This window comes from Streptomyces sp. DvalAA-14 (genome assembly GCF_900091855.1).
Taxonomy (GTDB): Bacteria; Actinomycetota; Actinomycetes; order Streptomycetales; family Streptomycetaceae; genus Actinacidiphila.
In genome coordinates this window covers 1-56,897 of record NZ_FMCH01000560.1, presented here as the reverse complement: position 1 = coordinate 56,897, position 56,897 = coordinate 1, and the positions used below count along the sequence as shown (strand labels likewise).

The following is a 56,897-nucleotide window of genomic DNA, read 5'->3' as shown; positions in this document are numbered from 1 at the left end:
TCACCACGACCGCCGTCGCGCTGGCCGCTGTCTGGCCGCGCCGCGTCCTGCTCGCCGAGACCGACCCGGCCGGCGGCGACCTCGTCTACCGTTCGCTCGCCGCGCACGGCGGGGCGCTCGACCCCAACACCGGGATGCTGTCGCTCGCGGCCACCGCCCGGCGCGGCTTGGCCGCCGAGCAGTTGTGGGACCACGCCCAGCCGCTCACCGGGGGACTGGACGTACTGGTGGGCCTCGGCAGCGCCGAACAGGCAGCCGGACTGGCCGGATTGTGGCCGATGCTCGGCCAGGCGTTCGCCACCCTGGACGAATCGCCCAACGGCGCCGCGGACGTCATCGCCGACTGCGGCCGGATCGGTGTCGATTCCCCCACCTTCGAACTGTTCGCGCACTCCGCCCTGGTGCTGCTGGTCTCGCGCACCGAGCCGGAGCATCTGGCCCGGGTGCGGGACCGGGCCGGCGCCCTGTCCGCCAAACTGCACGGCTCGCAGCGCGGCGCCGCCGCGGCGCTCGGGCATCCCCCGATCGGCATCCTGCTCATCACCGACCCCGGCCACAGCGCGCGCATCGCCGGACAGGTCAACGACATGCTGGTGGCCTCGCAGATCTCCGCCCGGGTCGTCGGCACCCTCGCCCACGACCCGGCCGGCGCCGAGATGCTCAGCGGCCGGCGCCGCGGCCGGCTCGACAAGTCGCTGCTGATCCGGTCCGCCCGCCAGATCACCGCCGACGTGCCCCAGCGGTACGGGGTCTTCCGATGAGCGAGGTGGACCACCAGCTCGTCAAGCGCTTCCGCCAGGAGGCGGGTGACCGCATCTCCGAGCAGCGCAGGCTCGACCAGCTGTCGAACACCGCGCCCATGTCCGGCGAGGACGAACGGCAGTTCGCCCGGGCGATCATCGCCCAGATCCTGGAGGACTACGCCCGCGCCGAGATCACCGTCGGCCGTACCCCGCCCGACGCCCAGGCCGAGGAGGCGTACGCCGCCGCCGTGCACGCCGCGCTCTTCGGCGTCGGTCGGCTCCAGCCGCTGCTGGACGACCCCGAAGTCGAGAACATCGACATCAACGGCTGCGACCAGGTCTTCGTCGGATACGCCGACGGCCGGGAAGTCCCCGCCGATCCCGTGGCCGAGACCGACGAGGAGCTCATCGAGCTGATCCAGGTGCTCGGTGCCTACTCCGGTCTGTCCTCACGGCCTTTCGACACCGCCAACCCGCAGCTCGACCTGCGCCTCCCGGACGGCTCCCGGCTGTCCGCCGTCATGGACGTCACCCGCCGCCCCGCGCTGTCCATCCGCCGGGCCCGCCTGGGCAAAGTCTTCCTCGCCGACCTGGTGGGCAACTACACCGTCACCCCGGAGCTGGGTTCCTTCCTGTCCGCGGCGGTCCTCGCCCGGAAGAATCTGATGATCGCCGGCGCGACCAACGCCGGAAAGACCACCCTGCTGCGCGCCCTGGCCAATGTCATCCCGCCGCACGAGCGACTGATCACCGTCGAGCGCGCCCTGGAACTCGGCCTGGACCAATTTCCCGAACTCCACCCCAATGTGGTGGCGTTCGAGGAAAGGCTGCCCAACTCCGAGGGCCAGGGCGCCATCTCCATGGCCGAGCTCGTCCGCCGCTCGCTGCGGATGAATCCCTCCCGGGTGATCGTCGGCGAGGTGCTCGGCGACGAGATCGTCACCATGCTCAACGCGATGTCCCAGGGCAACGACGGCTCACTGTCCACCATCCACGCCAACAGCTCCGCCGAAGTCTTCAACCGCATCTCCACCTACGCCCTGCAGGCACGGGAGCGGCTGCCGGTGGAGGCATCCCAGATGCTGGTGGCCGGCGCCATCGACTTCGTGGTCTTCCTCCAGCGCCGCAACGACTTCCAGCGCGGCGGTACGCTGCGCCGTGTCGTCACCTCCATCCGTGAGGTGAACGGCGTGGACGGCCGCGTTCTGTCCAGCGAGGTCTTCGCCGAGGCGCGGGAAGGTGTGGCGCTGCCGCACGCTCCCATCTCCTGCCTCGACGAACTCCTCGCCCACGGCTACCAGCCCACGGGGGTGTGGCGGTAATGTCCGGGATCTTCTCCGTCGAAGTGCTCTACGGCCTGCTCGCCGGGTCGGTGGCCGGCGGCGGTTTCGCGCTGCTGATCGTCGCGATCCGCGGCTGGGCACCCAAACCCGGCAAGCCGGGCCAGGGCAGCGCCGACAAAGCTTCGGAGCTGGCCCGCTTCCTGTCGCAGCGCGGCTCGCTGGCCGTCGTCGCGGGTCTGGTCGTGCTCGGCCTCACCCGCTGGATCGTGCTCGGCATCGCCACCGCGGTTCTCGTCTTCTCCTGGAACAAGCTCTTCGGCGGCGCGGCCGAGGAACGCGCCGCGATGAAGCGCGTCGAGGCCCTGGCCGGCTGGACCGAATCGCTGCGCGACACCATCGCCGGCGCGGTCGGCCTGGAGCAGGCCATCCCGGCCTCCGCCCGGGCCGCCGCCCCCGCGCTGCGCCCGCACCTCGCCGCGCTGGTGAACCGCCTGCGGTCCCGCACCCCGCTGCCGGACGCCCTCCAGCACCTCGCCGACGAGATCAACGACGCCTCCGCGGACGTCATCGTGGCCGCCCTCATTCTCAACTCCCGGCTGCGCGGCCCCGGCCTGCGCGAAGTGCTCGGCGCGCTCGCCAAGTCCGCCCGGGAGGAAGTGGACATGCGCCAGCGCGTCATGGCCCAGCGGGCCAGCACCCGGCGCAGCGTGCAGATCGTGGTGATCGTCTCGGTGGGCTTCGTCCTCGGCCTGGCGATCTTCAACCGCAGCTTCGTCGAGCCGTACGGGACCGCGATCGGCCAACTCGTGCTCGCCGTCGTGTGCGGGCTGTTCGCCGCCGGATTCTGGTGGCTGCGCAGCCTGGCGAAGATCGACAAGCCGGAGCGGTTCCTCGTCCACGCGCCCGAGCGGCTCGGTCAACGCACCGGTCCGCCGGGGCAGTTCGGGCCCGGACACCCACTGCCCGCGCACCCGCTGCCTGGCCGGCAGCTTCCCGGTCAGCAACTCCCCGACCACGCGGCGCCGGGCCGTCCGGCGCCGGGCCCGTCGGCTCTGCCGGGGCAGGGGGCGAGCACCCGATGAACACCATCCTCTTCACCTGCCTGGTCGGCGGCTTCGTGGGCCTCGGCGTATTCGCCCTGATCCGGGCCCTGACACCGAGCCGGCGCAGCGCCGTCTCCACGGTGGCGCAGATCGACGCGCTGCGCGCCGCGGGCCCGGTCAATCCGGCCGCTGCCGCCGAAGGCGACGGCAGCCTCAAGGGACGGCTCGGGGAGCGGGTCGCCGCCTTCTACCTCCAGCAGGGCTGGGAACTGCGCTCGCTGCGCGCCGACTTGGCGGTACTCGGCCGCAGCTGGGAGGGCTTCCTCGCCACCAAGATCATGCTGTCCGCCATCGGCGTGCTCTTCGGGCCGTTCGTCTTCGCCGGCCTGTGGGAACTGGGCTTCGGGCTGAGCCCGATCATCCCGGTCTGGATGGCACTGATCTTCGGCGGGTTGTTCTTCCTGCTCCCGGACGTCGAAGTGCGCCGGGACGCCGCCAACAAGCGCAAGGACCTGCGGCGGGTGATCGGCGCCTATCTGGACCTGGTCTCGATGAACCTGGCCGGCGGCCGCGGCCTTCCCGAAGCGCTGATGACCGCCGCCGAGATCAGCGACGGCTGGGCCCTGATGCGGATCCGCAACTGCCTCACCGACGCCCGCATCACCGGCACCAGCCAGTGGGTCGCGCTGGGACGGCTCGGCGAGGAGCTCGGCATCGAGGAGTTGCAGGACCTGTCCATCACCCTCGGTCTGGTCGCCGACGACGGAGCCAAGATCCGCCAGTCGCTCGGCGCCCGCGCCGAGACGATGCGGCACCGTGAACTCTCCGAGATCGAGGGCGAGGCCGGCGAGAAGTCGCAGTCCATGCTCGTCGCCCAACTCCTGTTGTGCGCGGGGTTCCTGGTCTTCCTGATCTTCCCCGCCGCGATGCGCGTGTTCCAGGTCTGATCACCAAGCGTCACCGAAACCCGAGCGTCGTCGAGTCGAGAGGACTTCCACCATGAACCGTCTACCCGTCTCCCACCCCGCACTTGATTTCATGATCGCCTTCGTCCGCGGCCGCATCGACCGCGTCCGCCGGGAGGAGCTGTCCCGGGGTGCCTCCGCCGTCGAATGGGTCGTCATCTCCGCCATCGTCGTCGGGATCGTGGTCGCCATCGGTTTCACCATCAAGGGCGCGCTCAACGGCAAGGCGGACGATGTGAAGAACTGCATCGACAACGCCGACGGCAGCTCCAGCAATTGCTGACCCGGAGCCGGGGGACCGAGGGATGAAGCGGACAACCGACACGCTGCGCCGCGCCGTTGGCCGAAGACTGGACGCCGTGCACGGCGACAGCGGCGTGGGCAGCCGTACGGGCCCGGGGGCTGCCGGAGGCGCGAGCGCGCGCGCCGGCGGCGACCGGGGCATGACCGCGATCGAGTTCGTGTTCCTCACCCCGGTGCTGTTCTTCATGATCTTCGCGACGGTGCAGTTCGGGCTCTACTTCTTCGCCGACCACGTCGCTCTGGCCGCGGCCCAGGCCGGGGCACGCAAAGCCCGCGCCGAGGCCGACGCCGACCCGGGCGGGTGGTCGGACAGCGCCACCGACACCGCCCGGACGTACATCAGGCAACTCGGCCCGAAGCTGCTGACCGACGGCGCGATCGAGCCGGTCCAGCCCGACGCGGCCACGGTCGGGATCCGGGTGACCGGCAATGTGCCGACGATCTTTCCCGGCCTGCACTTCCATGTCCGCGAACTGTCGCAGGGTCCGGTGGAGCGCTTCGTCCCGGACAACCCGGGGGGCTGATCCGATGCGCAGCACACTCCGACCACTCGGCCGTCGGGCCGACCGGCTCGATCGGCTCGATCGGCGGACCCTCTGCCCCGCCGGCGGTCCACGGCGCCGGGCAGTCGCCGATCGCGGGCTGTCCACCATCGAGGTGGTGATCCTGGCCCCGGTCATGATCCTCTTCATCCTGGTGCTGGTCGCCTTCGGTCAACTCGTCAACGGCCGAGGCGCGCTGGACGGTGCGGCGCGCGACGCCGCACGGGCCGGCTCCCTCCAGCGCAGCCAGAGCAGCGCCATGACCCAGGCCGAGAACGCGGCCAGGAACGACCTCGCCGGCACCTGCGTCGGCGGCACCCTGCACGTAGAGCAGGTCGGCGAGGGAGGTTTCGCACCGCGTTCGCTCTTCCAGGTCCAGGTGAGCTGCACCATCCGCGGTCTCGGCTCGCTCGGGCTCGACATCGACAAGACCCTCACCGCCACGGCCGCCTCCCCGCTGGACCCGTACCGCAGGGCGGTGGCCGACTGATGGCGAACTCCCGAGTCCTCGCGAGCGTCCGTGACCGTGTCGTCGGCCGGCTGAGAGTCCGCGGCCGAGCGGACCGCGGCTCCGGCGCCGCAGCCGTGCTCATCTTCGCGTTGCTCTTCATGTCGCTGGCGGCCTTTGTCGTCGACGGCGGACTGTCCATCTCCAAACGCGAACGCGCCGCCGACATCGCCGAACAGGCAGCCCGCTACGCGGCCGAGGACATCGACGTCGAGGCACTGCGCACCGCGCCCGCCGGGACGCCCCCGGTGATCAACACCGACAAGTGCACAGCGGACGTGGTCGACTTCGCGAAGAAGTCCGGTCTGGACGACGTGGACGCGGGCAATTCCGGCTGCACCCTCACCGAGCCCGACCGGGTGGAGGTGTCCATACAACTGACCTACCGGCCGATGCTGACCGGCTTCTTCTACGACAAGCCGATCGTCGTCCACGGAACGGCCGCCGCCGAGTCCGTGACCGGCCCGGCGAACTGACGCCGCCGCAAGCCGATCCAGCCCGGGACCGACCGACCGGACCGGCCACGACCGCCCGCCCGCACCGGCCACGCCCGCCCGCACCGATCACGACCGATCAAGAGCAGTCACGACCAGTCACGACCGATCCGCATCCGCCCAGCACACGCCGGCCCAGAAGGCAGAAGAGGAAGCAGCCATGGCACGCACCGCCGCCACGGGACGTCACCACGCGCCGCAGGGCGAAGCACCGGCCCGCCCACCGCGCAGGCGCCGTTCCGTCGGCGACTTCGTGCGGGCCCTTGCCGCGTTCCTCGCGCTGGCCGTGCTGCTGATCGGGGTGCCGGGAGCGCTGCTGTACTTCATCGGTTCGCCGCTGCCGCACCATTTTGACTCCGACCTGGTGCAGCAGCCGATCACCGCGGAGACGTTCGTCAACACGCTGGCTGTCGTGGTGTGGCTGGCCTGGGCGCAGTTCACCGCGTGCGTGCTGGTCGAGGCCAAAGCGGCCGTGTCCGGCGTCGGCCTGCCGCACCGGGTGCCCGCCTCCGGGCCGAGCCAGCTGCTGGCCCGGCAGTTGATCGCCGCGCTGCTGCTGGTGGGGGTGAGCACCGCCGGTCTGGTCCCCGGCCTGGCCCAGATCGGCCGGCACCAGCCGATGGAGGGCCAGGCCCGACCCGGCGTCGCCGTCACGGCCCAGCAGACTCCGGGACAGCAGCAATTCCACCGGACGGCCGCCGCCGTACCGCAGCAGCAGGCGGCTCAGCACGCCGCAGTCGGCCGGGACACAGCGCAGTCCACTCAGCAGGCCACCAAGTTCTACCGGATAAGCCCGCCTGAGGGCCGCCACCACGACTCGCTGTGGGAGATCGCCCAGCGCCACCTGGGCGACGGCCGCCGCTACAAGGAGATCTACGAACTCAACAAGGACCGGGTGCAGCCGGACGGCTCGCGGTTGTCGCAGGCGAGCCTGATCCGGCCGGGCTGGGTGATGGAGATGCCGGCCGACGCGCACGGCGGCGACCTCGTGCAGATGCCGGTCGCGTCCCCGCACACCGCGCCCGACGTGCAGCGCTACGCCCAGCACGGAGGTGCCAAGGACACCACCGCGGAAGGCGCGCACCCGGCCGACCGGGCCGCGGCCGCCGAGCGCGGCGGCGCCGGGGCGGACGGAACCGCGGGCAGCGGCAGCGGGCAGGGGGTTGCCGGCGGACGCGCCGAGGTCCCCGACAGCGCCAAAAGCGGGGGCAGTACCGCGAACCCCGAGCGTGGGGAGAGCACCGGGGCCGCCGCCAGCACCCTCGACGCAGGTGCCGAGTCCGCGCACTCCCCGGTCGGCGCTGCCTTCACCGCCGTGACCTCACCTTCTCTCGCCTTCGGGCTGTCCGAAGCGCTGATCGGCTCCCCGCTGCTCGCCGCCGGCCTGCTCGCCGCACTCGGCCGCCGGCGCCGTACCGCGCTGTGGCAGTCGGTCACCGGGGGCGTCCTACGTACTCCCCGCACCCCCAGCGGCCCACAGGCCGACGTCGCCGACGCGCTGCGGATCGGCGCCGACCCCGACACGGTCGCCTTCCTCGACCGGGGTTTGCGCGCGCTGTCCGCGCGACTCGCCGCCGAAGGGCGCAAGCTCCCCACCGTGTACGCGGCTTGGCTCACGAGTGACGCTCTTCACCTGCAACTCGCCTGGCCCGAAGGGCAACCGCCGACGCCCTGGCATCTCGGCCAGGACCAGACGTTCTGGCAACTCGACCGCCCTGATCTGCCGGAGGACGCGGACGTGGCGGCCGCGGCCCCGTACCCCGGGCTGGTCGCGCTCGGCACGCTGGACGGTGCCCGGCTGCTGCTCAACCTCGAAGCGGTCCCGGGCATCGTCTCGTTGGCGGGCGCCCGCGCCGACCGCGAGGCCGTGCTGGCCTCGGTCGCCTGCGAACTGGCCACCAACGGCTGGTCGGACCGGATGACCGTCACCCTCGTCGGCTTCGCCGAGGACCTCACCGCGCTCGCACCCGCCCGGGTACGGCACCTCGCCGATGTCCCCGAGGTGATCGAGACCATGACCGCCGAAACCAACCAGCGGGCAGGAGCGCTGCGTACGGCCGGACAGGACAGCGTCCTCACCGGCCGTACCGGACGCGCCCAGCACACCCAGTGGGCCCCCCACCTCGTCCTGCTCGCCACCGAGCCCACCGACGAGGAGGCCGAGCGCCTCGCCGAACTTGCCGCCGACGCCGGCCGGCTGGGGATCGGCTACCTGGTCGCCTCCAGCCACGCCGAACTTCCCGGTGCGGCCTGGGATCTCGAAGTCACCCCCGCCGGGCGGCTGCTGGCCCCGTTGCTCGGGCTGGACCTGCAGGCACAACTGTTGCCGGCCGCCCAATACCAGGCGGTACTTCGGTTGTTCGCCGAGGCCGGGGGGGACGACGGGCCCGAGCCGGACGCGCCGCCCTTCCTTGTCGACCTCTCCGACCAGGGGCGCCCCGGTGTCTACGCCCGCCTGCTCGGCCCGTTCGAGATCATCGGCATCGACAGCCCCGCCGCTGACCGCAGCCAACTCCTGCACGAAGCACTGGCCTTGCTGCTGCTCCACCGAGAAGGCGTGCACCCGCGAGTGCTGGCCTCCGCGCTGTGGCCGCGCGGCGTCACCGAGGATGTCCGCGACGCCCTGATCGAGCGGCTCCGCGACTGGCTCGGCACCGACCCGGGCGGCCGGGCCCGGCTCACCTTCGACGACACCGGCCGGATCGTGCTCGCCACATCGGTCGTATCCGACTGGGACGTCCTCCAGACCCTGCACCACGAGGCCACCGAGGGACAGGCCGCCGGCGACGCCGCCGCCCGCCGCCGACTGCTCACCGATGCCCTCTCCCTGGCCCGCGGACCGCTGCTGGCCGACCGCTCACCGGGTCGCTACGGCTGGCTCGGCCACGAGATCGTGGATGCCCAACACCCCGTTCTGGTGGCGGAGATCGCCCTCGCCCTGTCCGAACTGCACCTCGACGCGGGCAAGCCGAAGGCAGCGGTGGCCGCGGTGGACACCGGTCTCACCGTCTCCCCCGACGACGAACGCCTCTGGCTCGAACTCCTGCGCGCGACGCACGCGATCGGCGACCCGGCCCGGCTCGAAGCCGCGGCGCGCTCGCTGATCGCCCGCAGCGATGCGGTCAGCGGCCCCAGCCGCGGGCTCCCACCCCGAGTCGAAGCGCTCCTGGACGAGCTCCTCCCGGCCTGGCGCGGCGACATCGCCAACTGATCCGCCGCGGAACCGCCGAGTCGCCACGGCGCGGTCGCCGGTGCCGCGTGTGCCGCCGCCGGGTGCCGCCACCCGTTCGGCTGGCATATGCCGATGGGGCCGTAACCTTCGGCGGGATACGGACCGTTGTGCGGTTGTGGTTGCTGACAGGAGAAAACGGCGGTGCCCGGGAGTGCGCGAATGAGCGACCTCCAGGTCACCGATGAGGTGCTGGGCGACGCGGAACGGCTGCTGGGCAAGTTGCACGCCGAATTCCGTACGATCTCAGCGCACCGAGACGAGCTGCACGACATCTGGGGTGCGGGCGCCGTCGCGGACGCCATGGACGCCTTCGTGGACAACTGGTCCTGGTACCGCAAGAAGCTGCTCACCCACATCGAGTCGGTGGGCGGCCTCGTCGGATCGGCCCGGGAGACCTTCCGGCAAACGGATCACCGTCTGGCGCAGACGGGTTGAGCGGCGTGCGTACGGTGGCCGGCCGCCCCCGGCCGCGCGACTGGCATCCCCTCACCGACGCCGATCCGGTCCCGGGCGACCCAAGCGCGATTCTCGAAGAAGTCGCGCACATGAAGCGGGTCGCCGCTCAGCTCAGAACCGAGGCCGGTGACCTCAGACTGATCGCGGACGGCCATGGGCTCAAGGGCCGCTACGCCGATGCCTTGCGCGACGGCGCACGGGAGTTGGAGGTCCGGCTGCGGGAGACCGCCGAGCGCTACGAACGCGTCCACGGCGGACTGAGCGGCTGGGCGGCCGAGTTGGCGGGTTTCCAGGCAGCGGCGGACCGCATCCTGCACACCGCCCAGGCGGAGGAGAAGGCCGCCGCTGGATCGGGATCGGGATCGGGATACGGATCGGGATCGGGATCGGCATCGGGAGCACCGGACGACGGCGATCCGGCTGGCCGTCACCGCAAGGCGCTTGCCCGGGTGACCGACCAACGGGACGGGCGGGCCGACCACTACGCCACCCGCATCCGCCACGAAATCGACGACAAGATCAGGGACAGCTGGTGGGAGCGACGCAAGAACGAGGTGGACACCTGCCAGAGTCTGATCTCGTTCGTCGTGGACCTGATGGGCTGGGTCGCCAGCGGTATCGCGATCGCCGCGATCACGATGACCCCGGCCGGCTGGGTCGCGGGCCTCGCCCTCTGGCTCACCTTCGGCGTCCTCGCCGGCCACCTGCTGCTCGCGTCCGCAGCCGACGGCTCGTGGGCGGACGTCGGCATGGACATCTTCGGCCTGCTCACCATGCAGGTGGGCGCGGTCGCCCTGACCAACCTGCGCAAGGTGCGGGACGCCACCAAGGTCGCGGCGGAACTGGCCGCGGAGGAGCGAGCGGCCGAGACAGCCGCCCGTGAGACCCGATCCCTCCGCGACCGCTCCTCAGCGGTCGTCAACCGCCGAGCCTCCACCCGCGCGGAGCGGGCCAGGGCCCGCCACACCCGCAATATCGCCCGCGCGGCCTCACTCCGGGCCGGCCACGCCGCTTCGGCGGAGGAGGCCGCCGTCCCGCTGGCGGTGGCCTCCCGCTGGGAGGCGGCGGTGGTGGGCGGGGACAAGGAGACGGCCAACTTGCACAAGGACGTGCAGCGGCTACGGGAGGCATATCCGGACAGCCCGGAGGTGCAAGGGGCGAGCTTGGGGGCGGAGGCCCACAAGCGGGCTTTTCAGGGCATGTGGGCGGTCGCCACGCTGGTGGACGGTTGGGACAAGGGAGTCGGGAGCAGCGACCTCTTCCCGCAGAAGTGGCAATACGGTCCCTACGGACGGCTGAAGAACCGCTACACCAACGAAGTTGGGTCGTCATGGTGACCCTTGAGACGGAGAGACTGTGTTCCCGAGCGAGCTGACTAACGATCCATTGCTGGCTCGAGGCGACAGACTCATCCGCTATGGGGCAGCAACTCCGATGCTTGGCTTGTGCGTTATCGCGCTGACGGCGAGGCTGCTCGACCCGAGCCGGTTGACCTTCGCTCTGGAGATGGCTGGCCTCTCAGCCATTGGCCAATTGCTCACCTGGGCAGGCATGCATGGCGTATGGCGTAGCAATGGCTGGGATTCAGGGGTGCTCCTCTATGTCTGGCTCGGCGGGTTCTTGGGCGGTATGGCCCTCACATCCGCCGGGGGGTGGGTGCTGACGCCGATTCCCCTCGTTGCCCCGCTCGTCGCGACCCTGGCGCGCTGGCGCCTGCACCGCACCGCGCGCAGTGCAGGCGTGCCGCGGTGAGCACGATCACCCCGCCCACCGCGTACAGCCTGCTGCTGCCGCCCGGCTGGGTTCGCGTGCCCCTTCGCAATGGCACCCGCGCGGTGCTGGACGCGAGGATCTTTCGGGGGATCGAGCGGATTCCCGCTGGGGTGCCGCGGGACAAGGGGATGGCGTACCGGCTGTACGTGAGGCGGCGGGTGGAGGGGCTGGTGGCGGAGGCGCGGAAGGCGGGCGGGCTGGATCTGTACGTGCCGGTGGGGGCGCGGCCCGGGGGTGGGATGTTGGCCGCTTCGTTCGTGGTGGCAGAGGTGGCAGAAGTTGAAGGGGTTGAGGGGGTTGAGGGGGAGGCGGCGCAGCCGGAAGCCGTGTTGGGGCGGCTGGCCGGGGAGGCGGGGGAGGTACGCGGGGTCGCGGAGACGGTCGGGGTGCGCCGGGAGTACGTACGGGCGGCCGCGGAGGAGGAGGCGGAAGCCGGTGTGCCGACGCGGCATGTCGATTACGTGGTGCCCGTCCCGGGGGACGGTGGCCGCTGGCTGACGGTGAGCTTCTCGACCGCGGGGGACGGGGACCCGGCGAGCCCTTTCACCCGGGCCGTCGCCGAACTCTTCGACGCCATGATGACCACTTTCCGTTGGGGCCACTCGAGCCGCCGTACGCCGTGAGGTTCAGGCGCGTGCTCGCGCGCCGGCCTTCTTCGCGCGGTTGCCGCAGGTGTCCATCGAGCACCAGCGGCGGGCGCCGGGACGGGAGTGGTCCAGGAAGAACGCACCGCACACCGGGGACGCGCAGGGGCGCAGCCGGGGGAGCAGCGTCGGGGACGTCGCCAGGTCGAGCGCGTCGCGGGCGATGAGGGCCAGGGTGGCGGTGACCGGGTCCTCGGCGTGCCAGCCGAGTGCGCCGGACGGGGTGAGCTGCGGGGTCGGGAGGGGGTCCGCCGCGGCGGAGTTGAGCCGGGCGCGGGCGCCGGCGGGAAGCGCGGCCGGGCCGTCCGGGCCGAGAGCCGCGAGGATCAGCGCGTGCACCGCCTCGCGCAAAGCCCGTGCCCGCACCAGTTGCCCCGGGGCGGGACGGGCCACCGGTCCATCCCCGCAGGGCCCGCATTGTTTCACCCAGGCGGCCAGCGCCTGCGGGTCGGCCAACTCCTCGGTGGCCTGCGGGGTGCCCCGGTAGCGCAGGGTGCGCAGGTAATCCAGGCACAGCCGCCCCGAGCCCTGGCGGAAGCGAACGGGCGCGAGGACACGGACGGCGGCGCTGTCGGTCATGGGGCCAGCCTAAGGGCGGCACCGGTTTAACTGGTACCGTCGATCTCTCCCGCGCGGAACCGGTATGACCGGTGCCGCGTCACGACATGCCCGCCCGCCCCCTTCGGACCCGACCCGCACCCAGCCGCCGCCACCCGCACCCAGCCGCGGCTACCTGCGGCAACACGATCCGAGCCGCACCCGGCCACCGCGACCCCCTGTGAGGCCCCGATGTCCCACCCCGCCGACCTCGCACCCTCCGGGCATACCCCGGACGGCGAGGCCTCCGGTCCGGCGTCCGAGGGGCCGCCGCGCAGCCTGATCGTGCTGCTCGCCGTCTCCTGCGGTCTCACCGTCGCCAACCTCTACTACGCCCAGCCGCTGCTCAGCGAACTGCGCCACACCTTCGGCATATCCGAGGTGACCGCCGGCGGTCTCGTCACCGCCACCCAACTGGGCTACGCGGCCGGCCTGCTGCTGCTCGTCCCGCTCGGCGACGTCGTCGAGAAGCGCCGCCTCGCCACCGTGCTGCTCACCCTCACCATCGGCGCCCTCGTGCTGGCCGGTCTGGCGCCGGACTTCCCGGTCCTGCTGATCGCCTCGCTGATCGCTGGGACGACGCTGGTGGTCACGCAGATCCTGGTGCCCTTCGCCGCGGACCTCGCGCCGGACGCGTCCCGGGGCCGCGTCGTCGGACAGGTGATGAGCGGGCTGCTCACCGGCATCCTGCTGTCCCGGACGTTCGGCAGTCTGCTGGCGGGCGCGACCAACTGGCGCGTCGTCTATCTGACCTCGGCCGGTCTGATGACCGTACTGACCCTGGTGTTGCGCGCCCGTCTGCCGCGCCGCGCCCCTTCCGGCGCCGCGGTCGGCCTGACCTACGGCGCCTTGCTCCGCTCCACGGCCCGCCTGCTGAAGGTGCATCCGGCGCTGCGCCGCAGGGCGCTCTACCAGGCAGCGATGTTCGGCGCGTTCTCCGTCTTCTGGACGACCATCTCCTACGTGCTGACCAGCCCGCCCTTCGACTACAAGCAGTGGCAGGTCGGCCTGTTCGCCCTCGTCGGGGCCGGCGGGGCGTTGGTGGCGCCCTTCGCCGGACGGTGGGCGGACCGCGGGCTGGTTCGGCCCATGACGGGCGCGTCGTTCGTCGCGGCGGCGGTCGCCTTCGCGGTGGCCGGATTCGGCCGGCACAACGTCATCGCGCTCGGTGCGGCGGCCGTTGTCCTGGACATGGGCACCCAGACGACTCTCGTCCTCGGCCAGCAGGTGGTCTACCAACTGGACGGCGAAGCACGGGCCCGGCTCAACAGCGCGTTCATGGCGACCTTCTTCGTGGGCGGCGCGATCGGCTCCCAGGCCGGCTCGTACGCCTACCACGCCGGTGGCTGGGGCGCCGCGACCGTCCTCGGCGCCGCCCTGCCCGTCGTCGCCTTTCTGGGCTGGACGACCGAACTGCGTCGTCCCAAGGCCGCCTACCAGCGGGAAGGGTGACCCGCCCCACACCTCGGGCACCCCGGGGCACCCCAGGACTACCTCCTCACACCTTGCCCACGACCGCCAGGATCTCCGGCAGCCGCCGCAGCAGCAGCGGCGCGGTGAGCCGCAGCGCCACCGCCCCCACCAACGCCCCGTAGACCATGCCGATCGGCAGCACTGTCCACAACAGCTCCTGGTGGCCGCTGAGGTGGAGGAACAGGGACAGCCCCAGCACCGGCAGGCAGGCCACCGCGCCGCTGAGCGTGCCGCCGAACACGTTCAGGGCGACCAGGCTGCCCTGGCCGGGCGCGGCGTTGCCGAACGGGTTGTGCTGCGGGACGGCGTACGGGAAGCGGACGCTGGCGTAGGTGCCGGTGGCGGTCAGCGCGCCCAGGAACGCGAAGGCCAGGCCCAGCGTCTCGGCCAGCGCGTCGACTCGGCCGAGCAGCAGGGCCGCGCCGACCGTGACCAGGGTGACGTACGGCACCGCGATGCCGACCAGCGTGAGGGCCCGGCCACGCAGTTCGAGGGCGGCGTCCCGACGGGTGGATATGGTCGCCGCCACCGTCCAGAACGCCGATCCGTCGATGCCGAACTGGTTGTACATCTGCATGCCGAGCAGTCCCGCCGCCCACAGGCACTGGTAGACCGTGCCGTGCTGCACCACCGCGACCAGCGGCAGCAGTAGGCCGACCGCCAGGCCCGTCGAAAGCGCCGCCCGGGAGCGCGGGTCCCGCCACAGGTAGAGGAACTGCCGCTCCATCACCGTGCCCGTCCGGCCTCCGACCAGCCGCGCCGGCAGCAGTCCGGCAACCCGCTTGGCCCAGCCGGTGCGCGCCGCGGTGCCCGTGGAGGCCTCCGCCACCCCCTGGACGGTCGACGCGTCCGGGGAGACCATCAACCGCAGCAGGCTGCTGTACCACCAGCGCAGGATGACGGCGAGGACCGCGACCGCGTAGACCAGCTGCAGCGCCGCCAGGCCGTACGCACCCCGGCCGGTGGAACGCACCGCGTCCACCGCCGGTGCGGGCGGTATCCAGCGCAGCACCGACGCGACCGAAGTGACCCGGTGCAGGCCGCCGTTGGAGGACAGCGAACTGACGCCGAGATTGACCAGCTGGGCGCCCACCGCCACGAACAGCCCGCTGAGCAGGGCCAGATCACGGCCCCTGCGGCTGGTCAGCAAACGGGTGTTGGCCGCCGCCACCGCTCGGGACAACGCCACACAGGTCAGCAGGACCAGGGCGACCGCCGGCACCGCGACGGCCACTGCCGCTCCACCGTCCGCCAGCGCGATCACCGCGCCGGTGGACACCATCACCGTGAACAGCGGGCCGACCCCGATGACCGAGGAGACCAGCAGCGCGGTCATCAGCGGGCGGGGCCGCAGCGGCAGCATGGACAGGCGCGTCGGGTCGAGGGTGTCGTCGCCACCGAAGAAGAACAGCGGCATCACCGCCCAGCCCAGGCCCAGCACCACGGCGAGGGTGACCGCGGCGGCCGGTGCGTAGTGATCTCCCCGCAGCGCGATCAGGCCGGCGCCGAGCGCGAGGGCGTAGAGCAGTGTGAAGCCGACACCGGCCGCCCAGCCGACGGTGCGGCCCCGGGACTGACGCAGCCCGTTGCGGATCACCGCCAGCTTCAGCCGCACGAACACCGGGGTGACCGAGGCGCCGCGAGGAGCGGGCGCGCCCGCCGGAGCGGCCGGAGCCGAGGGCGCCCCGGGAAACGCCGGCCAGTCGGAGGCGGTCATCGGGTGCCTCCGCCGAGCCAGTCCAGATCCTGGCCGCCGTGCCGGTCCGCGCCGACGAGCGACAAGAAGGCGTCCTGCAAGGTGGGTGCCGCGCCGCGCACCTCGGCGAGCGGCCCGCGCGCCACGATCCGGCCGGCCGCCATCACCGCCACCCAGTCGCACAGGCTCTCCACCAGCTCCATCACATGGGAGGAGAACACCACGGTGCCGCCCGCGCCCGTATAGCGCTCCAGCACGCCGCGGATCACCTGGGCGGACACCGGGTCGACCCCTTCGAACGGCTCGTCGAGAAAGAGGACTTCGGGGTTGTGCAGCAGCGCGGCGGCCAGGCCGATCTTCTTGCGCATACCGGTGGAGTAGTCGACGACGAGCTTGTGCCGCGCGTCGGACAGGTCGAGCACGTCCATCAGCTGGGCGGCCCGCTCGTCGACCTGCTGGCCGGGCAGGCCGCGCAATCGACCGGTGTAGCCCAGCAGTTCGCGCCCCGAGAGCCGCTCGAAGAGCCGCAGCCCCTCCGGCAGCACCCCGATCCGGGCCTTCACCGCGACCGGGTCCGACCAGACGTCGCAGCCGACGATCCGCACGGTGCCCTCGTCGGGCCGCAGCAGGCCTGTCACCATCGAGAGCGTTGTCGTCTTTCCCGCGCCGTTCGGCCCCACCAGGCCGATGAAGCGGCCCGCGGGTAGCTCCAGGTCGATGCCGGCGACGGCGGCGTGCTCGCCGAACCGCTTCCACAGCCCGCGCACCAGCACCGCGGGGCCCGGCCCGCCGTCCTCGCCCGGCACACCCGGACCCCCGCCGGTCGGCGCCCTCCCGTAGACGGGCAGTTCCCGGTACGGCTGGGGCTCGCCGGCCTCACCCTGCGTAGTTTCCTTGGACTGTCCCATCTCGCGGCACCTCTCCCCGCTGCGCCCTCAGGCCATACCCGCCACCGGTCCGAGCGGCGTGCGCTTCTCGTCCGTACTGCAACCCTAGAGGGGACCACTGACAGTGACGACGCCAGCGGTGACAGCGGTGACGGTGGTGACAGCGCTGACAGCGACGGCCGGGCGGTGCCGGAGGTGGCGGCGAGAGCAACGGTGCCAGCGACGACGCCAGCGACCACGCCAGCGACAGTGGTTGCGCCGATCCGCCCGCGTGGGGCACGAGATCGAGCCGGCAAGTGGATGGGCGACAAAAGGGGGTGATTCGGGCGATCGACCGGCTGGGGGAGCACGGATGTCACCGTGCGCGGGCCGCCGTCACATCCTGGCCGCACGCGTAGGCCAGCGTGCTGATCAATTCCTGCGTGTCGGGCAGCCAGCGGTTGAGTTCGGTCGGCTCGCGGGCCCACTGCACCGCGCCGCCGGCGCCCATCCGGGTCGGGGGCGCGGCCACCCAGTCGCCCTCGCCGCGAACGACCATGTCGAGTGCGCCCGGCGGCCAGCCGAGCCTGCGCAACAGCTCCGGCGCCTTGGCCGCGGCGCCGGGCAGCACGAAGAAGGCCAGTCGGCGGGCGGGCGTGGAGATCACCGGGCCGAGCGGCAGCCGCATCCGCTCCAGCCGGGCCATGGCCAGGAAGCCGGCACTCTCCGGTACGTCGATCGCGTCGAAGGTGCGGCCGGTCGGCAGCAGGACGGAGGAAAACGGCTGCCGCCGCCACATCCGGCGCAGCGCCGCCGCGTTTCCGCTCGCCTCGGTGGCCCAGTCGGGCCCGGTCGGGTGGGCGCCGGCGGCCGGGCAGGCGGGCGCGGAGCACGAGCAGCGCGGTGCGCCCCCCGACTCGATGTGCAGCCATGAACCAGGGAGGACATCCCAGTACCGTTCCTCCGCATATCGGACCGCCGTGTCGAGAAGTTGGCCGGTGAACTGCCGCGGAACTCCGATGGTGTCTTCCACGGATTGCACAACTTCCTTGACCAGCGGGGGTTACGGGGCCGAGCGGTGGCTCATGACGGGCGCACCGATGCATGTCCGGGGGCGCGTACGAGCAGTCGGCTGCCGTTTCGGGTAGGCACGGGTAGTCAACAAGGGCCGGGAACCGCCCGGCACGGGTGAATTGCCGCCACTACGTGCGTATTTCGCCCGGCTGGCGGGAAATGACAACACGAGGGACGACAAGGGGGGATCAATGGCGGCACGACCGTTAGTGGCGCGGCAGCCGAACGAAAGACTCCAGGCACTGATCCAGGAGGCGGGCTGCTCCAACGCGGGCCTCGCCCGCAGGGTCAACATGTGCGGGGCCGAACACGGCCTCGACCTGCGATACGACAAGACGTCCGTGGCCCGCTGGCTGCGCGGACAGCAGCCGCGCGGCCGAGCGCCGGCGATCATCGCGGAGGCGCTGGGCCGCAAGCTCGGCCGGGCGGTGTCGATCGACGAGATCGGCATGGCCAACGGCAAGAACCTGGCCACCGGCATCGGCCTGCACTTCTCACCGACCGTGCTCGGCGCCATCGAGCAGGTCTGCGAGCTGTGGCGCAGCGACGTGGGCCGCCGCGACTTCCTCACCGGCTCCACCGTCGCCGCCTCCGCACTGGTCGAGCCCAGCCGGGACTGGCTGATCACCCGCCCCGACCAGGGCGTGGCCCGCAACGGGGGCTCCCGGGTGGGCCGTTCGGATGTCGAAGCGGTCAAGGCCACCACCCAGGCGCTCACCGACCTCGACCATCGCTTCGGCAGCGGCCACGTCCGCCCGGTCGTCGTGCACTACCTCAACAGCGTGGTCTCCGGGCTGCTCGGCGGCAGCTACCGCGAGTCGGTGGGCCGGGAACTCTTCTCCGCCGTCGCCCGGTTGACCGAACTCGCCGGGTACATGGCGGTCGACACCGGCCAGCCCGGCCTGGCCCAGCGCTACTACATTCAGGCGCTCCGGCTCGCCCAGGCGGCCGGCGACCGGGGCTACGGCGGGTACATCCTCGCCGCCAGCATGAGCCATCTCGCCGCGTCCCTCGGCAACCCCCGCGAGATCGCCCAACTCGCCCGGGCCGCCCAGGAAGGGGCCCGCGGACAGGTCACGGCCACCGCCGAGGCGATGTTCTACGCCGCGGAGGCCCGCGGCCACGCCCTGCTGGGCGACGCCCGTACCGCCGCCGCCGTCGCCGTGCTGGCGTCCGAGGCCATGGAGCGCTCCCGCCCGGAGGAGGACCCGGCCTGGATAGCGCACTTCGACCACGCCTACCTCGCCGACGAGCTCGCGCACTGCCACCGCGATCTGGGCCAAGCGGCGCCGGCTGCCCGCCAGGCGGAGGAGGCCCTCGCCGCACACCCCGAGACCCGTGCGCGGCGCCGCGCCATCGATCTGCTGCTGCTCGCCGACGCCCAGGTGCAGCAGGGCGAGGTCGAACAGGGCTGCCACACCGGCACGGAGGCCGTCGCCCTGCTGTCCGGGCTGCGGTCCAACCGCGGCGTCGAGTACCTGGACGACTTCCGCCGCCGGCTGGAGCCGTACGAAGCGGAGCCCGCGGTACGGGAGTTCGGGGCCCGGCTGGAAGAGCGCGAGGCGGCCTAGGCGGAAAGGGAAAGCGACAAAGCCGACCTCGCACCGAATCGTTACCGGACCGACACCGTGCGCTTGCAACAGCGCCAAAGTGCTGGGCAGGCCCGGCGAAACCGGGCCTCACCCGGGGAACGGGCCTGCCCGCGCAGGGTGTCGAAGCGCTCACTCGTTCGGGTGCGTGGTCGGCCTTCCGGATAACCCGGTAGCGTTGGCGGACGGTTGCTACGGCGGGGTAAGAGGCGGGAGCGGGCGGCGATGCACAGCAGCGGACGCGGCGAGGAATCGCCCGAAGCGTACCGGGGCGTCGTCCACCCCCCGGGGCACAATCAGCAACCGCTGACCTATGGCGAGCAGGTCCAGCCGGCCGGCGGCAGTCCCTGGGGCAGCCCGGGGGCCGGGGGCGGAGGCATACCCGAGCCCGCCGACGCCACCCAGATGCTGCCGCCCTACCCGGCCGGCCTGCCCGCGCCCGACGGCGGCCCCGGCTCGGCCCAGGCGAACGCCCACGGCAACGGCCAGGGCAGTGGTCACGGCAACGGTCACGGCGGTGGTCACGGTCACGGATCGGGCACCCCGGTCCCGGTCGCCGACGCCACCCAGATGCTGCCGCCGTACCCCGGTGACGAGCCGTCCTCGGCGCGCCACGGCGGCGGATCCGTACCGCCGATGCCGCCCGTTCCCCCGCAGGCACCGCACCTCGCGCAGGCCCAGCACGAGGGTCAGCCGCCCGTGGCGCCGGCCGAGGCCACCCAGGCCATGCCGCCGCTGTTCCAGGACGGCCAGTCCTACGACCAGCAGCAGTACGGCCAGCAGGTCCCCCAGCAGGGCTACGAGCAGGCGTCGTACGACCAGCAGCAGCCGTACGACGGAGGCTACGAGCAGCAGCAGTACGGCCAGCCGGGACAGCAGGGCCAGCCCCAGTACGGCGGCGGCCAGGAATACGGTGGCCAGGAGTACGGGGGCCAGGAGTACGGCGGGCAGGAGTACGGCGGCGGCTACGACGAATCGCAGTCCGGCTCGGCCACCGATCCGCAGCACGACAGTGACTACGACCACCTCTTCCGCACGGACGTGCCGAGCCCGCCGCCGATGCGCCAGCGCATCGTGGGGCCGCCCGCCCAGCAGCAGGGCGGCCAGCCGGGCCAGCCGCCGTACGGCCCCGGCGGCGCCCAGCAACCCCCGTACGGGCAGCAGCCCGGCCCGTACGAGCCCGCCTACGGCTACGACGACGGCAGCGGCGCCCGGAGCGGTGGCAGCCGGATGTCGCCCAAGGTGCTGATCGGCATCGTGGTGGCCGGCCTGGTGGTCGGCGGCATCGTCGTCGGCGGGCTGCTCAGCGGCGGTGGCGGCGACTCGGGGAACAGCGCCGGCAGCACCGCCTCGACGGGCCCCACTTCCTCCGCCAGCGCCTCGGGACCGGCCGCTGCCGGCGGCGAGGACGCGGCCGTCAAGCAGCAGGCGCAGGCTCTCGACGCGCTGCTCAAGACCAGCGGCAACAGCCGCAGCGCGGTCGTCAGCGCCGTTGCCTCGGTCGGCAAGTGCGACGCCCTGCCGCAGTCCGCCGGCGCGCTGCGCAATGCCGCGACGCAGCGGGCCGGCCTGGTGACCCAGCTCCACACCCTGGCCGTCGACAAACTGCCGAACCACGCCGAGCTCACCGAGGCCCTCACCAAGGCGTGGCAGGCGTCCGGCGCCGCCGACACCCACTACGCGAACTGGGCCGACCAGGTCAACGGGCAGCACAAGCTCTGCAAGGGCGGCCACGCCCACAACACCTCGGAGACCGCGGACGGCGACCGGGAGTCCGGCACCGCCACCCAGCAGAAGAAGCACGCGGTCAAGCTGTGGAACTCCATCGCCGAGAAGTACGGGCTGACCAAGCGCACGTACACGCAGCTGTAGCCGCGCCGCGGTCGGCATGTTCGGGGTCCGTCCGACCGCGGGGCCGGCCCGATCGCGGGCGGTGGCTGGGCGGGGCGCCCGCAGCCGTCAGCGGGGCCCTGCGGGGCGTCCGTCAGGACGTGGTCGTGGCGCCCGCGCCGCCCGGGCGAGCCGCCGTACGGCCGCCGAGCCCCGCTCCGGGCGGTATCAGTAGTCCGACTCCAGCCGCAGCGTCGAGGTCAGGTCGACGAAGCCGGGCCGGGCCGCCACCAGCCGGCCGTTGACGATCTGCTGGTAGGTGACCTGGGTGTTGACCATCCGGGCGTGCTGCGGGACGGACTTCGCGTCGTCATCGGTCCAGCCCAGGTCCGGGGTCAGGCCCCCGGTCGACAGCTTCGTGGTGCGGTCCATCGCCCGCTGCACATTCGTGGCGTTCAGCTGGGTCTTGGGGTCCATCGCGCGGACGACCTTGGTGAAGACGTCGTAGGCGATCCACGTGGTCTGCACCCCGGGGTCGCCGATGTCGATCCGGTCGTCGCCGAAGGCGTACTTGTTGATGGCCGCCTTCATCTCGTCCCACTTGGGGTCGGAGGCCGGCGGGTACCAACTGGTGATGTAGGTGTGCTCCAGCGGGCTGTCCGGGCCGCCGGTGGAGTCGATCACCGATTGCTGGACGCTGCCGATCACCGATGACAGCTGCACCTTCGGCTGCGAGTCGCCGGTCCGGCGCAACGCGTCGAAGAAGGTGCTGGTGTGGTCGCCGAGGACCGCCGAGACGCAGGAGGAGTGCTTGTCGTCGCCGACCGCCTGCGCGGCGACCGCGGTGTAGTCCGAGGAGTCGTCGGCGGTCGGTATGTCGCGGACCGGCGACAGGCCGCCGGCCTTCAGTCCGGTGTTGAGGAAGAGCGGGAACTGGTCGCCGGTGATCGAGTCCGGCCGTACCAGCGTCACCTTCTTGCACAGGTCCGCCAGCTGCCGTCCGCTGCCGGCCAGCAGCGCCGGCAGGCCGCCGTTGATCGGGTACGACATCAGGCTCTGGAACTCGTCCTCGGTGATGCCGTAGCCGCCGATGTACGGGATGCCGCTGGACTCCAGCGCGCTGGTGAAGGCCGAGCCCTGCTCGCTGTACGAACCGACCACGGCGACCGCGCCCGCGTCGGCGGCCTGCTGGGCGCAACTGGTGACGGAGACCGGATCGTCGTGCTCGTTGCAGGTCAGGACCTTGAGCTTGCGTCCGTCGATGCCGCCCTGGTCGTTGACGTACTTCTCCACCACCTGCGCCATGGCGAGCATGCCCGGCATGTTGGTGGCCTTGGTGTCGACCGGCGCCCAGGTCATCACGACCACCGGGCCCCGTGAGCTTCCCGCGGTTCCGGGCAGCACGCCGCAGCTACTGAGCAGCGCGGATGCGGCCAGAGTCGCGACTGCGGCCATTGCGGCCCTGCGCACACGCCGTTCAGTCATGTAACCGGAAGATTCCGGCTCGGTGCCAACGTCAGGATGCCCGCGGGGTAAGGAAGGGCCACTTTCAGGTGAATTACAGGTGCCGGTGTTCGTATGCGTACGATTCGGGACTGTGCAAGGTTCGGAGAAGTCTTCCCGTCGCGCCCGCCACTCGTCCACGATGGGGGGTATGCCACTCAACGACATGCCGTGGTGGCGCTGGCGCAGCAATGTGCGCTCCGCGTTGCACATGATCAGCGACCCGGTCTTCCAGCGTGACGTCTGGCAGGCCGGCCGGGACGGGTACGGGGACGTCACCGATGCCGTCTACCGCCTTGTCGAAGACACCTGGCTCGACAACTGGTCCGCCGAGAAGTACGTCGGCACGGTCTTCCGCGACTCGCAGGAGGCCGCGCTCGTCGATGTCGCGGTGCTCCGGGTGTTGAAGATCCTGCACCAGGTGGGGGCCGACGCGCACGCCACCGCCTATGTCGAGCACCACGCCTGGCCGGAAGCGGTGCGGGCGGCCCGCGAGGCCCACATACGGATGGCCACCGCCGACGGCGACGACCCGGACACGCCGCCGCGGTCGCTGGAGCTGCTGGCGATCTACAACCGGACGCCGGTGTCGTGAGGTAGGGCGGTCCGGGCGTCGTCTCGTGTTGCGGACAGGCGCTTTGCGCTGCGGACAGGCGTTCCGTGTGGCGGACAGGCGTGCCGCGCGATGCGGCGGTGTGCCAGGCTGGCGCTGTGAACGATCAGCCGCTGCCGCAGCCCGCGCAACCGCCGTCGCAGTACGTCCTCACGTTGTCGTGTCCGGACAAACAGGGCATCGTGCACGCGGTCTCCAGCTATCTCTTCATGACCGGCTGCAACATCGTCGACAGCCAGCAGTTCGGCGACCAGGACACCGGCCTGTTCTTCATGCGGGTGCACTTCTCGGCCGAGCCCGCCGTGACCGCGGACCGGCTGCGGGCGAGCTTCGCCGCGGTCGGCAGCGCGTACCACATGGACTGGCGGATCCACCCGAGTGAGGAGCGCATGCGCGTCGTCCTCATGGTCAGCAAGTTCGGCCACTGCCTCAACGACCTGCTGTTCCGGACCAGCATCGGCGCCCTGCCGGTGGAGATCGCCGCGGTCGTCTCCAATCACACCGACTTCCGCGAGCTGGTCGGCTCCTACGGTGTCCCCTTCCACCACATCCCCGTGACCCGTGACGGCAAGGCGGACGCGGAGGCGCGCCTGCTGGACGTGGTGGAGAAGGAGGGCGTGGAGCTCGTCGTGCTGGCCCGCTACATGCAGGTGCTCTCCGACGACCTGTGCCGCGCGCTGTCCGGTCGGATCATCAACATCCACCACTCCTTCCTGCCGAGCTTCAAGGGCGCCAAGCCGTACCACCAGGCGCACGACCGGGGCGTGAAGGTGATCGGCGCGACCGCGCACTATGTGACGGCGGACCTCGACGAGGGGCCGATCATCGAGCAGGAGGTCGAGCGGGTCGGGCACGAGGTCACGCCCGAGCAGCTGGTCGCCGTCGGGCGTGACGTGGAGTGCCAGGCGCTGGCGCGGGCGGTCAAGTGGCACAGCGAGCACCGGGTGCTGCTCAACGGGCGCCGGACGGTGGTCTTCGCCTGACGCCTGACGCCTGAGGCGGGGGCGGGGCGGGGGTCGGACCGGGCCGGGATCAGATCCGGGACAGCGAGGCGGTCGCGAAGACCACGTCCCTGATCACCGCCCGGTCGCCCATCTGACCCAGCGCGATCCGCTCCGGTTCGATATGGCCCGCCGCGAGCTGGCAGAACTCCACGCTGTCCATCGCCACCTGCGCGACCATCTCCTTCTCGGAGGCCGCCGCGCCGGGCGAGTCCAGCGGCAGGTACCAGATACCGCCGCCGTCGCCCTCGATCTCCAGCCGCAGCGAGCGCCCCGGCGAACCGGCGGCCACCAGCTTGGCGGGCGAGATGGCAAGCCCCGCCCTGCGCCGGTCGGCGAGCGCCCCGGGCAGCATGCGGGCGGCCAGGTCGACCATCCGGTTGAGATCGCGCGGCGCGGGCGGCTCGTACGGATAGTCCACCGCCTCGGCGATGTCCCAGGCGTGCATCCAGCACTCGAAGGCCCGGTCGAGGAACGCGTCCCGCAGCGGCAGCGCGAACGCGCCGTAGTCCACGTCGAGTCCGGCGGCCCCGCGGCCCGCGAAGGACACGGTCCGCACCAGGTTGTGGCTCTGCTCGCGCCACTGCGTGCGCAGGGCGGCGCCGCTGAGATCGCGGTGGGCCGTCCAGTGCGCGGCGGTGCGCTCCCACGGGTCGAGCGGCAGCAGGTCCGGCCGTCCGGACCGCGGGGCCACCTCGGCGCCGGGCGCGGGCAGGTCGAGCGCGCGGCTCACCAGGCTGTCCACCGCGGTCAGATGGGCGATGACCTCGCCGACGGTGAGCTGCCGCCGCACCGGGGCGCCGTCGAACCACCGCAGCTCGACCGGGGCCTTCCAGTAGCTCCCGCCGAGGTCGCGCAGCAGCGCGTCCAGCCGGGCGGTCTCCGCGTCGTACGGCCCGGCCCATTCGGGCACCGGGATCCGCGCCGGGCGGCGGCCCAGGCAGCCCTCCAGCACCCGGACCCGCAGCAAGGGATCGAGGTCGAGGGACTCCTCCTGATGCAGCAGGCCCACCGCGTCACGCAGCCGCACCGCCTCGTCCGCGCAGCCGGCGCAGTCCGTCAGATGCGTCTCCACGGCCACTGCCTCGTCCCGGGTGCAGACGGACAGTGCCCAGGCGCCGAGCAGTGACTTCAGGGTCCCGTGGTCGTACGGGGGCGGCTGTGACGGCTGTGACGACTGTGGCGGTCGCGGTGGCTTCGCGGACCCGGACGACGACGCGGACGACGTGGACGACGCGGACGGACCCGCATCCGACGGCCCCGGACCGTAGCCGGGCCCGTCCGGGGTGCCGGTCCGGTCCCGCTGCCGGGGCACCTGGGGCCGGCTGTCCTCGTTCCCGGCCCGGCCGTCGCCTCCATCGGGGAATACGGGGCCGCTCACCGCCCGCCCCGCGGGGGACGCAGGTCGGCGGATTCTTCGTGCTGCTCGCCCGGCTCCATCGCGGTGGACAGCAACTGGAGCCCGAGGCGCAGCCGTCGCCGGGTCTCGTCCTCACTGACGCCCAGGTCGGCCGCCGCGGCGTGGTAGTCCCGCCGTTCGCGGTAGGCGAGTTCGAGGGCGTCGCGCAGCGGGGTCGGCATGGAGGTCACGATGAAGTCGGCCCGCGCCGCCGCCCTGGCCTCGCGTACCCGCGTCTCGACCTCGGCGGTGGTGGAGCGCCCGCGGTTCTCCGACTGCCGCAGCCGGTGCACCGCGTGCCGCTGGGTGAGGGACGCGATCCACGTCCGCAGTGGGCCGTGCTTTGGCTCGTACGCGTCCGGGTTCTCCCAGACGTAGCCGAAGACCTCGCGGGTGATCTGGTCCGCGGCGTCGTCATCGGCCATCACCCGGTGGGCCAGGCCGTGCACCAGGGAGGCGTACCGGTCGTACAACTCGCCGAGCGCGGCTTCCTCGCCCCGCGCCAGCCGCTGCTGCATCTTGCGGTCCCAGCGCGGTGGTGCGGGTGTCGCCATCTCCCGGCCCCTTTGGCTCGTCCCACCGCTGAACACCGGGGATCGCGGTGTGTGTTCGGCTCGTCCGACTGCGCTCACTATCGACGGTACCGGGCGCGCGCGACCGCGTACGCCGCTTTGCGGCAACCTGGCACCGGGCGCGACCGCTTTTGGCGGTCTGTTATCCGGGTGTGACCGGAAGATTGCAGAGTTACGACTGAGAACGGGCATAGGGTCTTCGTGATGAACTTATGGCGGTCGACGCCGAGGCGAGGTGGGAACCTGTGCTGGTGACCCAGGCCGAGCTGGGCGGCTGGGCGGTGGTGACGGTCGCGGGCGAGATGGACCTGATCTCGTCACCGGCGGTCCGGCAGAAGGTGCACGAGGCGGTCGCCGACGGACGCCGCAGCCTCGTTCTCGATCTCGCCGAGGTACGTTTCTGCGACTCCAGCGGGGTGGGTGTGCTCATCGGCGCGCGCCGTCTGATGCGCTCGTGCGCCGGCCGGCTGCGGATCGTCCTTCCCGAGCGTGATCACGGCGACGGGGCGCACGTCAACCGGGTGCTGGCCGCTCTCGGCGTGCGCAGGCTGTTCGAGGTCTTCCCGGACCTGGCGGCGGCCACGGACGACACCGCCCGGCCGATGTCGGCCTGACCCGGACCTGACCGGGACCTGACCGGGACCTGATCGGGTTCCGACCGGGCCCGCTCGCGGCCGACGCGCCGTCCGACCCCGCCGACGGGATCCTTTCGCGGGCGTCCTGGAATGACGCAGTATGACCGCATGCCTCATCTCACCTTTGTCAAGGGCGACATCACCGAGCAGCAAGTGGACGCCGTCGTCAACGCGGCGAACTCCTCACTCCTGGGTGGCGGCGGAGTCGACGGTGCCATCCACCGCAAGGGCGGCCCCGAGATCCTCGCCGCCTGCCGGAAGCTGCGCGCCGGGCACTACGGCTCGGGGCTGGCCGTCGGCCAGGCCGTGGCGACCACCGCCGGCCGGCTGCCGGCCCGGGCGGTGATCCACACCGTCGGCCCGGTCTGGCAACCGGGCGAGGACCGTTCCGAACTGCTCGCCTCCTGCTACCGCGAGTCCCTGCGCGTCGCCGACGAACTGGGCGCCGCCGGCGTCGCCTTCCCGGCGATCTCCACCGGCATCTACGGCTGGCCGATGGACGACGGCGCACGCATCGCCGTCAAGACGGTGCGGGAGACCGTCACCTCCGTGGCCGAGGTTCGATTCGTGCTCTACGACGAGGCTGCTTTGGCGGCGTTTGTCGCTTATCAGTAGCCGGTGGACGCTCGGCGTGGGTCGTCGGCCGCGGGTGAGACACCGGTTACGGAGTGTTCGCACCGTGTTGTGTCCGAGGCGTGACTTGTCACGCGGTGGAGTCGGGGTTCACCTCGGGTACGCTCCATCGGGTGCGTGTGTTTTCAGCGGATTCTCATGACGCCGCTCGGCCGGGCCGGGCAGGCGTTCTCGCTGGGCGCGCCACTCCTGAGGGGATGCGCCGCACCGGGTGCGGCACGCCTGCTCCCAAGCGCCGGACCGGGTCCGAGGCGCTTGCCGGGGTGACTGTAGGTCGATCATGCTGTGTGCAACGAAGGTCACGCTTGGTGACTTCGGGTGGGCGTGAGGCGTCGTATCCGCCGGTTCGGATGGTGTGAGCAGTGCAGGTGCTTCAGGTGCAGCTGGAAGTCGGCGTCGATCCCGCCGAAGTGGGGCGGGCCCGCCGGTGGGCGAGGTCGCGACTGGTGGGTTCCGGGATAGGAGCCGACGAGCCGGTGGCCGAGACGCTGATCCTGCTCATCTCGGAGCTGGTCACCAACGCGGTGGTGCACACCGGTTGTCCGGCCGTCCTGCGCATGCTGTTCCCGGCGACGCCCGCGGCGCCGGTCCGGGTGGAGGTCGCCGACACCAGCGGACTCCCGCCGGCCCCCCGCCACGCCCGGCGTGACGAGACCGGCGGTCGCGGCCTGGAACTGGTCGACGGGCTCGCCGACCGCTGGGGCTGGCACCCGGAAGGCGCGGGCAAGCAGATCTGGTGCGAGGTCGACCGCGCCGCCGCGCACCTGACCTGAACCTGACCCGAACCTGATCCCAGGTGGCCGGCCCCGGCCCGGTCCCGGTCCGCCCCGACCCCGGCCCGGTCCCGGCACTGCGGCTCGGCGAAACTGCTACGCGCCGGCCGCGGTGTGAAACGTGCGGCGGTAGGCCGTCGGGGAGACGCCCAGCGCCACCTGAAGATGCTGCCGCATCGAGGCGCCGGTGCCGAAGCCGGCCCGGCGCGCGATCCGGTCGATGCTGAGATCGGTGGACTCCAGCAACTGGCGGGCGTGCTCGACGCGCTGCTGGGTCAGCCACTGGCCCGGGCTCAGCCCGACCTCTTCCCGGAAGCGGCGGGTGAAGGTCCGCACGCTCATCGATTCGCGTTCCGCCAACTGCCGCAGGGTCAGCGGCTGGTCGAGCCGGTCCAGCGCCCAGGCGCGGGCGCGTTCGGTGCCGGCCAGCCGCGGCTCGGGCAGCGGCCGGCGGACGTACTGGGCCTGACCGCCCTCGCGGTGCGGCGGCACCACCGTCCGGCGGGCCACCGCGTTGGCCACCGCGCTGCCGAAGTCGCGGCGCACGATGTGCAGGCACAAGTCGATGCCGGCCGCGACACCCGCCGAGGTCAGCACGTCGCCGTCGTCCACGTACAGCACGTCCGGATCGACCCGGACCTGGGGGAAGAGCCGCTGGAAGTGTTCGGCGCTGCTCCAGTGGGTGGTGGCGGGCCGCCCGTCGAGCAGTCCCGCGGCGGCCAGCAGGAAGGAGCCGGTGCAGATCGACACCACACGGGCGCCGGGGCGGATCGCGGCGACCGCGGCGGCCAGCGGCGCCGGCAACCGCCCCTCGTTGTAGACCGGTCCGAGTTCGTGCGAGGCGGGCACCACCACGGTGTCGGCTTCGGCGAGCGCTTCGGGACCGTGGTCGACGGTGATCGAGAAGTCGGCGTCGGTGCGCACCGCGCCGGGCCGCAGGCTGCACGTCACCACCTCGTACAGCTCGCCGCCGCCCGCCGGGCTCGCGGCGGAGCCGAAGATCCGCAGCGGGATGCCCAGTTCGAAGGGGATCACGCCGTCCAGCGCGAAAACGGCGACCCGGTGCCGGCCCGGGTACCGGAAGACGGAGCCGGGCGGCCGAGGGCGGGACGGGGGCATGGCCCGATTCTTGCACACCATGGCCTTCGGGCCACTCGTCGGCGAGAAGGCACGCTCGGACACTCATCATGTGACGCAGACATCTCAATCTCCCGGGCCCACCACCGGCGACACCCCGGTCGCCACCCGCCTTCCGCGCCGCCGCCCGTACCGCCTTCCGTACCGCATCCCGAACGGCCTTCGCCTGCGTCGGCGCCCGCCTGTCCACCGGGCCTGGGTCGTCGCGGGCGTCACCTTCGTGACGATCGTCGGCGCGGCGGCCTTCGCCTCGCTGCCCGGACTGCTGATCGATCCGCTGCACACCGAATTCGGCTGGTCCCGCGCGATGATCGGCTTCGCGGTGTCCATCAACCTCGCGCTGTACGGGCTGACCGCCCCGTTCGCCGCCGCCATGATGGATCGTTTCGGCATCCGGCGTGTGGTGGCCTGCGCCCTGCTCACCATCGCGCTCGGCTCCGCGCTGACCGTGCACATGACCCAGAGCTGGCAACTCGTGCTCTGCTGGGGTGTCCTCGTCGGCCTCGGCAGCGGCTCGATGGCGCTCGCCTTCGCCGCGACCGTCACCAACCGCTGGTTCGTCGCCCGGCGGGGCCTGGTCACCGGCATCCTCACCGCCGGCGGGGCGGCGGGACAACTCGTCTTCCTGCCGCTGCTGTCGTGGATCACCGAGCACCACGGCTGGCGCCCGGCCGCCGTCACGGTGGCGGTCGCGGCGGTCGCGGTGGTGCCGTTCGTCTGGTTCCTGCTGCGCGACCACCCGGCGGACGTCGGCCTGGCGCCCTACGGGGCAGCGGAGTTCGTGCCCAAGCCGCCGCCGGTGAGCGGCGCCGCCGGAAGGACCCTGCGGGCGCTGCGGGACGCGTCACGCACCAGCACCTTCTGGCTGCTGGCCGGCACGTTCGCGATCTGCGGGGCATCCACCAACGGCCTGGTGAAGACCCACTTCGTCCCGGCGGCCCACGACCACGGGCTGCCGGTCACCACCGCGGCCTCGCTGCTCGCCGTGATCGGGGTGTTCGACATCGTGGGCACTGTCGCCTCGGGCTGGTTCACCGACCGGATCTCGCCGCGCCGGCTGCTCGCGATCTACTACGGGTTGCGCGGGCTGTCGCTGATGTTCCTCCCCATGCTGCTCGCCGACAGCATCCACCCGCCGATGGTGCTGTTCATCGTCTTCTACGGTCTGGACTGGGTGGCCACGGTGCCGCCGACCATCGCCCTGTGCCGTGCGCACTACGGCGAGAACAGCGCGATCGTCTTCGGCTGGGTGCTGGCGGCCCATCAGATCGGCGCCGCCCTCGTCGCCTACCTCGGCGGTGTCGCGCGGGACGCCTTCGGTTCGTACGACGTCGTCTGGTACTCCTCCGGTGCGCTGTGCGCGATCGCCGCGCTGATGTCCCTGGTCATCCGCCGCCGACCGGTCGCCGGGCCCGCGGTGGCTGTCATGGGGTGAACGCCGTGGCGGCCGGCGGCTGTTCCGGACGCCGGCCGGATTCACTCGGTGGAGTGAGCCGCGGCCCCGCTCACCTGCGGCGGCCCGCGGCCCGGGCGATCTTCCGCGCGTCGATGGCCATTTCACGGAACATCCCGCTGATCGGGTTGGTGAAGCCGGTGAAGTACAGGCCGGGCGCACCCGGCGGCGTCCGGGCGCCGTGCACCAGCGGGCGCCCGCGGCCGTCGAGCACGCCGAGGTGGCCGACCAGCGGTTCGAGTCCGCGCCGGTAGCCGGTCGCCGCGATGATCACCTCGGGCTCGACGACGGAGCCGTCGGCGAGATGGACCCGGTCGCCGTCCAGCCGCTCGACCGCGGCGACCGGTTCGACCCGGCGCGACCGCACGGCGGCGATCAGACCGACGTCCTGCACCGGGATCGCCCCGTCCAGCACACGCGCGTACAGACCGGTCCTGGGCCGGGGCAGGCCGTACGCGGACAGGTCGGGGACGCTGACCTTCTCGATGTACGGCGCCACCCGGTCCACCACCGCTGTCGGCAGCCGGCGGACCAGGATGCCGCTGGCCTGGGCCGGCCATCCCGCGGTCGACCGGCGCATCACGTGCGGCGGGGTACGTACCGCCAGTCGCACCCGGGCCGCCCCGCCCTCGACCAGGTCGACCGCGAGTTCCGCGCCGGTGTTGCCGACGCCGACCACCAGCACGTCCCGGCCGGCGTAGGGGCCGGCGTTGCGGTAGGCCGAAGCGTGCAGAAGATCACCGGAGAAGGTGTTTCGTCCCGGCCAGTCGGGTATGTACGGAGTGTGGTTGTGGCCGGTCGCCACCACGACCACGGGGGAGTTGAGCACCCGGCCGCCGGTCGCGGGCAGTTCCCAGCCCGAGTCGGTCCTCTCCACGCGCGTCACCTCGATGCCGGTGGCCACGTCGAGATCGTGGTGCTCGGCGTAGCGCTCCAGGTAGCGCACCACGTCGTCGCGGCGGACCCACCGTCCGTAGGACCGGGGTATGGACAGCCCCGGCAGTGCGGACATCCGGCGGGTGGTGTGCAGGCGCAGGCGGTCGTAGTGGTTGCGCCAGGAGGTGCCGAGCCGTTCGCCCCGTTCCAGGACGAGCGGCCGCAGGCCCCGCTGCCGTAGTGCCGCCGCCGCGGCCAGGCCGCCGGGTCCGGCGCCGATGACGATGGCGTCGGGGGCCGCGGTGCTCACCGGGGCACCCGGTGCGGCGGAAGTGGGCTCGGGCATGCGGAACTCCTGGGACCTATGGGTGTCGGACGGGTCGGGCGCGCGCTGCGGGTCGTAGCCAAGGACGAGAACGGACGAGAACGGATGGGAACGGACGAGGAGACGAGGAAAGGACAAGGTGGTGTATCGGAAGGTAACCCCACGGTGGCGCCGAGCAGTAGCCCTGCCGCCGGTCAGCCGCGCCCGCGCTTGCGCAGCAGCGCGACAGCGCTCAGGCACTGGGTGACGGAGACGATCGACAGCAGGATGTACAGCGCCCGGCGCAGGGCGTCCGGGTGCGACCACCACTGCCCGCTTACCCATACCGGAAGCAGCAATGCCCAGACGGCGGCGTAGGCGCGCAGTTGCGCCGTCGACGAATCAGGGCCGGGGGACATGAATCGGGACAGGGCGGCGCGCTGCGGCCGGCCCGGATTCCTGCTGCTGGTCATGGCGGACATGATGCCGGGCCGGGCCGGGTACGTCGCCTGCCGGGCCCGGGCGTTGGCGCGCGGGCCGGCGGCGGACGGCCGGCCGGACAACGGTGTCGCGGACGCGCGGGAGCGGGACCGCTACTTGGCGGGCTTGCGCCCCGTCACCCCGAGGTGCACCAGTAGTGCGAGGTTCGGCTTCAGTTCGGCCTGCTTGACGCCGGCGCTGGTGAAACCTTTCTGGTGCGAGGCGACCTCGGCCAGCATGGCGACCAGGGAGTTGGCCACCGCCGGCGCGCTGACGTCCTTGTCGACCCGGCCCTTGGTCTGGAGTTCCTTGATGGACTCTGTCAGGGAGCCCGTCACCGGGTTGAGGACCCGCAGCCGGATCCGGTTGAACCGCTTGTCGCCCTCGGCGGCGCCCAGGTCCACGACGCGCAGGATGGCGTCGTTCTTGCGCCAGAAGGAAAGGAAGCCGTCCACGAGTTCGGCGGCGGTCTGCGCGCCGGCCTTGCCGGCCCAGGAGCGGCCGGCGACCAGATCGGTCAGGTTCGCCCCCTCCTTGGCCATCTCGTCGGCGAGTTCCAGGACGGCGCCTTCGACGTCGGGGAAGTACTGGTAGAACGTGGCGGGGGAAGTGCCCGCCATCCGGGCCACGTCGATCACCTTGACGTCCCGGTAGGGCGACGTGCTGAGCATCTCGCCGAGGCAGTCCAGCAGCTTCTGCCGAGTGGCCTGCCCGCGGCGGCCCGCCACGCGGCCGTCGACGGTGCGAACTTGTCCTGTCATGCCGTCAGTTTACCGGCGGGTGATCAGCGCGCGATTTGGCCGCGTGCAAACGGGGAGGGCCCGCTTCCGGTTGATGAATCAGCAGGTCAGTGCCCCTTTTGTGACCCCTGCTCGGACGTCTTGCCGCCCTGTCGCAATGCGCTGAATGGGTGATTTGTGGCCACCCGTCGACCGCGGTCAAAGAATTGACCATATGTTCGATTCCAGGTCCGTGTCGTGGGGAAGATCACTGATTACGGTGGCGAGGAACGACAACGCGCACGCGACGGGAGAGGACCCGATCATGTCTGGATTCAGCGAGGGAGCCCCCTGCTGGGCCGACGTCTCGCTGCCCGATCTGGCGGCGGGACAGCGGTTCTACGGCGAACTGTTCGGCTGGACGTTCCAGGATCAGGGCGAGAAGTACGGCCACTACACGATGGCGCTGCGGGACGGCAAGGACGCCGCCGCGCTGATGGGCAAGATGGATCCGTCCATGCCGACCGCCTGGAGCGTCTATCTGGCCTCGGCCGACGCCGCCAAGACCGCGGAGCGGGCCCGGGAGGCCGGCGGCCAGGTCGTCTTCGGTCCCGACACGGTGGGGGACTCCGGCGTCATGGCGGGCGTGATCGACCCCGGCGGCTCCTTCGTCGGCGTCTGGCAGCCCGGCAGCCACACCGGCTTCGGCGTCGTCAACGAGCCCGGCGCCTTCTGCTGGAGTGAGAACCACACCCGGGACCCCGAAGACGTCGACCGCTTCTACCAGTCCGTCTTCGGCTACGAGAGCCGGCAGATCGGTGACGGTACGGCCTTCGACTACAAGGTCCTGTCGCTGCCCGGCGCCCCCGACGCCCCGATCGGCGGCCGGATGCGGCGGTCCGCGGACGAGCCGGCCGACACCCCCTCCTCCTACCTGGTCTACTTCGCCACCGACGACTGCGACGCCGCGGCGGCCACCGTCCGCCGGCTCGGCGGCCAGGTGCGCCAGGAGCCGAAGGACTCGCCCTTCGGCCGGGTGGCCGTCGTGGCCGACGACCAGGGCGCAAGCTTCGCGGTCATCGACCTCAGCCGCACCTCCGGCGAGCAGCCCGGCCAGTAGCCCCGGCGCGCCGCCGCCACCAGGAAACCGGCGGTCCCCGCGGCGCGCCGCCACCCCGCCGAACGCCCGGGGGCGGATGATAACGAGTTCGCTCTCCGGGCGTGTCGCGGTGGCCCCGGGTTCGCAACCGGGGCCCATCCCAGGAAGAATCAGGCCCGTACCCCGGCGCGGTGGCCGGCGACCGGCCACGCACGGCCGGACAACACGGGGAACGGCCGCAACAACGCGGGGTCACGGGGAGGTGGCAGGGCGATGATGGAGCAGCTGACGCAGCACGACCCGAGGCGGATCGGCCCTTTCGAGGTGCTGGGACGGCTCGGCGCCGGCGGCATGGGGCTGGTCTATCTCGCCCGCTCGGCCTCCGGCCGCCGGGTGGCGATCAAGACCGTACGCGCCGAACTGGCCGAGGACCAGCTCTTCCGGGTCCGGTTCACGCGTGAAGTCGAAGCGGCCCGCGCGGTCTCCGGTTTCTACACCGCCGCCGTCGTCGACGCCGACCCGCGCGCGGCCGTGCCGTGGCTCGCCACCGCCTACGTTCCCGCCCCGTCCCTGGAAGAGATCGTCAACGAGTCGGGGCCGATGCCCGCCCAGGCCGTACGGTGGCTCGCCGCGGGCATCGCCGAGGCGCTGCAGTCCATCCACGCCGCCGGCCTGGTGCACCGCGACATGAAGCCGTCCAATGTGCTGGTGGTCGAGGACGGCCCCCGGGTCATCGACTTCGGCATCGCCTCCGGTGTCTCCAACACCCGGCTGACGATGACCAATGTCGCGGTCGGCACCCCCGCCTACATGTCCCCCGAGCAGGCGCGCGACTCCCGGAGCGTGCGCGGCGCCAGCGACATCTTCTCGCTCGGCTCCACCCTGGTCTTCGCCGCCACCGGCCACGCCCCCTTCCACGGCGCCAACCCGGTCGAGACCGTGTTCATGCTGCTGCGGGAAGGCCCCGATCTGGCCGGGCTGCCCGACGAGCTGCGGCCGCTCATCGAGTCCTGCATGCGGATGGAGGCCGAGCGCCGGCCCACCCCGGCCGATCTGCAGGCGCAGCTCGCCCCGCACCTGTTCTCCTCCGGTGGCGACGACACCGGCACCGCCTCCGCCTGGCTGCCGCCCGCCGCGGTGGCGCTGATAGAGCAGCGCCGCAGCGGCCGCCCCGCGGTACCGGCCGCCGGACGCGGGGCCCACGCGGCCGGCCCGCAGCCCCCCGGCCCGCAGCCGCCGGGTCCTCAACTCCCGGCCCCCCAGCTCCCGGGCCCGCAGGTGCCGATCAACGTACCGCCGCCACCGCAGTCGCCGCCCCGGCCGGTACAGGCGCCTCGCAGCGGCCCCGCGCACGGCAGGGACAGCCAGCGCCAGGAGTCCGAAGCCGTGCCCGTCCAACTGGCCGGTTCGGCCCCGATCGGCCCGGGGCTGCGGGTCGCCGCGGCCACTCGGCACCGCGCGGCGGCCGGCGCCGCTCCCGGCACCGAGTGGGTCCGCCACCGGGCAGGCGCCCACCGCGCGGGAGAGTCGGTGCCCGCTCCGGCCCCGGCGCCGCCCATCGCTCCCCCCGGCGAGTGGCGCCCCTGGCGTTTCCGCATGTCCAACGACGTATGGGGCACCCCGGTCGTCTCCGACGGCCTGCTCTACGTCACCTCCTTCGAGGTGCACGCGCTCGATGTGGCCAGCGGCCGCCGCCAGTTCAAGACCCGCGACGTCGCCTGGACGATGGCGGTCCGCGACGGCCGGATCCACGCCTCCGACGGGCCCAGCCTGTTCGCGCTGGACTCCGCCGACGGCAGCGAGCGCTGGCGCAACCCGATCGACGGATGGGTCTACGCGGTCCGGGCCGACGCCGGCACGGTCGTCAGCGGCACCCGTGGCGGCGGCGTCCAGGCGTGGGACGCGCACCGCGGCAATCTGCGCTGGGAGCGCGGCGGAGCCCAGACCGGCTTCGAGTCACCCGACTCCGGGCCGACCGTCATCGACCGCACCGTCTACTACCAGGGCGGCGGCCGCCTCTACGCGGTGGACGCGCTGACCGGTTCCGAGCAGTGGTCCCACCCGGTGGGCGAGCCCGGCGCCGCCGGTTCGGTGCCGACCCGCCCGGTCGTCGCCGACGGGATCGCCTATCTGACCGCCGGCACCCGGGTGCTGGCGCTCGACGCCCGCAGCGGCGCCGAGCGCTGGCACTTCGACGCGCCGGCGGTGATGTTCGCGCCACCCGTGCACGTGCCCGGGCCCGTGGCGTCCGGCGGTGGCATCTACGTCGCCGACCATCTCGGCACGGTCTACGCCCTGGACCCGTCCGACGGCCGGGACCGCTGGCGGGTCGCCACCGAGCCGCGCCAATCGGTCGAGCCGGTGGTAGTGGCGGCCGGGGCGGTGCACCTGGGAGCCGGCAGCGCCCTGTACACGCTGGACGCGGTGAGCGGCACCCCGCGCTGGCGGTTCGCGGCGCAGGGCGAGGTCGTCGGTTCACCCGCGGTCGCCGAGGGCCGGGTGCACTTCGGCTCCAAGGACCACTGCCTCTACACGGTGGACGCCCAAGGCGGTCAGCTGCGCTGGCGGCTGGAGACCGGCGGCGAGATCACCGGATCACCGGTGGCCGCCGAGGGTGTGGTCTACGCCTGCTCCAAGGACCGCTGCGTCTACGCGCTGGACGCCGCCAAGGGCACCGGCGCGACCTCGCGTCGCGCCTGATCCGGCGGCGCGCCGACCGATAGCGGCTCAGCTCCCCGGCGGCGGCGTCGGGTCCGGGCCGTACGACGGGGGCGGAGCCACCGTGGCCCCCCGGATCGTCGGCTCGCCGTCCGGCCCCGCGGGATCGTAGGGGACCGCGGTGTCGTACGGGCTCGCGGCGTCGTAGGAGCCCGCGGCGCCGTAGGGCGGCGCGGAGTCGTACGGTGGCGCGGAGTCGTACCCGAGCGGCGGGTCGCCGGGCGCAAGCGCCGGGCTGTAGGAGATCGCCGGGTTGTACGGAGCCGTCTGGTCGTACGAGAACTCCGGCTCGTACGAGACCGCCGGGCTGCCGGCGACATCCGGGTCGTACGGCGTCACGGAGTCGTGGAGCACGGCGGGTTCGGTGTACGGGCGCGGGCGGCGGCCCGGCAGCAGGGAGGTGGCCGCCAGGAGCAGCAGACCGCCGGCCACCGCGGTGGCCACCCCGGTGTCCAGCCCGTTGCCGCCCGCGGTGAGCGCGTGCGAATACAGCGCCTGCCGCACCATCCACAGCACGGTCGTCCCGAGCACCAGCACCCCGGCCGCGGCGGTCACCAGCCGCGAGCGCATCAGTATCCCCAGCAGTGCGAGCAGCCCCGCGAAGCCCATCGGCAGGAAGAGGGAGCCGAGCAGCGCCGCGTCGTGCGATGTGACACCGACGCCCGTGACGAGGTCGTCCGCCCGGATGTCGGAACCGCTGCGGCCGCCGTACCAGGGGAGGAAGGGGCTCCAGACGGCGGCTTCCGCTCCGATCAGCGCGAGGAGGGTCGCCAGGATGTTGCGGATCATGGGCTGCCACCGCCTCATATCGTGCCCGGCCCCCGCATGCCGACGCTATGTCCGGGCGGCTGCCGCTGCCAGGTGGGCGCCTCCGGCGGAGTGAGGGGCGAGTCCCGAAGCGCAGGCAGGGAGCGGCTCAAAGCAGCGGCTCAAAGCAGTGGGCTCAAAGCGGCGGCACAAGGGAAAAAGGGAAGTGGTCGGCCGCAGCGCCCCCTCCGCGCTGCGGCCGACCACCTCCCGGCCCGACCGGTGCTCCTGTTCCCCCAAGAACAGGACCACCGGTTCCCCTCGGGCGCCCCCCTCTGGTCCCCCGTTCCCCCCGTGCTTCCCCCGTGCCCCCCGGTTCCCCCCGTGGGTCGTGCTCTCCAGGCGCACCCCGCCGCCCTGGAGTGGTCGTGCCGCGGACGGTCGATCAGACCGCGGGCTTGGAGTCGGTGTGCCAGTTGTCCGGCTTGACCTGCGCGGGCTTCTTCGTCGGCTGGCCGGTCAGCAGACCGTCGGCCGGGGCCTCGGCGGTACCGTCGGTGTGCCAGTTGTCCGGGCCCTCCTTCGGAGGAGCCGGCGTGACGGGCGGGACCGGAGCAGTCGGGTCGGTCGGCGGGATCTCGGTGCTCATCTCGTTCTCCTGTTGCCTTGGGGACGTGCTGTGCGGGGCCCGCCCGGTGAAGTCCCCCGTACCTCACCGAGCGGGCGGCTTGCTGTGATGGAATCGTGGCAGCCGTCGATAATCAACCGATAAACGCCGGCGATGAGTTCGCCGACGGCCCGGTCGGCGCTGCGCACAGGGCCCGGTCGGTCCAGGTCAGACGGCCAGTGAGCTGGCGGACGGCGCGGCCCCGCCGCCGAGCAGCCGCTGCACCGCTTGCCGCTCCGGTGAATCGAGCGCCGAGTAGATGCCCAGCGCGTCGTGCCAGCAGGCGTGCGCGCGCACCAGCTGGCCCATCCCGGCAAGGGCCCGGCCCAGCACGGTCAGGGCGTTGGCCGTCCGCCACTCGCCGCCCACCTCACGGAGAATGACCAGGGCCTGCTCCGCGTGCGACGCCGACTGGCGCTGCCGGCCCGAGGCCAAGTGGGCCTCGGCGAGCCGGAAGAGGGTGACACCCTCCCAGAACTGCTGGCGGGAGTCGCGGAAGATCTGCAGGGCCTCGGTCAGACAGGCGTGCGCGTCGTCCAGCCGGCCGATCGCGGTCAGGGGGATGCTCATGGTGTACAGCCCGTTGCCGAGCCGGAATCCGGCGCCGAGATCCCGGTAGATGGCGAGCGCCTCCCCGCTGGTGGTCACGGCGGCGTCGGAGTCGCCGAGGCTCAGCTGCGCCCGGGACAGGTTGCTGAGCGCCGAGGCCTCGCCGTGCCGGTTGCCGTCGGCGCGGAAGGCGGCCAGCGCGGCCCGGTGGTATTCGGCGCAGTCCTCGTAGCGCCGGGCGTGGTGGGCGATGCTGCCGCGCAGGTTCGGGGCGTAGCTGCAGGTGACCGGATCCTGGACGGACAGGCCGACGACCATCGCGCGGCGCGCCTCGTCGTCGGCGTCGGCGAAGCGGCCCATCATGCGCAGCCGTTGAGCCACCAGCACCCGGGCGCGGCCCTCGGCCAGCGGGTCGCCGCAGTCGTGCGCGGTGCCGACCAGGGCTCGGGCGGCCTGCTCGTACTGGCGGGCGTAGACCCCGGACTCCATCAAGTCCTGGGCGGCCAGCAGCAGATCGACCGCGCGCCGCATCGGACCCTCGCAACCGCCGTCCGCCGCCTGCTGTACGGCGGCCAGCAGTCCCTGGGCCTCCGAGAACAGCCATTCCAGGGACTCCTCGCGCGAGGCGAAGGCGAGCCCGGGCCGGGCGGTCGCGGCCAGGTGCTCCAGCATCCGGTCGCCCGGATTCTCCAACGCGTAGGCCCCGGCGGCCGAGGCGAGGTAGAAGTCGAGTTGCCGGGACAGGGCCTGGCAGCGCGCATCGGCCGTCTCGTCGCGTTCGGCACATTCACGCGCGTAGAGCCGCAACAGGTCATGGAAGCGGTAACGGGCCGGAGCCGCCGATTCGATGAGGCTGATGTCGACCAACGCCTCCAGCAACTCCTCGGTCGCGTACGGGTCCAGGTCCAGCACGGCGGACGCCGCGGCCAGCGAGATGTCGGGGCCGTCGGCCAGGGACAGCAGCCGGAAGGCGCGGGCCTGGGCGGGGGACAAGTGGCCGTAGCCGAGGGCGAAGGTGGCCTTCACCCCGAGGTCGCCGGCCCGCAGCTCGTCCAACCGGCGCCGCTGGTCGGCAAGTTTGTTGGCCAGTACGGACACGGTCCAGGTCCGGCGGGCCGCCAGCCGGGACGCGGCGATCCGGATGGCCAGCGGCAGGAAGCCGCAGGCGCCCACCACATCGAGTGCGGCCTGCCGTTCGCTGCCGGCCCGCTCCTCGCCGACGATCCTGGTGAAGAGTTTCAGCGCCTCCTCGGGCGACATCACATCGAGGTCCACCAGATGCGCGCCGGCCAGATCCACCATCCGCACCCGGCTGGTGATCAGCGCGGCGCACCCCGGCGTGCCCGGCAGCAGGCTGCGCACCTGCGCTGCGTCGTAGGCATTGTCGAGCAGCACCAGGACCCGGCGGCTGTCGAGGGTGGAGCGGTAGAGCGCCGCGCGTTCGGCGAGCGTGTCGGGGATGCTGGGGTTGGGGATGCCCAGCGCCCGCAGGAATCCGCCGAGCACCGTCTCCGGTTCGGCCGGGCGCGGGTCGGTGCCTTGCAGGTCGACGTACAACTGGCCGTCGGGGAAGGCATCCCGGGCCTCGTGCGCGACATGCACCGCGAGGGTGGTCTTCCCGACGCCGCCGATCCCCGCAACCGCCGAGACCGCCATCACGCCTCTGCCCTCGGACGCTTCGGCGAGCTGCTGGCCGAGTTCCGCGACGAAGGCAGCGCGGCCGGTGAAGTCGGCCACAGTGGCGGGCAGTTGCGCCGGACGTACCACCTCCGGCGCGCCGGCGCCCGTACCGGCGGGGGCGGCCAGGCCCGGGTCGGCCTCCAGGATGCGCTGGTGGAGCTCGGCGAGTTCGGCGGACGGGTCGATGCCCAACTCGTCGGCGAGCAGCCGCCGGGTGTCGGCGTAGACGCCGAGGGCCTCCGCCTGCCGGCCGCTGCGGTAAAGGGCCAGCATCAGCAGCGCCCGCAGCCGCTCCCGCAGCGGGTGGTCGGCGGACAGCGCGGTGAGTTCGGAGACCGCCTCGGCGTGCGCGCCCAACTCCAGGTCCAGTTCGAGGCGGGCCTCGATCAGCCCGATGTGCCACTCGGCCAGCCGGGAACGCTGCGTTTCCGCGTACGGGCCGGGCAGTCCGGCCAGCGGCTCACCGTGCCACTGCTCCAGCGCGGCGCCCAGCAACTCGCGGGCCTGTGCCGGATCACCCGCGGCGCGCTGCCGGTCCGCCTCGGCGGCCAGCCGCTCGACCACGGCGCTGTCCAGCGCGTCGGTCGCCACATGCAGCGCGTAGCCACCGGAATCGGTGATCAGCGCCTTCGGGCCGAGCGCCTTGCGCAACCGGAACGCGTACGAACGCAGCGCCGCCAGTGCGGTGTTGGGCGGATTCTCACCCCACACGGCGTCGAGGAGCTCCGACGCGGTGGCGGTGCGTCCGCCGCGCAGCAGCAACGCGGCGAGCAGCGCCCGCTGCTGGGGCGCGCCGGTACCGATCGGTTCGTCACCGCGCCAGGCACGAACCGGGCCGAGGACCGCGAACCGCAGGCTGCCGCCCGGCTCCGTCCTGGTTTCCATTTCAGCCCCCTGAACCGCTCGCGAGCCGGATTTCCCCGAGGCCCGACTCTCCGCGCGTATATCTATCGTTCATCGCTGGACGGAACAGTTGTCCGCATGGCACGTGGAGCCGGGAGTTCGGCTCGCCCGTGCCAGTTTGCCGTGTCGGGCCGCTGAGGTCACCCCGGTCCGGGTCCCGATCCGGCCTCGCGGCAAAAGTTGGGCTGGATTCGAGGTTCTGTCTGTGCGTGCGCGGAGGTTGTGCTGTGTGGGATTCGTTCGTACCGGTGTTTGTTCTGCGACTGGGCTGGTGACTGAGGCGTCATGTGTGCCTGGTGTGTGGACCGTTCGCCCGATTCTCCGTTCGATTCCCCGGCTTGGGGCAGTGTGTCAGGAGAATCCTTCGATGGGGCCCCTTCCGGCCGGAACCGGCGGCGGCGAACGCGGAAGCCGGCCGGCGGCCGGCGATATGCGGAGCCGGACCGGGAGCCGGACCGGGAGCCGGACCGGGACCGGGCCGGGCTACCGGCCGGGGAGCGAGCCCTCGGCCGAATCCGGACGCCGGGGGAGGTGCCCTCGATCGCCGCGGTGCGCTCCGTACCGGTCGTCGACGCCCTCCCGGCAGTCGCGCCCCGCCCCGGCGCCGTGCCCCGCCCCGGCGTCGCGGCGTTCCCGGCCGTCCGGGTCTTCCCGGCCTTTCCGGCCGTCTCGGCTTTTCCGGCCCGGCGGCCCGAGCCGTCCGACGCTGCCTGTGCGCCCGCGCCGCCGAGGGCGGCCGGGATGACCGGCGACGGACCCGACCGCCCGGACGAGACGACCACCGGCGGACGCGGCGGCTCCGGTGGTGGATCGGGCGGCGGAACTGGCGGCGGCACCGGCGGTACGCGCTCCCGCAGCGGTGACATCGGCCGGCTGCCCGGTCCCCTGCTGCGCCACCGCGCCCAGCGCCGCCCGCAGACGGTCCCCGCGCTGCCGTACCCGAGCGCCGGGCTCACCGGCACCGCCGGTTGCAGCTTCGCCGAACTCGACCGGCGGGCCCGCGCGGTCGCGGCCCGGCTGGGCACCCTGCTCCAGCCCGGCAGCCGCGTCATGCTCGCCTACCCGCAGGGCCCCGACCTGGCCGGCGCGTTCTACGGCTGCCTGTATGCCGGAATGGCCGCCGTTCCGCTGGTGCTCTCCGCCCCGGGGGCCACCGGACCGGTCGCCCGGGCGGTCGACCGCTGCAAGCCCGACCTGGTGCTGACCGGCGCGGACACCTGGACGCCCCTGGCGGTGGACCGCAGCCGCACCCAGGTGCTGGAGGCCGACGGCCAACGGGTGTCCGGCGACCCCGTGTGGCGGCTCGCGCAGAACTGGCGCCCGGTCGGCGTCCTGCGCACCGCCCCCGCCTACCACCGCTACCACGACGACGGCGGGATCGGCGGCCGGATGGAACCGGCGATGGCCCACGCCGATCTCGCCGACGTGATGGGCGAACTCGCCCAGGCGGTGCGGCTCGGCACGGACGAGGAGAACGTGGGGTGGATCGCGGCGGTGCACGGGGTGGAGGACGCGGTGTGGCGGATCCTGCTGCCGGTACGGGTGACGGTCTGAGGCCGCGGCTGCCCGGGGCCGGGTGCTCGGGTCCTGGCGTCCTCAGGTCGCGGGGGCCTCAGGTTCCGGGGCCTCGGGCGGCGCGGCCACCGGGTGGCGGGGCCCCGGGGTTTCCGGGGGCGTACGGGCCGCGGGCGGTGTGGCCGGGGGGATCCGTCCGTACCGATGAGTTCCGTGCGCCCCGACGGTCTCCCCTGGCATGACCGACAAGACCCCGTACGAAACGATCAGCCTCGACCGCGTCGGCTACGGCACCGTGACCTTCCCGTGGAGCCGCGCCCGCGACCAACTCGCCGCGGACCAGGGGACCGTCATCGGCGTGCCCTACTTCCTCAGTACGGTCGGCCCGAGCGGCGCGCCGCACACCGCGGGCATCGGCGCGATCTGGGACGACGGAGACATGTACTTCACCAGCGGCCCCGGCAGCCGCAAGTCCCGCGACCTGGCGGCGAACCACGCCTGTACGATCGCCGCCCGGCTGCCCGACCTGGATGTCGTCCTGGACGGCGCGGCGGTCAGGACCACCGAGGTGGCGACCCTGGAGCGCCTCGCGGCCCGCTACCGCACCCACGGCTGGCCCGCCGAGGTGGCCGACGACGCCTTCACCGCGCCATTCAGCGCGCCCAGCGCCGGCCCGCCGCCCTGGTACCTGTACCGCTTCAGCTTCCACACCGCGGTCGGGGTCGGCGTCAAGGAGCCGGAGGGGGCGACTCGCTGGCGCTTCGAGCGCTGAGCGGCGCCGCTGCCGCTGCCGCTGCCTGCGCCATCGCCGGCGCTGCTGCCGGTGCTGACGCCGACACGAGATCGCGTCCGCCGCGTCTGCCGTGTCCGCCGGGTCCGCTGCGTCGGCCGGTGACGGTGAGCCGGGGGCCCGGACCGGGAGGCGGTTGCCGGGCCCCCGGCGATCGAGGGGATCTCGCGGGTCGCACGGATCGCACGGATCGCACGGGACCCTCGCGGGCGCACGCGACGGGTGGCGGTTTTTCGTTGAGCGCACCCACGGTCACTCGTGCGGGTGACGGGAGCGTGGCGGTGTCCTGTGCGGCAGACAGCCGTCAGTGAACCGTTGTCACCTCGCGTACCACCCGTATCTGCCGTTGTCCCGGGCCGCTTGTCGTCCGATCCGTCGATCGCACAGTGGACCATCTGCCCGGATATTCCTGCTCCGGTCCGATCGGCAGGTGATTCTTCCAACAGGTGAGCGGACTGACTGCTGGTCCGTCCACCCGCTGAGCGTCCGCCGGGCATCTTATCCTCGAAGGATGAGTCTGCCGCCGTCCGACGCCGCACCCACCGCCAATGCCATGCGTCGTGCCCTGCATCGCGCGGATCATGGTGTCACCCTCGATGTGGCCGAAGCCGCCGTGCTGTTGCAGGCGCGGGGCGATGATCTGACCGCACTGGCGGCAACCGCCGCCCGATTGCGTGACGCCGGACTGGAAACGGCCGGCCGCCCCGGAGTCATCACCTATTCCCGTAAGGTTTTCATCCCGCTGACCCGGCTGTGCCGTGACACGTGCCATTACTGCACCTTCGTCACCGTGCCCGGAAAACTGCGCCGGGCCGGTCATGGGATGTTCCTTTCACCTGATGAAGTGCTGGACATCGCGCGTCGCGGCGCCGCCATGGGTTGCAAAGAGGCGCTGTTCACCCTCGGCGACCGCCCCGAGGACCGCTGGCCGGAAGCGCGCGAGTGGCTGGACGCGCACGGCTACGACGACACCCTCGCCTACGTCCGCGCGATGTCGATCCGCGTCCTGGAGGAGACGGGCCTGCTCCCGCACCTCAACCCGGGTGTCCTCAGCTGGACCGACCTGCAGCGGCTCAAGCCGGTCGCCCCGTCGATGGGGATGATGCTGGAGACGACCGCGACCCGCCTGTGGTCCGAACCCGGCGGTCCGCACTACGGCTCCCCGGACAAGGAGCCGGCCGTACGGCTGCGGGTGCTGGAGGACGCCGGCCGGTCCAGCGTCCCGTTCACCACCGGGATTCTGATCGGAATCGGCGAGACCCACGAGGAACGCGCCGAGTCGCTGTTCGCGATCCGCCGCACCGCCCGCGCCTATCACGGTATCCAGGAAGTGATCATCCAGAATTTCCGCGCCAAGCCCGACACCGCGATGCGCGGAATGCCGGACGCGGAATTGGAGGAACTGGCCGCGGCCATCGCGGTGGCACGCGTCGTATTGGGCCCGGCCGCCCGTATCCAGGCGCCGCCGAATCTGGTGGACGGCGAGTACGCCCGCTTCATCGCGGCCGGTATCGACGATTGGGGCGGCGTTTCCCCGCTGACCCCCGACCACGTCAATCCCGAGCGCCCCTGGCCGGAAATCGAGGAACTGGCCGCCCGCACCGCGGCCACCGGTTTCGCCCTCAAGGAGCGCCTCACCATCTACCCGGAGTTCGTGCTGCGCGGCGAGCCCTGGCTGGACCCGCGGCTGCTGCCCCATGTGCGGGCGCTGGCCGACCCCGACACCGGTCTGGCGCGCGAGGACGCGGTGGTCGAGGGCCGGCCCTGGCAGGAGCCGGAGGACGCCTTCCCCGACGCCGGGCTGGGGCGCACCGACCTGCACCGCACCATCGACACCGTGGGCCGTACCGGCGACCGCCGCGAGGACTTCGAGGAGGTCTACGGCGACTGGGAGGCGCTGCGCGAGCGGGCCGCCCCCGGCCTGGTCCCGGACCGGGTGGACGGCGACGTGAAGAAGGCGCTGACGGTGGCCGCCGACGACCCGACCCGGCTCACCGACGCCGAGGCGCTGGCGCTGCTGCACGCCGACGGCCCCGCCCTGGACGCGCTGTGCCGGATCGCGGACGACCTGCGGCGCGCGGTGGTCGGCGACGAGGTGACGTACATCGTCACCCGCAACATCAACTTCACCAACGTCTGCTACACCGGCTGCCGGTTCTGCGCCTTCGCCCAGCGCCGTACCGACGCCGACGCCTACACCCTGTCCGTCTCCCAGGTCGCCGACCGCGCCGAACAGGCCTGGCAACTGGGCGCGACCGAGGTGTGCATGCAGGGCGGCATCCACCCGGACCTGCCCGGCACGGCGTATTTCGACATCGCCAGGGCGGTCAAGGAACGCGTACCGGGGATGCACCTGCACGCCTTCTCGCCGATGGAGGTCGTCAACGGCGCCACCCGCACCGGCCTGTCGATCCGCGAGTGGCTGATCGCCGCCAAGGAGGCGGGCCTGGACTCGATCCCCGGCACCGCCGCCGAGATCCTCGACGACGAGGTCCGCTGGATCCTGACCAAGGGCAAACTGCCCACCGCCACCTGGATCGAGGTCGTCACCACCGCCCACGAACTGGGCCTGCGCTCGTCGTCCACGATGATGTACGGCCATGTCGACCAGCCCCACCACTGGCTCGGCCACCTGCGCCTGCTGGCCGGCCTCCAGCAGCGCAATCTGGAACGGGGGGTCGCGGGCTTCACCGAGTTCGTCACGCTGCCGTTCATCCACACCAACGCGCCGGTCTACCTGGCCGGCATCGCCCGCCCGGGACCGACCACCCGCGACAACCGCGCGGTGACCGCGATGGCCCGGCTGCTGCTGCACCCGTACATCCCGAACATCCAGACCAGCTGGGTCAAACTCGGCACCGAGGGCGCCGCCGAGATGCTCCGCTCCGGGGCCAACGACCTGGGCGGCACGCTGATGGAGGAGACCATCTCCCGGATGGCCGGCTCCAGCTACGGCTCCTACCGGTCCATCCGCGATCTGGTCGCCATCGCGGACGCGGCCGGCCGCCCCTCCCGCCAGCGCTCCACCCTCTACGGTGACGTCCCCGCCGAACGCCTGGCCGCCGGCCGCGCCTCCGACGGACACCTTCCCGAACTGCTGCCGCTGCTCGGCGACTGAGGCGGCCCGCCCCAGCCGGAGGGTCCGACCCGGCCGGAGGGTCCGACCCGGCCGGAGGGTCCGACCCGGCCGGAGGGCCGGCCCCGACTCCGGGAGGCCCCGGGACGTCCGCGTCCCGGGGCCGCTCCTTGCCCGCGCTACCCCCGCCGGGGGCTCCTCATTCGCCCGGACCCCCGCAAGGACCCGGTCCGGTGAATTCCGCGCTCCGTCCCGGCCGCGTCTGCCCGCCGTTCCTTGGCCCGCGCCCGAACCGGTGATGAAGTCCGGGGTGGCGGGGGCGGGTTGCTGCAGCTGACGGGGGAAACGTGACGCGGATCAGCGGGGCTGGCGGGACCGGCGGGGCCGGGGGGATCGGCCGGAGGGACGCGACGGGCGCGACGGCCGCCGTGGTCGCCGCCCTCGCCGTCGTCGCCGGGACGCTGGCGGGTGCGACCGGGGCGGCAGCGGCGGCCGGCGGCATGCCTTACACGAAGGTGGAGCACCTCGCGCGCGGCGTCACGTACAGCGCCTTCACCACCACCGCGTCGCACGGAACCGTGCACGGCCACGTCCTGACGGTGGATCTGCGCGCACCGGGCGTACGGGTGGACCTGCTCACGCCGAGGGCTGTCGCGGCCCGGGCGTCGGTGTCGCGGCTCGCCAACGCGCGGCACGCGCTCGGCGCCGTCAACGGCGACTTCTTCGACATCACCGAGGGCCAGCACCCCGGCGTGGCACCGACCGGTTCCGCCGACGGGCCGGAAATCGCCGCCGGCCGGGCGCTGAAGGCCGCCGTGCCGAGAGCCCAGCGTTTCGGGCCGGGACTGCCGCCCGGGGACACCGCCCAGGACGTGCTCGGGGTCGGAGTCGACCACAAGGCGCGGCTGGACCGGCTCACGCTCCGGGGCACGGTCGGCACCGCGCACGGCAGCTACGGCCTCGGCGGCTACAACCAGTACGCGCTGCCCGACAACAGCATCGGCGCCTACACCCACGACTGGGGCACCGTCTCCCGCCGCCGCGCCGTCTGCGGCAGCGACACCTCGCGCGGCGCCGGGTGCAGCGCCGACACCTACGAGGCGGCCGTACGAAGCGGCCGTGTGGTCTCGGTCGCGGCCAAGCCCGGCGCGGGCGCGATCCCCGCGGGGACCACGGTGCTGCTCGGCCGGGACGCGGGCGCCGACACGCTGCGGAGTGTCCTGCACGTCGGCGACCAGGTCCGGGTGGACGAGCGGCTGGCCCCCACCGTGAGCCGTACGGCGTACACCTTCGCGGTCGGCGGCTTCCCCGTGCTGCGCGGCGGGCGGCCGGCGGCCGGGCTGGACGCCGGGACAGCGGCCACCAGGACCGCGGCGGGCTTCGGCGACCGGGGCGCCACGCTGTACCTGCTGGCCCTGGACGGCAGCGCCGAGTCCCGCGCGGGCCTGACGGTCGCCGAACTCGCCCGCGTGATGCGGCGGATCGGCGCCGACGCCGCGGTCAATCTGGACGGCGGCGGCTCCAGCACGCTGGTCACCCGCGGGCGCAACCAGCGGGTGGTTGTCGTACGCAACCACCCGTCGGGCGGCGCCGAACGCCCCGTCGCCAACGCGATCGGCATCCTCACGGGCCGCTGACCGAGTCAGTGACCGGGCCAGGGACCGAGTCAGTGACCGCGCAGTGACCGGGCCAGGGACCGCGCCACCGGGCTCCGTACCCGGCCCCGCACGGCTCACAGGGGGCGCACCGCATGTGCATACGTGCGCTGCCCGTACGCCCTTTCCGCCTCCCGCGCGCCGGGAGAATCCATCGCCATCCGCGCGTTCGGGCCCGTTACCGCTCCTTCACGGACAACCCCGACCTACCCGCCGCCGCCCTTCCCCTCCTGGTCGGGTCGGCTAGTGTGCTGGCGCAGAACGGGTCTGACCGGGGGCTGATCGAAAGGGACCGCCTTGACCGCTGTCTGGGGACGCGCACAGCAGCAGGACTTCCGCAGCCGCGTACGGGGCTGCCTGCTGGGCGGCGCGATCGGCGACGCCCTCGGCGCCGGGGTCGAGTTCGAGTCGCTCGACGCGATCCATCAGGGCCACGGCCCGGACGGGGTCACCGACTACGTGCCCGCGTACGGCAGACGCGGCGCGGTCACCGACGACACGCAAATGACGCTGTTCACCGTCGAGGGGCTGATACGGGCCCAGGTACGGCGCGACACCGGCGCCTGGCACCCGCCGACCGACATCCACCGCGCCTACCGCCGCTGGGCCGCCACCCAGAGCGAGTGGGGCCCCGACGAGCGCCGCAAGGACGCCGGCTGGCTGGCCCGCGAGGAGTGGCTGTACGCCCAGCGGGCCCCGGGCGGCGCTTGCCTGTCCGGATTGTCCGACGATCGGATGGGCACCTTGGAGGACCCCAAGAACCCCGGCTCCAAGGGCTGCGGCACCGTGATGCGTTCGGCGCCCTTCGGCCTGCTGGTCGGCTGGGAGCCGCAACTGGTCTTCCAACTCGCCGTCGAGTGCGCCGCGCAGACCCATGGCCACCCCACCGGCCAGCTCGCGGCCGGCGCCTTCGCGGTCATCGTGCACGGCCTGGCCCGCGGCGAGGCCCTGGACGGCTCGGTCCAGCACGCGCTGGCGCTGCTCGGCGCCCACCCCGGCCACCAGGAGACCACCGACGCCCTGCAGAGCGCCCTGGGCGCGGTACGCCAGGGCCTGCCGTCCCCGCAGCGCGTCGAGGCACTCGGCGAGGGCTGGACCGCCGAGGAGGCGCTGGCCATCGGCGTGTACTGCGCGCTGGTCGCCGAGGACGTCCGGCACGGCCTGCTGCTGGCGGTCAACCACTCCGGCGACAGCGACTCCACCGGTTCCGTCTGCGGCAATCTGCTCGGCGTCCAGCACGGTGAGACGGCGCTGCCGCCCGCCTGGATAGCCGAGTTGGAGGGCCGCAGCACCATCCTCCAACTGGCCGACGACTTCGCCATGGAGATGACCCAGGCCCCCGCCCTGCACGGCCCGTCCGGCGCCAGCCCGGCCTGGCTCGACCGGTATCCAGCGGCGTAACTCCCCTGTCGGTGCCGGGTGCCGGGTGCCGGGTGCCGGGTGCCGGGGCGGCGTGCGGAACGGCTTTCACCCCGGCTGCCGCGGCGGCTTTCGTACCGGCTTTCGTATCGCCTTGCCCGCCGCTGCGGCCGGCGCCGTCGCCCGACGGACCGGTCCCGGCGGAGCGCTCCCGACCGCATGCTGGAAAGTACCTGGACGTCCTACTACTTTCTCGTAGGCTGCCGCGCATGACGACGACCCGCGCCGCGCTCCCCGCCTTCGCCGCCCGTTCCCGCGTGGTGGGCGCCTCGCCGGTACGCGAGATCCTGGCGCTGACCGCGCGGCCCGAGGTGATCTCCTTCGCCGGCGGCCTGCCCGCCCCCGAGTTGTTCGACGCCGAGGGTCTGCGGGCGGCCTACGACCGGGTGTTGGCCGAGCAGCCCGGCCAGGCGCTGCAATACTCGACGACCGAGGGCGATCCGGCGCTCCGGGCCGCCGTGGCCGGCCGGCTGACCGTTCGCGGCCTCCCGACGGGCGCCGACGGCCTTGTGGTGACCAGTGGTTCGCAGCAGGCCCTGACCCTCGTCGCCGCCGCGCTGCTGGAGCCGGGCGACGTGGTGCTGGTCGAGAACCCCACCTATCTCGCCGCGCTGCAGTGCTTCGGCCTGGCCGGCGCCCGGGTAGTGGCGGTGCCCACCGACGACGACGGGGTGATCCCGGAGGCGCTGGAGGAACTGGTGCTCCGGGAGCGGCCGAAGCTGCTCTACCTGATCCCCGACTTCCAGAACCCGACCGGACGGACGCTCCCGCGCGCACGCCGGCGCGCGGTCGCCGAGGCGGCCGGGCGGCACGGGTTCTGGATCGTGGAGGACGATCCGTACGGCGAACTGCGCTTCGAGGGCGGGTACGAGCCGTGGATCGCCTCGCTGGCGGCCGCCGCCGACCGTACGGTCCTGCTCGGCAGCTTCTCCAAGATCATGGCGCCCGGCATGCGGCTCGGCTGGCTGCGGGCCCCGGCCGGCCTCGCGCGGGCCTGCGTGATCGCCAAACAGGCCGCCGATCTGCACACCTCCACCGTCGATCAGGCCGCGGCGGCCCGCTACCTCGCGGACAGCGACCTGGACGCCCATCTGAACCGGATACGCGCCGCCTACCGCGACCGGCGCGACGCACTGTTGGCCGGACTGCCCGCCGCACTCCCGTCCGGCAGTTCCTGGAACCACCCGCAGGGCGGGATGTTCCTCTGGGTCCGCCTGCCCGCCGGGCAGGACGCGACCGTGTTGCTGCGGACCGCGATCACGTACGACGTGGCCTACGTGCCCGGCGCTCCCTTCTTCGCCGCCGCGCCCGACGCCAGGACGCTGCGGATGTCGTTCACCACGCACACCCCGGCGGAGATCGCCGAGGGCCTGGCGCGGCTCGCCAAGGTGTTCTGAGCTTCCGGGCGCCGTCGGCGGCCGTCCGGGATTCCCGTGTCCCGGACGGCTGTTGAGACGTACGTCGGTTCCGCGCACCGGCGAAGTGCTCGCCCATCGTCGGCGGACATGACGAGTCATCACCATGCCAAGGAAGGCAAAGAGAGCGTAAAATCGTTCTGCTTCCTGACTGTCATTCAAGTCCGTGAACGCGCGCGCTCTTGACCACCCCGCCGAGCGGGAGTTCAATCCCGGGAAGTCCTCACTCCCGCAGGGGACCCACCCGCCCCGTCCGTTTCGGCGCCGCGTACCGGCGAAGCGCGCCCACGTTCACCAGGCGGACCCCCTGGAGGGGACATGAACAGTCTCGACTGGGTTGTGCTCATCGCGTATTTCGGCGTGATGGTGGGGATCGGCTTCTGGTCCCACCAGCGCGTCGGCGACGTCGGCGACTACTTCACGGCCGGCGGCCGGATGCCGTGGTGGCTGTCCGGCATCTCCCATCACATGTCGGGCTACAGCGCGGTGATGTTCACCGGGTACGCCGGCATCGCCTACCAGTACGGCATCACGTCCTACGTCACCTGGGCCTTCCCGATCGCGATCGGTGTCGCCATCGGCGCCAGGCTGTTCGCGCCGCGCCTGAACCGGATGCGCTCCCAACTGCACGTCGCCTCACCGCTGGAGTACCTCAAGGACCGCTACAACCTCACCACCCAGCAGGCACTCGCCTGGTCCGGCGTGCTGCTGAAGATCGTGGACGTCGGCGCCAAGTGGGCTGCCATCGCCACCCTGTTGTCGGTCTTCACCGGCATGTCGATCACCCAGGGCATCGTTCTCACCGGCGCGATCACCGCTGTCTACTGCACGGTCGGCGGCCTGTGGGCGGACGCGCTCACCGAACTCGGCCAGTTCGTCATCCAGTTGGTGGCGGGCCTGGCCATGCTCGTCGCGGTGCTGAACAAGATCGGCGGCGTCAGCGGCATCTGGAACGTCTGGGACGAGCCCGCCCTGCGCCACCACGGCGACCCCACCGCCGGCCCGTACACGGTGGTCTTCCTCCTGGCCTACCTGTTCATCAAGACCTTCGAGTACAACGGCGGCATGTGGAACCAGGCACAGCGCTACATGGCCACCAAATCGGCCCGGGAGGCGACCCGTTCGGCCCGGCTGTCCTCGGCGCTGTGGTTCGTCTGGCCGCTCGTGCTGTTCTTCCCCATGTGGGTCTCGCCGCTGCTGGTGCACGCCAAGAAGCCCGACGGGTCGGACTCGTACGCCCTGATGGCCGAGCGGCTGCTCCCGCACGGCCTGCTCGGCCTGGTCGTCGTCGGCTTCTTCTCCCACACCATGGCCATGTGCTCCTCCGACGCCAACGCGATCGCCGCCGTCGTCACCCGCGACATCGCACCGGCCTTCTCGCGCACCGCCCGCGCCTGGAGCCTCCGGGCCGGCCTGATCGCCGCCCGCTGCACCACCCTGGCCTTCCTCGGCCTGTCCATGGCCGTGGCCACCCAGGTCAACTCGCCTACGTTCAAGGACATCATCACCGTCGTCATCAAATGGGTCGCCGGACTCGTCGGCCCGATCGCGATCCCGTTCCTGCTCGGCTTGATGCGCCCCTTCCGGAGATCCGGACCCACCGCGGCCCTCACCAGCTGGGCCATGGGGCTGTTCGCCTTCTATCTGCTCAACTACCCGATCAACGACGCGATCTCCGGCGGGGTGAATCTCGAGTACCAGGTCGCCGCGCCGGTCGCGGTCTCGCTGTTTCTCTACATCGTCATCGGCTGGATCAAGCCGGAGGCCACCCCGGAGCGCGACGCCTTGATCGGCAAGGTCGACACCGACCCGGAAGGCCCCGCGCCGGCGGCCGAGCCGCTGCCCGAGCCGCTGCCCGGGCCGGCCGGATCCCAGGACCCGGCGCCGCGGGCCCGCTGAGACCCGTGGAACGCACGGAGCCCCCTCGGCCAGGACGGCGGCCAGTCGAGAGGGCTCTTGTGAGTACGGCGCTGCGGGCTAGCGGAGGTTGAAAGAACCGCGGTCCACATCGGTGACGAACGACGACCACGCCTCGGGAGAGAAGCTGAGGACGGGGCCCTGGGGGTCCTTGGAGTCACGGACGACCACGGCCTCGGCAGCGGGGGACTTCACTTCCACACAGGCGCCGTTCCCGGTGGAACGGGAGGACTTCAGCCACCCGGGGGTGCTGCCCAGCTTGATTGCCATCTTTGCTCCGGTCTGTACTGGTGACGGTGGCGCAATTGCACGCCTTACCTGACGCGCTCGACGCTACTCGCCGACCCCCCGCACCCGACCAGCTCTTCACCCAACCGGATGGCATATACCCCTGAAATCTTCCCAGTTAGACAGGGGTAGGTGTATTCTCCCGCCCCGACAAAATCAGACGTAGCGCCCGGCCGCCTGCTCGATGAAACCGCGGGTCTGCTCCGCGCTCAGCGCCTGGGCCCGCAAGTGCTCGTACATCACGCTGTACGCCTGCACATCGGCGTCCTTCTCCAGATACAGATCGCTGTTGACGCCCTCCAGATACACCACCGTCGCATCCGTGGTGTCGGTGAACTCCAGCACGGCGAACTGGCCGCTCAGCCCAGGGTGGGCCCCCACATCGAACGGCAGGACCTGGACGGTGACATGCGGCAGGTGACTCAACTCCACCAGGTGCTCCAGCTGTTCGCGCATCGTGGCGTTGTCGCCGACCTTGCGGCACAGCGCCGCCTCGTCGATCACCGCCCACATCCGCAGCGGCAGCGGATCCATGTCGGTGATCCGCTCCTGGCGGCGCATCCGGACGTTCACCCGCTTCTCGACCTGCTCCGGCGTGGCCTCCGGCAGATTGCCGGCGATCACCGCGCTGGCGTAGCCGTGCGTCTGCAACAGGCCGGGCACGACCTGGGGTTCGAAGACCCGCAGGCTGGCCGCCTCCGTCTCCAGGCCGATGTAGACGCTGTACGGGATGTCGCCGAAGGCATGCCACCACCCCTGCTGGCGCGACTCCTTGGCCATCTGCATCAGCGAGTCGACGATCCGGACGTCCTCGACGCCGTACACCCCGCACAGATCACGGACATCGCGCTGGCTGATGCTGCGCCGGCCGTTCTCCAGCCGGCTGATCTTCGACTGCGAGACGAGGAGCCGGGCCGCGACCTCCTCGGCCGTCATGCCCTTCTGCTCACGGAGCTTGCGCAACTCCGAACCCAACCGGCGTCGCCTGACGGTGGGATTGACGTTGGCGACCACTGGGACTCGCACCTCCACGCTGATCCGTACTGGTGGTCAGCAGCCTGCCACTACCGGTCATCACCGCGCTGGCGAATGAACGGAACAAGCTTGCCAGCGGGCGTCGTAAGGACTTCTTCGGAGGAAAAACGCGACGCGCGGGGCGCCGGCCCCGGAATCTCCGGAGACCACCGCCCCGCGCGACCCAGCGGCTCCCGGAACGGGTCGCTGCGGACGGCTGTGGCTCGGCGGTGCCCGGTCCCTGCCGGCGGACACCGCTGCCGTCCTGTGTACGGAGTGCGTACGGGGTACTGCTCTGCCGCGCTACCGGCGCACGCTGCGGTGCGCGGCCACTGCTTCGGTCCCACCCGGCCCGGGCCTGCCTGTGCGCCCGGTGTGCGCCGCGGTCCATCGTTTATCCGCCACGTACGGCCTGCCTGCTACAACCGTGCTGATGTCGCCGACCAACAGCCCGCACCGTTCAACGGGCCCCGGCCCGGGCCATGGAGCCGTGCCCTGCCGAGCGCTGTACCTGGGCCGGCGGGCGCTGCTTCGGCTGCGCCGCCACCCCGTTCTGCACATCCATCACGGCGTGCGCGACGAGGCCGCCCATCGGGTCGTACCGGATCAGGTCCCGCAGGCGCGATCGCGAAGACCGGCCCTCGTTACCCGGGTACAGGTGCTTGCCGAGTCCCACGGCGTGGGCGAGCGCGGCGAGCGCGGCGGTCCGCGGGTCCGGCGGTACGCCGGTGCGGATCGCACTGTCCAGCCGGGCTCTGATCTCCCGGCTGACCGCGCTGTCGGTCGCCTGATACCGCGTGGTCGGCAGCACCCCGCACATCTGACCGGGCACGGCGTGCACCATGCCGCACCGCTCCAGGTGTGCGAGATACGTCTGGCGCAGCCCCAGCCGGGGCCCGCCGATCCAGTGGACGGCGCGCACCGGGCTGCCGCGGCGTCGCAGCAGTTCGAGCGCGGAGTCCAGGGTCGGATCTCCTGTCGGCCGTGGGTGCACCACGGCGATACGATCCCCGTCAGGGGCTATCCGTCCCGCCAGGGCCAGCTCGACGAGCTGCGCTCCGGCGAGGCCGAGGTCGAGTGATTGCGGCTGCGCCGTGGTCCCGGTCGTCGGGTCCAGGGCGAGCAGCAACAGCTCTTCCGGAATACTTCTGCGGCTCTTGCCCATCCATGCCTCCCCGCGTGGATGAATGACAGGGTGACGCCTCTCACACCAGCCTGTCGAGAGCGCCTTTGCCATATCGACGGGAACCGGGTGGTATGTCGTTCTCGTCTACGGGGTGGGTGGGGTGTCGGAGGCGGGCTGCGGGCCCGTCGCGGGACACTTGCCCGGATGAGCAGGGGTGGATCGTGGCGGCATCCGACCAGCCCCATCACGATGTGTAGTCGATCAATGACGATGTGTGGAGGAGGTCTGCGTGACGGGCGAGTCCCCCGGCAGGGAGCAGCGGCACGGTACGTCGGGGGAGGTGGCCGATCGGGTGGCCGCAGATCCGAGGCTCACGGTGTTCGAGTTGCCCTCCGAGACACACGAGACGCCTGGTGGGGGGCGGACGGAGAGAACGTCGGAGGTCCCCGCCGAGCCCGCGGGCGACTCCGGCGCCGGCTCGTCCGGCGGCCCCGACGCCACACGCGCCTCCGCCGTCACGGACGGCCCCCCAACGGGCACCCGGCCGAGCCCCGCTCCCGCGTCCACCTCCACCGCGGTCGTGGATACGCCGGATGGCGTAGCGGCCGTGGACGCTCCGAGCGGTGCCGAGGCGCCGCCGGCACCGCCGGTACCGCCGATTTCGTCCACGCCTCGCTCCGCAGCGACGGAATCCGCGAAACCGGAATCGAATCGTGACCTGAAGGCTGGGGCCGGTGATGCCTCCGGGGCGGATGGTGCGGCCGGTGCCGGAGGAGTGACGGCGGAGCCGGTGCCTGACGACGCGACCGAGGACGGCACTCAGGACGCGGCCGGGGACGCGGCCGGGGACGCGGCCGGCGAGACGCCAGCGGATGCCGCCGCCAGCATCGAAGCCCCCGCGACTCCCGAGCCTCCCGCCGCTCCCGAAGACGGCCCGGATCCCGTCGCGGTAACCCCGGTGGCGGAATCCGTCGCACCGACGGCGGGCGGCCAGAAGAGTGGCGCCGGACAACCGCGGCAGGACGCGGCCCCAGGGGAGGACGGGGAGGGCCGTGAGGAGGCCCCTGAGGAGCCTGTGGGCCCCGCGGACGCCGCCCTGGCCCCGGAGGA

The 56,897-nt window shown here is 72.3% G+C and carries 48 protein-coding genes and 1 pseudogene (1 of these 49 running past the window's edge); 32 read left to right on the top strand and 17 right to left on the bottom strand.

The window, feature by feature from the left end:
• The 13 genes from GA0115240_RS30290 to GA0115240_RS30230 all read left to right on the top strand — a co-directional run.
• On the top strand, positions 1-761 hold the 3' portion of the coding sequence (locus GA0115240_RS30290; RefSeq protein ID WP_093741604.1) for a hypothetical protein. It extends 43 nt beyond the left edge of the window; the window shows 761 of its 804 coding nt (coding positions 44-804); the start codon falls outside the window, past its left edge; it ends in the stop codon at positions 759-761.
• Positions 758-2,065, top strand: coding sequence for a CpaF family protein (locus GA0115240_RS30285; protein WP_093741602.1), 1,308 nt, complete (start codon positions 758-760; stop codon positions 2,063-2,065). Before GA0115240_RS30290 ends, GA0115240_RS30285 begins: the two co-directional genes overlap by 4 nt.
• Positions 2,065-3,108, top strand: coding sequence for a type II secretion system F family protein (locus GA0115240_RS30280; RefSeq protein WP_093741600.1), 1,044 nt, complete (start codon positions 2,065-2,067; stop codon positions 3,106-3,108). Before GA0115240_RS30285 ends, GA0115240_RS30280 begins: the two co-directional genes overlap by 1 nt.
• Entirely contained in the window at positions 3,105-4,016 is a 912-nt protein-coding gene (locus GA0115240_RS30275; protein ID WP_093741599.1) for a type II secretion system F family protein, read from the top strand. The genes GA0115240_RS30280 and GA0115240_RS30275 overlap by 4 nt, the downstream gene beginning before the upstream one ends.
• 52 nt (positions 4,017-4,068) lie before the next feature.
• Positions 4,069-4,317 carry a Flp family type IVb pilin gene (locus GA0115240_RS30270; protein WP_093741597.1) on the top strand — a complete coding sequence of 83 codons (249 nt, stop codon included), beginning with the start codon at positions 4,069-4,071 and terminating at the stop codon, positions 4,315-4,317.
• Positions 4,318-4,477: 160 nt separating this feature from the next.
• On the top strand, positions 4,478-4,861 hold the full coding sequence (locus GA0115240_RS30265) for a TadE family protein (RefSeq protein ID WP_161302579.1): 384 nt from the start codon (positions 4,478-4,480) through the stop codon (positions 4,859-4,861).
• A gap of 4 nt (positions 4,862-4,865) precedes the next feature.
• Positions 4,866-5,369 (top strand): TadE/TadG family type IV pilus assembly protein, encoded by a 504-nt coding sequence (locus tag GA0115240_RS30260; RefSeq protein ID WP_093741593.1) that lies wholly within the window; start codon positions 4,866-4,868, stop codon positions 5,367-5,369.
• Positions 5,369-5,863, top strand: coding sequence for a TadE/TadG family type IV pilus assembly protein (locus GA0115240_RS30255; RefSeq protein ID WP_093741591.1), 495 nt, complete (start codon positions 5,369-5,371; stop codon positions 5,861-5,863). The genes GA0115240_RS30260 and GA0115240_RS30255 overlap by 1 nt, the downstream gene beginning before the upstream one ends.
• A gap of 178 nt (positions 5,864-6,041) precedes the next feature.
• Positions 6,042-9,092, top strand: coding sequence for a BTAD domain-containing putative transcriptional regulator (locus tag GA0115240_RS30250; RefSeq protein WP_093741589.1), 3,051 nt, complete (start codon positions 6,042-6,044; stop codon positions 9,090-9,092).
• A gap of 180 nt (positions 9,093-9,272) precedes the next feature.
• Positions 9,273-9,548 (top strand): hypothetical protein, encoded by a 276-nt coding sequence (locus tag GA0115240_RS30245; RefSeq protein ID WP_093741587.1) that lies wholly within the window; start codon positions 9,273-9,275, stop codon positions 9,546-9,548.
• A gap of 110 nt (positions 9,549-9,658) precedes the next feature.
• Positions 9,659-10,906: a hypothetical protein gene (locus GA0115240_RS30240; RefSeq protein WP_141709020.1), complete on the top strand. Its 1,248-nt coding sequence runs from the start codon at positions 9,659-9,661 to the stop codon at positions 10,904-10,906.
• A 19-nt stretch (positions 10,907-10,925) separates the two neighbouring features.
• Complete coding sequence (locus GA0115240_RS30235) at positions 10,926-11,321, top strand: hypothetical protein (protein WP_141709019.1); 396 nt, start codon at positions 10,926-10,928, stop codon at positions 11,319-11,321.
• On the top strand, positions 11,318-11,965 hold the full coding sequence (locus tag GA0115240_RS30230; RefSeq protein ID WP_093741582.1) for a hypothetical protein: 648 nt from the start codon (positions 11,318-11,320) through the stop codon (positions 11,963-11,965). Before GA0115240_RS30235 ends, GA0115240_RS30230 begins: the two co-directional genes overlap by 4 nt.
• A gap of 3 nt (positions 11,966-11,968) precedes the next feature.
• On the opposite strand, the gene GA0115240_RS30225 is transcribed toward GA0115240_RS30230, so the two are convergent.
• Entirely contained in the window at positions 11,969-12,565 is a 597-nt protein-coding gene (locus GA0115240_RS30225; RefSeq protein WP_093741580.1) for a CGNR zinc finger domain-containing protein, read from the bottom strand.
• 210 nt (positions 12,566-12,775) lie between these two features.
• Here GA0115240_RS30225 and GA0115240_RS30220 point away from each other — a divergent pair, with 210 nt between their 5' ends.
• On the top strand, positions 12,776-14,035 hold the full coding sequence (locus GA0115240_RS30220; protein ID WP_093741578.1) for an MFS transporter: 1,260 nt from the start codon (positions 12,776-12,778) through the stop codon (positions 14,033-14,035).
• Between the two features lie 46 nt (positions 14,036-14,081).
• Here GA0115240_RS30220 and GA0115240_RS30215 read toward each other — a convergent pair whose 3' ends face one another.
• From GA0115240_RS30215 to GA0115240_RS30205, 3 genes are all read right to left on the bottom strand, one after another.
• Entirely contained in the window at positions 14,082-15,773 is a 1,692-nt protein-coding gene (locus GA0115240_RS30215) for a transporter (protein WP_093741576.1), read from the bottom strand.
• A complete protein-coding gene (locus GA0115240_RS30210; RefSeq protein ID WP_093741574.1) occupies positions 15,770-16,660 on the bottom strand; it encodes an ABC transporter ATP-binding protein in 891 nt (296 codons plus the stop codon). The genes GA0115240_RS30215 and GA0115240_RS30210 overlap by 4 nt, the downstream gene beginning before the upstream one ends.
• Positions 16,661-16,994: 334 nt before the next feature.
• Entirely contained in the window at positions 16,995-17,651 is a 657-nt protein-coding gene (locus GA0115240_RS30205) for a bifunctional DNA primase/polymerase (RefSeq protein WP_093741572.1), read from the bottom strand.
• A gap of 232 nt (positions 17,652-17,883) precedes the next feature.
• Between GA0115240_RS30205 and GA0115240_RS30200 the strand changes: the two genes are divergently transcribed.
• Both GA0115240_RS30200 and GA0115240_RS30195 read left to right on the top strand, forming a co-directional pair.
• Positions 17,884-19,263, top strand: a complete 1,380-nt coding sequence (locus tag GA0115240_RS30200) for a transcriptional regulator (RefSeq protein WP_093741570.1) — start codon at positions 17,884-17,886, stop codon at positions 19,261-19,263.
• A 243-nt stretch (positions 19,264-19,506) separates the two neighbouring features.
• The gene (locus GA0115240_RS30195) at positions 19,507-21,153 is read left to right on the top strand and encodes a hypothetical protein (RefSeq protein WP_093741568.1); all 1,647 of its coding nucleotides are present in this window, start codon (positions 19,507-19,509) and stop codon (positions 21,151-21,153) included.
• Positions 21,154-21,339: 186 nt separating this feature from the next.
• Here GA0115240_RS30195 and GA0115240_RS30190 read toward each other — a convergent pair whose 3' ends face one another.
• Positions 21,340-22,470: an ABC transporter substrate-binding protein gene (locus GA0115240_RS30190; protein WP_237555330.1), complete on the bottom strand. Its 1,131-nt coding sequence runs from the start codon at positions 22,468-22,470 to the stop codon at positions 21,340-21,342.
• Between the two features lie 286 nt (positions 22,471-22,756).
• Between GA0115240_RS30190 and GA0115240_RS30185 the strand changes: the two genes are divergently transcribed.
• The gene (locus tag GA0115240_RS30185) at positions 22,757-23,209 is read left to right on the top strand and encodes an SCO4402 family protein (protein ID WP_176725217.1); all 453 of its coding nucleotides are present in this window, start codon (positions 22,757-22,759) and stop codon (positions 23,207-23,209) included.
• A gap of 116 nt (positions 23,210-23,325) precedes the next feature.
• Positions 23,326-24,210 carry a formyltetrahydrofolate deformylase gene (gene purU, locus GA0115240_RS30180; protein WP_256070085.1) on the top strand — a complete coding sequence of 295 codons (885 nt, stop codon included), beginning with the start codon at positions 23,326-23,328 and terminating at the stop codon, positions 24,208-24,210.
• A 49-nt stretch (positions 24,211-24,259) separates the two neighbouring features.
• Here purU and GA0115240_RS30175 read toward each other — a convergent pair whose 3' ends face one another.
• Together GA0115240_RS30175 and GA0115240_RS30170 are read right to left on the bottom strand one after the other, a co-directional pair.
• On the bottom strand, positions 24,260-25,303 hold the full coding sequence (locus GA0115240_RS30175) for a maleylpyruvate isomerase N-terminal domain-containing protein (RefSeq protein WP_370673388.1): 1,044 nt from the start codon (positions 25,301-25,303) through the stop codon (positions 24,260-24,262).
• A 302-nt stretch (positions 25,304-25,605) separates the two neighbouring features.
• Positions 25,606-26,181: a sigma factor gene (locus GA0115240_RS30170; protein WP_093741562.1), complete on the bottom strand. Its 576-nt coding sequence runs from the start codon at positions 26,179-26,181 to the stop codon at positions 25,606-25,608.
• Between the two features lie 263 nt (positions 26,182-26,444).
• On the opposite strand from GA0115240_RS30170, the gene GA0115240_RS30165 reads away from it, so the two are divergent.
• From GA0115240_RS30165 to GA0115240_RS30155, 3 genes are all read left to right on the top strand, one after another.
• The gene (locus GA0115240_RS30165; RefSeq protein WP_370673387.1) at positions 26,445-26,813 is read left to right on the top strand and encodes an STAS domain-containing protein; all 369 of its coding nucleotides are present in this window, start codon (positions 26,445-26,447) and stop codon (positions 26,811-26,813) included.
• Positions 26,814-26,942: 129 nt separating this feature from the next.
• On the top strand, positions 26,943-27,449 hold the full coding sequence (locus GA0115240_RS30160; protein WP_093741634.1) for an O-acetyl-ADP-ribose deacetylase: 507 nt from the start codon (positions 26,943-26,945) through the stop codon (positions 27,447-27,449).
• A 380-nt stretch (positions 27,450-27,829) separates the two neighbouring features.
• Positions 27,830-28,240: an ATP-binding protein gene (locus tag GA0115240_RS30155; protein WP_093741558.1), complete on the top strand. Its 411-nt coding sequence runs from the start codon at positions 27,830-27,832 to the stop codon at positions 28,238-28,240.
• Positions 28,241-28,336: 96 nt separating this feature from the next.
• Here the strand turns inward: GA0115240_RS30155 and GA0115240_RS30150 are convergent, their stop codons facing one another.
• Positions 28,337-29,359: a GlxA family transcriptional regulator gene (locus tag GA0115240_RS30150; RefSeq protein ID WP_093741557.1), complete on the bottom strand. Its 1,023-nt coding sequence runs from the start codon at positions 29,357-29,359 to the stop codon at positions 28,337-28,339.
• On the opposite strand from GA0115240_RS30150, the gene GA0115240_RS30145 reads away from it, so the two are divergent.
• The gene (locus tag GA0115240_RS30145; RefSeq protein WP_237555329.1) at positions 29,358-30,812 is read left to right on the top strand and encodes an MFS transporter; all 1,455 of its coding nucleotides are present in this window, start codon (positions 29,358-29,360) and stop codon (positions 30,810-30,812) included. The genes GA0115240_RS30150 and GA0115240_RS30145 overlap by 2 nt on opposite strands.
• Before the next feature lie 70 nt (positions 30,813-30,882).
• Here GA0115240_RS30145 and GA0115240_RS30140 read toward each other — a convergent pair whose 3' ends face one another.
• The 3 genes from GA0115240_RS30140 to GA0115240_RS30130 form a co-directional block, all read right to left on the bottom strand.
• Positions 30,883-32,052 (bottom strand): flavin-containing monooxygenase, encoded by a 1,170-nt coding sequence (locus GA0115240_RS30140; protein WP_093741556.1) that lies wholly within the window; start codon positions 32,050-32,052, stop codon positions 30,883-30,885.
• Between the two features lie 173 nt (positions 32,053-32,225).
• Positions 32,226-32,483 (bottom strand): hypothetical protein, encoded by a 258-nt coding sequence (locus GA0115240_RS30135; protein ID WP_141709018.1) that lies wholly within the window; start codon positions 32,481-32,483, stop codon positions 32,226-32,228.
• Between the two features lie 120 nt (positions 32,484-32,603).
• Complete coding sequence (locus GA0115240_RS30130) at positions 32,604-33,251, bottom strand: TetR family transcriptional regulator (RefSeq protein WP_093741552.1); 648 nt, start codon at positions 33,249-33,251, stop codon at positions 32,604-32,606.
• A gap of 283 nt (positions 33,252-33,534) precedes the next feature.
• Here GA0115240_RS30130 and GA0115240_RS30125 point away from each other — a divergent pair, with 283 nt between their 5' ends.
• The gene (locus tag GA0115240_RS30125) at positions 33,535-34,329 is read left to right on the top strand and encodes a VOC family protein (RefSeq protein WP_093741551.1); all 795 of its coding nucleotides are present in this window, start codon (positions 33,535-33,537) and stop codon (positions 34,327-34,329) included.
• Between the two features lie 252 nt (positions 34,330-34,581).
• Positions 34,582-37,008: a serine/threonine-protein kinase gene (locus tag GA0115240_RS30120; protein ID WP_176725215.1), complete on the top strand. Its 2,427-nt coding sequence runs from the start codon at positions 34,582-34,584 to the stop codon at positions 37,006-37,008.
• Between the two features lie 27 nt (positions 37,009-37,035).
• Here the strand turns inward: GA0115240_RS30120 and GA0115240_RS30115 are convergent, their stop codons facing one another.
• The 3 genes from GA0115240_RS30115 to GA0115240_RS30105 form a co-directional block, all read right to left on the bottom strand.
• On the bottom strand, positions 37,036-37,815 hold the full coding sequence (locus tag GA0115240_RS30115) for a hypothetical protein (RefSeq protein ID WP_093741549.1): 780 nt from the start codon (positions 37,813-37,815) through the stop codon (positions 37,036-37,038).
• A 403-nt stretch (positions 37,816-38,218) separates the two neighbouring features.
• Positions 38,219-38,422: a hypothetical protein gene (locus GA0115240_RS30110; protein ID WP_093741548.1), complete on the bottom strand. Its 204-nt coding sequence runs from the start codon at positions 38,420-38,422 to the stop codon at positions 38,219-38,221.
• Positions 38,423-38,608: 186 nt separating this feature from the next.
• Positions 38,609-41,554: an AfsR/SARP family transcriptional regulator gene (locus GA0115240_RS30105; protein WP_093741546.1), complete on the bottom strand. Its 2,946-nt coding sequence runs from the start codon at positions 41,552-41,554 to the stop codon at positions 38,609-38,611.
• Positions 41,555-42,313: 759 nt separating this feature from the next.
• Between GA0115240_RS30105 and GA0115240_RS30100 the strand changes: the two genes are divergently transcribed.
• The 7 genes from GA0115240_RS30100 (at position 42,314) to GA0115240_RS30070 (ending at position 53,341) form a co-directional block, all read left to right on the top strand.
• Positions 42,314-43,126: an AMP-binding protein gene (locus GA0115240_RS30100; protein ID WP_202451886.1), complete on the top strand. Its 813-nt coding sequence runs from the start codon at positions 42,314-42,316 to the stop codon at positions 43,124-43,126.
• A gap of 199 nt (positions 43,127-43,325) precedes the next feature.
• Positions 43,326-43,859, top strand: a complete 534-nt coding sequence (locus GA0115240_RS30095; protein WP_093741545.1) for a pyridoxamine 5'-phosphate oxidase family protein — start codon at positions 43,326-43,328, stop codon at positions 43,857-43,859.
• A gap of 529 nt (positions 43,860-44,388) precedes the next feature.
• Positions 44,389-46,995 (top strand): bifunctional FO biosynthesis protein CofGH, encoded by a 2,607-nt coding sequence (locus GA0115240_RS30090; protein ID WP_093741543.1) that lies wholly within the window; start codon positions 44,389-44,391, stop codon positions 46,993-46,995.
• Positions 46,996-47,381: 386 nt separating this feature from the next.
• Positions 47,382-48,590, top strand: a complete 1,209-nt coding sequence (locus tag GA0115240_RS30085) for a phosphodiester glycosidase family protein (protein WP_256070083.1) — start codon at positions 47,382-47,384, stop codon at positions 48,588-48,590.
• A 315-nt stretch (positions 48,591-48,905) separates the two neighbouring features.
• Positions 48,906-50,009, top strand: a complete 1,104-nt coding sequence (locus tag GA0115240_RS30080) for an ADP-ribosylglycohydrolase family protein (protein WP_093741542.1) — start codon at positions 48,906-48,908, stop codon at positions 50,007-50,009.
• A gap of 227 nt (positions 50,010-50,236) precedes the next feature.
• Positions 50,237-51,424, top strand: coding sequence for an aminotransferase-like domain-containing protein (locus GA0115240_RS30075; RefSeq protein ID WP_093741540.1), 1,188 nt, complete (start codon positions 50,237-50,239; stop codon positions 51,422-51,424).
• 336 nt (positions 51,425-51,760) lie between these two features.
• Positions 51,761-53,341 carry a sodium:solute symporter family protein gene (locus GA0115240_RS30070; protein WP_093741537.1) on the top strand — a complete coding sequence of 527 codons (1,581 nt, stop codon included), beginning with the start codon at positions 51,761-51,763 and terminating at the stop codon, positions 53,339-53,341.
• 78 nt (positions 53,342-53,419) lie between these two features.
• On the opposite strand, the gene GA0115240_RS30065 is transcribed toward GA0115240_RS30070, so the two are convergent.
• From GA0115240_RS30065 to GA0115240_RS30055, 3 genes are all read right to left on the bottom strand, one after another.
• Positions 53,420-53,629 carry a DUF397 domain-containing protein gene (locus GA0115240_RS30065; protein WP_093741535.1) on the bottom strand — a complete coding sequence of 70 codons (210 nt, stop codon included), beginning with the start codon at positions 53,627-53,629 and terminating at the stop codon, positions 53,420-53,422.
• 174 nt (positions 53,630-53,803) lie between these two features.
• The gene (locus tag GA0115240_RS30060) at positions 53,804-54,661 is read right to left on the bottom strand and encodes a helix-turn-helix domain-containing protein (protein WP_093741533.1); all 858 of its coding nucleotides are present in this window, start codon (positions 54,659-54,661) and stop codon (positions 53,804-53,806) included.
• A gap of 460 nt (positions 54,662-55,121) precedes the next feature.
• Positions 55,122-55,826, bottom strand: coding sequence for a GOLPH3/VPS74 family protein (locus GA0115240_RS30055; RefSeq protein WP_093741532.1), 705 nt, complete (start codon positions 55,824-55,826; stop codon positions 55,122-55,124).
• Between the two features lie 751 nt (positions 55,827-56,577).
• Between GA0115240_RS30055 and GA0115240_RS37750 the strand changes: the two are divergent.
• A pseudogene (locus GA0115240_RS37750) lies at positions 56,578-56,897 on the top strand (hypothetical protein); the annotation flags it as partial.

Excerpts from the sequence above, each read along its gene's own strand:
- GA0115240_RS30215 (WP_093741576.1), bottom strand. The coding sequence starts at position 15,773 with ATGACCGCCTCCGACTGGCCGGCGTTTCCCGGGGCGCCCTCGGCTCCG.
- GA0115240_RS30110 (WP_093741548.1), bottom strand. The coding sequence starts at position 38,422 with ATGAGCACCGAGATCCCGCCGACCGACCCGACTGCTCCGGTCCCGCCC.
- GA0115240_RS30105 (WP_093741546.1), bottom strand. The coding sequence starts at position 41,554 with ATGGAAACCAGGACGGAGCCGGGCGGCAGCCTGCGGTTCGCGGTCCTC.
- GA0115240_RS30275 (WP_093741599.1), top strand. The coding sequence starts at position 3,105 with ATGAACACCATCCTCTTCACCTGCCTGGTCGGCGGCTTCGTGGGCCTC.
- GA0115240_RS30095 (WP_093741545.1), top strand. The coding sequence starts at position 43,326 with ATGACCGACAAGACCCCGTACGAAACGATCAGCCTCGACCGCGTCGGC.
- GA0115240_RS30250 (WP_093741589.1), top strand. The coding sequence starts at position 6,042 with ATGGCACGCACCGCCGCCACGGGACGTCACCACGCGCCGCAGGGCGAA.
- GA0115240_RS30225 (WP_093741580.1), bottom strand. The coding sequence starts at position 12,565 with ATGACCGACAGCGCCGCCGTCCGTGTCCTCGCGCCCGTTCGCTTCCGC.
- GA0115240_RS30065 (WP_093741535.1), bottom strand. The coding sequence starts at position 53,629 with ATGGCAATCAAGCTGGGCAGCACCCCCGGGTGGCTGAAGTCCTCCCGT.
- GA0115240_RS30255 (WP_093741591.1), top strand. The coding sequence starts at position 5,369 with ATGGCGAACTCCCGAGTCCTCGCGAGCGTCCGTGACCGTGTCGTCGGC.
- GA0115240_RS30160 (WP_093741634.1), top strand. The coding sequence starts at position 26,943 with ATGCCTCATCTCACCTTTGTCAAGGGCGACATCACCGAGCAGCAAGTG.
- GA0115240_RS30100 (WP_202451886.1), top strand. The coding sequence starts at position 42,314 with ATGACCGGCGACGGACCCGACCGCCCGGACGAGACGACCACCGGCGGA.
- GA0115240_RS30115 (WP_093741549.1), bottom strand. The coding sequence starts at position 37,815 with ATGATCCGCAACATCCTGGCGACCCTCCTCGCGCTGATCGGAGCGGAA.
- GA0115240_RS30090 (WP_093741543.1), top strand. The coding sequence starts at position 44,389 with ATGAGTCTGCCGCCGTCCGACGCCGCACCCACCGCCAATGCCATGCGT.
- GA0115240_RS30150 (WP_093741557.1), bottom strand. The coding sequence starts at position 29,359 with ATGCCCCCGTCCCGCCCTCGGCCGCCCGGCTCCGTCTTCCGGTACCCG.
- GA0115240_RS30285 (WP_093741602.1), top strand. The coding sequence starts at position 758 with ATGAGCGAGGTGGACCACCAGCTCGTCAAGCGCTTCCGCCAGGAGGCG.
- GA0115240_RS30220 (WP_093741578.1), top strand. The coding sequence starts at position 12,776 with ATGTCCCACCCCGCCGACCTCGCACCCTCCGGGCATACCCCGGACGGC.
- GA0115240_RS30190 (WP_237555330.1), bottom strand. The coding sequence starts at position 22,470 with ATGACCTGGGCGCCGGTCGACACCAAGGCCACCAACATGCCGGGCATG.
- GA0115240_RS30135 (WP_141709018.1), bottom strand. The coding sequence starts at position 32,483 with ATGACCAGCAGCAGGAATCCGGGCCGGCCGCAGCGCGCCGCCCTGTCC.
- GA0115240_RS30210 (WP_093741574.1), bottom strand. The coding sequence starts at position 16,660 with ATGGGACAGTCCAAGGAAACTACGCAGGGTGAGGCCGGCGAGCCCCAG.
- GA0115240_RS30125 (WP_093741551.1), top strand. The coding sequence starts at position 33,535 with ATGTCTGGATTCAGCGAGGGAGCCCCCTGCTGGGCCGACGTCTCGCTG.
- GA0115240_RS30200 (WP_093741570.1), top strand. The coding sequence starts at position 17,884 with ATGGCGGCACGACCGTTAGTGGCGCGGCAGCCGAACGAAAGACTCCAG.
- GA0115240_RS30265 (WP_161302579.1), top strand. The coding sequence starts at position 4,478 with ATGACCGCGATCGAGTTCGTGTTCCTCACCCCGGTGCTGTTCTTCATG.
- GA0115240_RS30260 (WP_093741593.1), top strand. The coding sequence starts at position 4,866 with ATGCGCAGCACACTCCGACCACTCGGCCGTCGGGCCGACCGGCTCGAT.
- GA0115240_RS30130 (WP_093741552.1), bottom strand. The coding sequence starts at position 33,251 with ATGACAGGACAAGTTCGCACCGTCGACGGCCGCGTGGCGGGCCGCCGC.
- GA0115240_RS30170 (WP_093741562.1), bottom strand. The coding sequence starts at position 26,181 with ATGGCGACACCCGCACCACCGCGCTGGGACCGCAAGATGCAGCAGCGG.
- GA0115240_RS30140 (WP_093741556.1), bottom strand. The coding sequence starts at position 32,052 with ATGCCCGAGCCCACTTCCGCCGCACCGGGTGCCCCGGTGAGCACCGCG.
- GA0115240_RS30195 (WP_093741568.1), top strand. The coding sequence starts at position 19,507 with ATGCACAGCAGCGGACGCGGCGAGGAATCGCCCGAAGCGTACCGGGGC.
- GA0115240_RS30145 (WP_237555329.1), top strand. The coding sequence starts at position 29,358 with ATGGCCCGATTCTTGCACACCATGGCCTTCGGGCCACTCGTCGGCGAG.
- GA0115240_RS30055 (WP_093741532.1), bottom strand. The coding sequence starts at position 55,826 with ATGGGCAAGAGCCGCAGAAGTATTCCGGAAGAGCTGTTGCTGCTCGCC.
- GA0115240_RS30270 (WP_093741597.1), top strand. The coding sequence starts at position 4,069 with ATGAACCGTCTACCCGTCTCCCACCCCGCACTTGATTTCATGATCGCC.
- GA0115240_RS30120 (WP_176725215.1), top strand. The coding sequence starts at position 34,582 with ATGATGGAGCAGCTGACGCAGCACGACCCGAGGCGGATCGGCCCTTTC.
- GA0115240_RS30280 (WP_093741600.1), top strand. The coding sequence starts at position 2,065 with ATGTCCGGGATCTTCTCCGTCGAAGTGCTCTACGGCCTGCTCGCCGGG.
- GA0115240_RS30245 (WP_093741587.1), top strand. The coding sequence starts at position 9,273 with ATGAGCGACCTCCAGGTCACCGATGAGGTGCTGGGCGACGCGGAACGG.
- GA0115240_RS30185 (WP_176725217.1), top strand. The coding sequence starts at position 22,757 with ATGGGGGGTATGCCACTCAACGACATGCCGTGGTGGCGCTGGCGCAGC.
- GA0115240_RS30240 (WP_141709020.1), top strand. The coding sequence starts at position 9,659 with ATGAAGCGGGTCGCCGCTCAGCTCAGAACCGAGGCCGGTGACCTCAGA.
- GA0115240_RS30075 (WP_093741540.1), top strand. The coding sequence starts at position 50,237 with ATGACGACGACCCGCGCCGCGCTCCCCGCCTTCGCCGCCCGTTCCCGC.
- GA0115240_RS30070 (WP_093741537.1), top strand. The coding sequence starts at position 51,761 with ATGAACAGTCTCGACTGGGTTGTGCTCATCGCGTATTTCGGCGTGATG.